Origin of the sequence: Oceanospirillum sp., assembly GCF_048265165.1 — a bacterium.
Taxonomy (GTDB): Bacteria; Pseudomonadota; Gammaproteobacteria; order Pseudomonadales; family Halomonadaceae; genus Oceanospirillum.
This window is the reverse complement of sequence record NZ_JBLXCD010000010.1, coordinates 1-57,671: the sequence shown is the minus strand read 5'-3', so window position 1 is coordinate 57,671 and position 57,671 is coordinate 1. Positions and strand designations below refer to the sequence as shown.

The 57,671-nt window shown below is 49.7% G+C and carries 47 protein-coding genes (1 of these 47 running past the window's edge); 28 read left to right on the top strand and 19 right to left on the bottom strand.

Annotation, left to right across the window (positions count from 1 at the left end):
- Positions 1 to 1,090: the 5' portion of an EAL domain-containing protein gene (locus tag ACN0R8_RS15355; RefSeq protein ID WP_417598944.1), read on the bottom strand. It extends 743 nt beyond the left edge of the window; the window shows 1,090 of its 1,833 coding nt (coding positions 1–1,090); its start codon is at positions 1,088 to 1,090; the stop codon falls past the left edge of the window.
- A 170-nt stretch (positions 1,091 to 1,260) separates the two neighbouring features.
- A complete protein-coding gene (locus ACN0R8_RS15350) occupies positions 1,261 to 1,719 on the bottom strand; it encodes an Lrp/AsnC family transcriptional regulator (protein WP_417598942.1) in 459 nt (152 codons plus the stop codon).
- Between the two features lie 132 nt (positions 1,720 to 1,851).
- On the opposite strand from ACN0R8_RS15350, the gene ACN0R8_RS15345 reads away from it, so the two are divergent.
- The 4 genes from ACN0R8_RS15345 (at position 1,852) to ACN0R8_RS15330 (ending at position 6,693) form a co-directional block, all read left to right on the top strand.
- Positions 1,852 to 2,871 carry a PLP-dependent cysteine synthase family protein gene (locus ACN0R8_RS15345; protein WP_417598940.1) on the top strand — a complete coding sequence of 340 codons (1,020 nt, stop codon included), beginning with the start codon at positions 1,852 to 1,854 and terminating at the stop codon, positions 2,869 to 2,871.
- 168 nt (positions 2,872 to 3,039) lie between these two features.
- Positions 3,040 to 5,067, top strand: a complete 2,028-nt coding sequence (locus ACN0R8_RS15340) for an alkaline phosphatase D family protein (RefSeq protein WP_417598938.1) — start codon at positions 3,040 to 3,042, stop codon at positions 5,065 to 5,067.
- Between the two features lie 144 nt (positions 5,068 to 5,211).
- A complete protein-coding gene (locus tag ACN0R8_RS15335) occupies positions 5,212 to 6,114 on the top strand; it encodes a DMT family transporter (protein WP_417598936.1) in 903 nt (300 codons plus the stop codon).
- 114 nt (positions 6,115 to 6,228) lie between these two features.
- Positions 6,229 to 6,693, top strand: a complete 465-nt coding sequence (locus ACN0R8_RS15330; RefSeq protein ID WP_417598934.1) for a hypothetical protein — start codon at positions 6,229 to 6,231, stop codon at positions 6,691 to 6,693.
- Between the two features lie 35 nt (positions 6,694 to 6,728).
- Here ACN0R8_RS15330 and adhP read toward each other — a convergent pair whose 3' ends face one another.
- Positions 6,729 to 7,745 (bottom strand): alcohol dehydrogenase AdhP, encoded by a 1,017-nt coding sequence (gene adhP, locus ACN0R8_RS15325; protein ID WP_417598932.1) that lies wholly within the window; start codon positions 7,743 to 7,745, stop codon positions 6,729 to 6,731.
- A gap of 168 nt (positions 7,746 to 7,913) precedes the next feature.
- Positions 7,914 to 8,861 (bottom strand): LysR family transcriptional regulator, encoded by a 948-nt coding sequence (locus tag ACN0R8_RS15320; RefSeq protein WP_417598930.1) that lies wholly within the window; start codon positions 8,859 to 8,861, stop codon positions 7,914 to 7,916.
- Between the two features lie 227 nt (positions 8,862 to 9,088).
- On the opposite strand from ACN0R8_RS15320, the gene speB reads away from it, so the two are divergent.
- The 4 genes from speB (at position 9,089) to ACN0R8_RS15300 (ending at position 14,208) form a co-directional block, all read left to right on the top strand.
- A complete protein-coding gene (gene speB / locus ACN0R8_RS15315; protein ID WP_417598928.1) occupies positions 9,089 to 10,051 on the top strand; it encodes an agmatinase in 963 nt (320 codons plus the stop codon).
- 207 nt (positions 10,052 to 10,258) lie between these two features.
- Entirely contained in the window at positions 10,259 to 11,764 is a 1,506-nt protein-coding gene (locus ACN0R8_RS15310) for an aldehyde dehydrogenase (protein ID WP_417598926.1), read from the top strand.
- A 434-nt stretch (positions 11,765 to 12,198) separates the two neighbouring features.
- Entirely contained in the window at positions 12,199 to 13,194 is a 996-nt protein-coding gene (locus ACN0R8_RS15305) for a transposase (RefSeq protein WP_417598924.1), read from the top strand.
- A gap of 162 nt (positions 13,195 to 13,356) precedes the next feature.
- Positions 13,357 to 14,208, top strand: a complete 852-nt coding sequence (locus ACN0R8_RS15300; RefSeq protein WP_417598922.1) for a hypothetical protein — start codon at positions 13,357 to 13,359, stop codon at positions 14,206 to 14,208.
- 375 nt (positions 14,209 to 14,583) lie between these two features.
- Here ACN0R8_RS15300 and ACN0R8_RS15295 read toward each other — a convergent pair whose 3' ends face one another.
- Both ACN0R8_RS15295 and yeiP read right to left on the bottom strand, forming a co-directional pair.
- A complete protein-coding gene (locus ACN0R8_RS15295) occupies positions 14,584 to 14,925 on the bottom strand; it encodes a DUF6164 family protein (protein ID WP_417598920.1) in 342 nt (113 codons plus the stop codon).
- A gap of 166 nt (positions 14,926 to 15,091) precedes the next feature.
- Entirely contained in the window at positions 15,092 to 15,658 is a 567-nt protein-coding gene (gene yeiP / locus ACN0R8_RS15290; RefSeq protein ID WP_417598918.1) for an elongation factor P-like protein YeiP, read from the bottom strand.
- A 306-nt stretch (positions 15,659 to 15,964) separates the two neighbouring features.
- Here yeiP and ACN0R8_RS15285 point away from each other — a divergent pair, with 306 nt between their 5' ends.
- From ACN0R8_RS15285 to ACN0R8_RS15275, 3 genes are all read left to right on the top strand, one after another.
- Positions 15,965 to 17,248: an NAD(P)/FAD-dependent oxidoreductase gene (locus ACN0R8_RS15285; RefSeq protein ID WP_417598916.1), complete on the top strand. Its 1,284-nt coding sequence runs from the start codon at positions 15,965 to 15,967 to the stop codon at positions 17,246 to 17,248.
- A gap of 319 nt (positions 17,249 to 17,567) precedes the next feature.
- On the top strand, positions 17,568 to 19,103 hold the full coding sequence (locus ACN0R8_RS15280; protein WP_417598914.1) for a Na+/H+ antiporter NhaC family protein: 1,536 nt from the start codon (positions 17,568 to 17,570) through the stop codon (positions 19,101 to 19,103).
- Between the two features lie 133 nt (positions 19,104 to 19,236).
- A complete protein-coding gene (locus ACN0R8_RS15275) occupies positions 19,237 to 20,196 on the top strand; it encodes a DMT family transporter (RefSeq protein WP_417598912.1) in 960 nt (319 codons plus the stop codon).
- A gap of 118 nt (positions 20,197 to 20,314) precedes the next feature.
- Here the strand turns inward: ACN0R8_RS15275 and ACN0R8_RS15270 are convergent, their stop codons facing one another.
- The 4 genes from ACN0R8_RS15270 to ACN0R8_RS15255 all read right to left on the bottom strand — a co-directional run bounded on the left by ACN0R8_RS15270 (position 20,315) and on the right by ACN0R8_RS15255 (position 25,199).
- The gene (locus ACN0R8_RS15270) at positions 20,315 to 21,847 is read right to left on the bottom strand and encodes a multicopper oxidase family protein (protein WP_417598910.1); all 1,533 of its coding nucleotides are present in this window, start codon (positions 21,845 to 21,847) and stop codon (positions 20,315 to 20,317) included.
- Entirely contained in the window at positions 21,844 to 23,727 is a 1,884-nt protein-coding gene (locus tag ACN0R8_RS15265) for a GMC family oxidoreductase (protein ID WP_417598908.1), read from the bottom strand. The genes ACN0R8_RS15270 and ACN0R8_RS15265 overlap by 4 nt, the downstream gene beginning before the upstream one ends.
- Before the next feature lie 3 nt (positions 23,728 to 23,730).
- Complete coding sequence (locus tag ACN0R8_RS15260; protein ID WP_417598906.1) at positions 23,731 to 24,453, bottom strand: hypothetical protein; 723 nt, start codon at positions 24,451 to 24,453, stop codon at positions 23,731 to 23,733.
- 239 nt (positions 24,454 to 24,692) lie between these two features.
- Positions 24,693 to 25,199 (bottom strand): cysteine hydrolase family protein, encoded by a 507-nt coding sequence (locus ACN0R8_RS15255; RefSeq protein WP_417598904.1) that lies wholly within the window; start codon positions 25,197 to 25,199, stop codon positions 24,693 to 24,695.
- Between the two features lie 167 nt (positions 25,200 to 25,366).
- Between ACN0R8_RS15255 and ACN0R8_RS15250 the strand changes: the two genes are divergently transcribed.
- The gene (locus ACN0R8_RS15250) at positions 25,367 to 26,332 is read left to right on the top strand and encodes a GlxA family transcriptional regulator (RefSeq protein ID WP_417598902.1); all 966 of its coding nucleotides are present in this window, start codon (positions 25,367 to 25,369) and stop codon (positions 26,330 to 26,332) included.
- Positions 26,333 to 26,407: 75 nt separating this feature from the next.
- On the opposite strand, the gene ACN0R8_RS15245 is transcribed toward ACN0R8_RS15250, so the two are convergent.
- From ACN0R8_RS15245 to ACN0R8_RS15235, 3 genes are all read right to left on the bottom strand, one after another.
- Complete coding sequence (locus ACN0R8_RS15245; protein ID WP_417598900.1) at positions 26,408 to 27,217, bottom strand: response regulator transcription factor; 810 nt, start codon at positions 27,215 to 27,217, stop codon at positions 26,408 to 26,410.
- A gap of 227 nt (positions 27,218 to 27,444) precedes the next feature.
- The gene (locus ACN0R8_RS15240; RefSeq protein ID WP_417598898.1) at positions 27,445 to 28,821 is read right to left on the bottom strand and encodes an aspartate aminotransferase family protein; all 1,377 of its coding nucleotides are present in this window, start codon (positions 28,819 to 28,821) and stop codon (positions 27,445 to 27,447) included.
- 460 nt (positions 28,822 to 29,281) lie between these two features.
- Entirely contained in the window at positions 29,282 to 29,992 is a 711-nt protein-coding gene (locus ACN0R8_RS15235; RefSeq protein ID WP_417598896.1) for a GntR family transcriptional regulator, read from the bottom strand.
- 385 nt (positions 29,993 to 30,377) lie between these two features.
- On the opposite strand from ACN0R8_RS15235, the gene ACN0R8_RS15230 reads away from it, so the two are divergent.
- The 8 genes from ACN0R8_RS15230 (at position 30,378) to ACN0R8_RS15195 (ending at position 39,972) form a co-directional block, all read left to right on the top strand.
- Positions 30,378 to 31,751 (top strand): glutamine synthetase family protein, encoded by a 1,374-nt coding sequence (locus ACN0R8_RS15230; RefSeq protein ID WP_417598894.1) that lies wholly within the window; start codon positions 30,378 to 30,380, stop codon positions 31,749 to 31,751.
- A gap of 197 nt (positions 31,752 to 31,948) precedes the next feature.
- Positions 31,949 to 33,040: a polyamine ABC transporter substrate-binding protein gene (locus tag ACN0R8_RS15225; protein WP_417598892.1), complete on the top strand. Its 1,092-nt coding sequence runs from the start codon at positions 31,949 to 31,951 to the stop codon at positions 33,038 to 33,040.
- A 76-nt stretch (positions 33,041 to 33,116) separates the two neighbouring features.
- Positions 33,117 to 34,283: an ABC transporter ATP-binding protein gene (locus ACN0R8_RS15220; RefSeq protein WP_417598890.1), complete on the top strand. Its 1,167-nt coding sequence runs from the start codon at positions 33,117 to 33,119 to the stop codon at positions 34,281 to 34,283.
- Positions 34,280 to 35,233, top strand: a complete 954-nt coding sequence (locus ACN0R8_RS15215; protein ID WP_417598888.1) for an ABC transporter permease subunit — start codon at positions 34,280 to 34,282, stop codon at positions 35,231 to 35,233. Before ACN0R8_RS15220 ends, ACN0R8_RS15215 begins: the two co-directional genes overlap by 4 nt.
- Positions 35,233 to 36,051: an ABC transporter permease subunit gene (locus ACN0R8_RS15210; RefSeq protein ID WP_417598886.1), complete on the top strand. Its 819-nt coding sequence runs from the start codon at positions 35,233 to 35,235 to the stop codon at positions 36,049 to 36,051. The genes ACN0R8_RS15215 and ACN0R8_RS15210 overlap by 1 nt, the downstream gene beginning before the upstream one ends.
- A 138-nt stretch (positions 36,052 to 36,189) precedes the next feature.
- Positions 36,190 to 36,918 (top strand): glutamine amidotransferase-related protein, encoded by a 729-nt coding sequence (locus ACN0R8_RS15205; RefSeq protein ID WP_417598884.1) that lies wholly within the window; start codon positions 36,190 to 36,192, stop codon positions 36,916 to 36,918.
- Positions 36,919 to 37,162: 244 nt separating this feature from the next.
- Positions 37,163 to 39,205, top strand: a complete 2,043-nt coding sequence (locus tag ACN0R8_RS15200) for a methyl-accepting chemotaxis protein (protein WP_417598882.1) — start codon at positions 37,163 to 37,165, stop codon at positions 39,203 to 39,205.
- A gap of 26 nt (positions 39,206 to 39,231) precedes the next feature.
- A complete protein-coding gene (locus tag ACN0R8_RS15195; protein WP_417598880.1) occupies positions 39,232 to 39,972 on the top strand; it encodes a glutamine amidotransferase-related protein in 741 nt (246 codons plus the stop codon).
- A 77-nt stretch (positions 39,973 to 40,049) separates the two neighbouring features.
- On the opposite strand, the gene ACN0R8_RS15190 is transcribed toward ACN0R8_RS15195, so the two are convergent.
- The 3 genes from ACN0R8_RS15190 to ACN0R8_RS15180 all read right to left on the bottom strand — a co-directional run bounded on the left by ACN0R8_RS15190 (position 40,050) and on the right by ACN0R8_RS15180 (position 43,823).
- Positions 40,050 to 40,775, bottom strand: coding sequence for a hypothetical protein (locus ACN0R8_RS15190; protein ID WP_417598878.1), 726 nt, complete (start codon positions 40,773 to 40,775; stop codon positions 40,050 to 40,052).
- Positions 40,776 to 41,052: 277 nt separating this feature from the next.
- A complete protein-coding gene (locus ACN0R8_RS15185; RefSeq protein ID WP_417598876.1) occupies positions 41,053 to 42,168 on the bottom strand; it encodes a polyamine ABC transporter substrate-binding protein in 1,116 nt (371 codons plus the stop codon).
- 308 nt (positions 42,169 to 42,476) lie between these two features.
- Complete coding sequence (locus ACN0R8_RS15180) at positions 42,477 to 43,823, bottom strand: glutamine synthetase family protein (protein WP_417598874.1); 1,347 nt, start codon at positions 43,821 to 43,823, stop codon at positions 42,477 to 42,479.
- Positions 43,824 to 44,348: 525 nt separating this feature from the next.
- On the opposite strand from ACN0R8_RS15180, the gene ACN0R8_RS15175 reads away from it, so the two are divergent.
- From ACN0R8_RS15175 to ACN0R8_RS15165, 3 genes are all read left to right on the top strand, one after another.
- Positions 44,349 to 45,644 (top strand): NAD(P)/FAD-dependent oxidoreductase, encoded by a 1,296-nt coding sequence (locus ACN0R8_RS15175; protein ID WP_417598872.1) that lies wholly within the window; start codon positions 44,349 to 44,351, stop codon positions 45,642 to 45,644.
- Between the two features lie 259 nt (positions 45,645 to 45,903).
- Entirely contained in the window at positions 45,904 to 46,596 is a 693-nt protein-coding gene (locus ACN0R8_RS15170) for a TetR/AcrR family transcriptional regulator (RefSeq protein ID WP_417598870.1), read from the top strand.
- 172 nt (positions 46,597 to 46,768) lie between these two features.
- Positions 46,769 to 47,143 carry a cupin domain-containing protein gene (locus ACN0R8_RS15165; protein WP_417598868.1) on the top strand — a complete coding sequence of 125 codons (375 nt, stop codon included), beginning with the start codon at positions 46,769 to 46,771 and terminating at the stop codon, positions 47,141 to 47,143.
- Positions 47,144 to 47,316: 173 nt separating this feature from the next.
- On the opposite strand, the gene ACN0R8_RS15160 is transcribed toward ACN0R8_RS15165, so the two are convergent.
- The gene (locus ACN0R8_RS15160; protein WP_417598866.1) at positions 47,317 to 48,822 is read right to left on the bottom strand and encodes an aldehyde dehydrogenase; all 1,506 of its coding nucleotides are present in this window, start codon (positions 48,820 to 48,822) and stop codon (positions 47,317 to 47,319) included.
- Positions 48,823 to 49,251: 429 nt separating this feature from the next.
- On the opposite strand from ACN0R8_RS15160, the gene ACN0R8_RS15155 reads away from it, so the two are divergent.
- The gene (locus tag ACN0R8_RS15155) at positions 49,252 to 51,195 is read left to right on the top strand and encodes a methyl-accepting chemotaxis protein (RefSeq protein WP_417598864.1); all 1,944 of its coding nucleotides are present in this window, start codon (positions 49,252 to 49,254) and stop codon (positions 51,193 to 51,195) included.
- A gap of 77 nt (positions 51,196 to 51,272) precedes the next feature.
- On the opposite strand, the gene ACN0R8_RS15150 is transcribed toward ACN0R8_RS15155, so the two are convergent.
- On the bottom strand, positions 51,273 to 52,202 hold the full coding sequence (locus ACN0R8_RS15150; RefSeq protein ID WP_417598862.1) for a LysR family transcriptional regulator: 930 nt from the start codon (positions 52,200 to 52,202) through the stop codon (positions 51,273 to 51,275).
- Positions 52,203 to 52,450: 248 nt separating this feature from the next.
- On the opposite strand from ACN0R8_RS15150, the gene ACN0R8_RS15145 reads away from it, so the two are divergent.
- A complete protein-coding gene (locus tag ACN0R8_RS15145; RefSeq protein WP_417598860.1) occupies positions 52,451 to 53,815 on the top strand; it encodes an aspartate aminotransferase family protein in 1,365 nt (454 codons plus the stop codon).
- A gap of 45 nt (positions 53,816 to 53,860) precedes the next feature.
- Entirely contained in the window at positions 53,861 to 55,366 is a 1,506-nt protein-coding gene (locus ACN0R8_RS15140) for a CoA-acylating methylmalonate-semialdehyde dehydrogenase (protein WP_417598858.1), read from the top strand.
- Between the two features lie 227 nt (positions 55,367 to 55,593).
- On the opposite strand, the gene ACN0R8_RS15135 is transcribed toward ACN0R8_RS15140, so the two are convergent.
- A complete protein-coding gene (locus ACN0R8_RS15135; protein WP_417598856.1) occupies positions 55,594 to 55,773 on the bottom strand; it encodes a DUF6435 family protein in 180 nt (59 codons plus the stop codon).
- Between the two features lie 488 nt (positions 55,774 to 56,261).
- On the opposite strand from ACN0R8_RS15135, the gene ACN0R8_RS15130 reads away from it, so the two are divergent.
- On the top strand, positions 56,262 to 56,864 hold the full coding sequence (locus tag ACN0R8_RS15130; RefSeq protein ID WP_417598854.1) for a DUF6988 family protein: 603 nt from the start codon (positions 56,262 to 56,264) through the stop codon (positions 56,862 to 56,864).
- 151 nt (positions 56,865 to 57,015) lie between these two features.
- Positions 57,016 to 57,671: transposase (locus ACN0R8_RS15125; RefSeq protein WP_417598852.1), on the top strand; the 656-nt coding region annotated here is incomplete at its 3' end.

Here is a 57,671-nt window from a genome sequence, read left to right as displayed (position 1 = left end):
TCAGAGCTTGCTGCAGGTGCTGTTCAACCTCGAAGCGGCGGTTTGATTCACTGGAGAGCTCCTTGGAAAAATAGTTGATGGTTTTTCCCCGTTTACTACTGGACTTAGCCTGTTCCAGTAAGGCGTCAGGTGTTGATCCTGTGCCAGGGTAGTGGCTAACTCCCAGTTTGACTGGGACGTGCAACACTGCACCCTCAACTCTTATCTCCTGTTCACAGAGCTCCAGGATACGTTTAGCCAGTTTTTTGTGGCTGTTGCGGTTATCCTGCGCCTGTCCTTTGCTGACACTGAAGACTGCAAGCTTAGCCCCTTCAAGACGGGCGACAGTGTTTGATATTGGTAAGCTACCCCGGAGCCTGATTGCGGTATAGAACATCACCTTATCGGCCCACTCCTTACCTCGGGCATGATTCAGCTCGTCAAAACGACACAGATGAACGACACAGACACTGATCTGGCTGCTATCCGAGATACTCATCAAGGCCTGATCCAGGCGATCAATAAATAAACTGTGATTGGGTAGCCCTGTGAGTGCGTCATAATAAGCCGTATTCACGGCTTGCTTCTTTAAGCAGAGGGTTTCAGCGTGTAGTTGAATCTGCGCTTCTGCCAGGTGGGCGAAGAGTGTCAGTTGCCTGATCTCGTTTTTATCAGGCTGCCGTGGGGCTGTATCCATGATGCAACAGCAACCTATCGGTGTCCCCGCAGGGCTTCTGATAGGAACACTGGCATAAAAGCGTACTTTTGGGTCTGAAATAACTAGGGAGTGTTTTTTAAAGTCGGGATGTTGATGGGTGTCGGGAATAACCAGAAAGTCTTCCTTCAGATTAGCCTCATTGCAAAAACTGTCTTCCAGGGAGAACTCTTTTTGATTAAGCCCGACTTCGGATTTAAACCACTGCCTGTTTTGGTCAATAAATGAGATGCCAGCGATTGGGACTGAGAATGTCAGGCTCATTAGCATAACCAGTTGATCGTACTGAGCTTCAGGTTCTGACTCTATTATTTCGAGCTCGGATAACTCTTTGAGTCGTTCCTCTTCACCGTAAGTACGGGTGATATTTGGGAAGCTTTGCTGAAGATCTGACATTTTCAACACCTCAGATATTGGGGTATCTATAGCCCGGTTTCGTTGTATACCTTATCGGTAAGCTATCGAAATTCATTAGAAGGCCTTACAGAAATAGCATATTTTTACCACTTAAGTGAAGCGTGTTCAGCTTCAACGTAACCAGAAAGCATGCTTTATAGCGTCACCGTTTATGGGTTTAAAGGTAACTGGGTACTGTATTTGACCTCTTCCATGGCAAAGCTTGAACTGACATCACTTAGCCCTTCTACCTGTGAAATCAGTTTCTTGTAGAAGTGGTCAAATGCCGTAATATCTCTGGCAACGACCCGCAGCAGGTAGTCCCATTCTCCTGCCATACGATAACACTCCATAACTTCATCAAACTGACGTATCTTATCCGCAAAGGCCATCAGCCAGTCTTCATCATGACGCTGGGTCTTCAGGTGCACAAAAACAGAAACACCAAGATCAACTTTATGCCGGTCTACCAAGGCTACCCGCCTTTGGATAATGCCCTTTTCTTCCAGCCGTTTGATCCTCTTCCAGCATGGGGTAACCGAGAGATTTACGGTATCCGCAATAGACTGTATCGCGACAGTGCTATCCTGCTGAAGGATGTTTAAGATTGTTTTGTCCGTTTTATCCATGTTTTTCTTTAAAAGTAGTCTGTATAGAAAAATTTTCTCTGGTGCATCGTTTTATCTCAGCATATAGCAAAATTTTTCTTTGGGCTTGTTTTTATAATCGACTTTCATCGATGACTAAAACAGGAAAATGTGATGCGAGTCTGGGCGAACCAATCTATAGCAAAAATTCATGCGGACTATCAACGGTCTGCGGATACCCACCTGATCAAGTTAGACCTTTCTGATTTTGAAGAGGGTCAGTTTGACCGTGTTGATATTTACCTGAAAGATGAAAGCACCCACCCTACAGGAAGCCTTAAGCATCGGCTGGCGCGTTCTCTATTTCTGTATGCCTTATGTAACGGTAAGATTCATGAAAATACACCGGTTATTGAAGCATCTTCCGGGAGCACTGCGGTTTCTGAGGCTTATTTTGCCCGAATGATTGGGGTGCCGTTTATTGCGGTTATGCCAGCTAAAACAGCAAAATGCAAAATTGAGTTAATTGAGCACTATGGCGGTCAGTGTCACTTTGTTGAGTCCGCCACTGAGATGCACCGTGCTGCCGTAGCATTAGCCGGGAAGCTGAAGGGGTATTTTATGGACCAATTTGCCAATGCCGAGCGGGCTACAGACTGGCGGGGAAGCAATAATATTGCAGAGAGTATTTTTCATCAGATGGCCTATGAGCGCTTTCCTGTGCCCCGTCATATTGTGATGAGTGCGGGTACTGGGGGAACATCAGCTACGATTGGTCGTTATATCCGGTATAAAGGGCTGGATACTCAGCTCACCGTAGTGGACCCGGAGTACTCGGTTTTTTTTGCTGCTTACCAGCAAGGGGACCGGGGGCTAACCTCTGAACATAATAGCCGTATTGAAGGTATTGGCCGACCTCTGGTCGAAGAGTCATTCCAGCCTGGGGTGATTGATAACATGTTAAAAGTGCCGGATCTTGCCAGCGTTGCGACCATGCACTGGTTATACGACCGAACCGGCCGTAAAGCGGGGCCGTCGACGGGAACGAATCTTTGGGGAGCCCTTCAGCTTGCCCGAAAGATGGTTGAACGGGGTGAAGAGGGGTCTGTAGTGACCCTAATGTGCGACAGTGGCGAGCGGTACCCAGATACCTATTACAACCCGGAATGGGTGGCAGAAAATATTGGTGTGTAAGCTGTTTTTAGTGTGTACATTCTTTGTGGCATATTAATGCTGCCATAGGAAGGGAAGCCATGCTTAGGGTATAAGGTTTCGGCAACTTTAATCGCAATCGGTTATCTGACAGGTTAACGTTATAACGGCCTGTAGGGCTTATCTGAATATGAAAGGAGTTTTTTCCGCATGACCGGAAGCGAGCAAAACCTGAGCGCGACAGTAACTGTTCATCCTGAGTCACCGTCGCATACAGAGGGGCAGATATTGCCTTTGGTGCTCGCGGGGCCTATTTTGCGTCGGTGTACACCATCAAAGCTGAGCTTCTGGCTGGCGACATCTCAGCCTGTGGCGGGTCGTTTAACGCTGTCTTATGGACAGGGTGAAGTGCAGCACATCAATCCGGAGCAGTGGCGTACAGGTTGCCAGCAAATTCAGGGCGCTGATCATCTCTGGTTTCAGTTGGTAGAGATCACTCCCGGCACCCCGCTACCCAAAGATTGCTGGGTAGGATATGAGCTAAGTTTTGCCCCCCTGAAAGCCATTGACCAGGCATTAGAATCCTTAACCGATGATGCATTTATCAGCTGGCGGCACTGGGCGCCGGATCTTGTGTATCCGGGGCAGGATACACCGGGTTTTGTTCTGAAAAGCCAACTGAGTAAGCTATTACATGGCTCCTGCCGCAAGCCTCACCATGAAAGCGGTGATGGTCTCTGGCGGGCGGATGATGAGCTGGCAGCCAGCAATCCGGAGGACTGGCCTGCACTTCTGATTATGAGTGGCGACCAGATCTATGCTGATGATGTTGCCGCTCCCTTTTTGGCTTCAATTCATCGGTTTATTGCTCAGCTAGGCTTTGCGGAAGAGGCGTTACCCTGTTCCGATGTCAACTCTTCCGGGCGGCTTCATGGAAGTAATCCCTATTATTATCAGCGGGAAGCTCTTTTACCGGATACTGAAGGCGGGCAGGCAGTGACGGATCTGGTATTTGGTGGTGCACGCAAGCCCGTATTTACATCAGATAACGCCCATAATCATCTGATCTCTCTGGCGGAAGTGCTATCGATGTATCTGTTGGTCTGGTCCCCGGCGGGCTGGCAGAATCTGTCGGTTCCCGATGTTAGTGAGCTGCCGCAAACACTATCCCCTGACCAGGCTGATACCTATTCATGTGAAAGCCGTGAAGTGGAACATTTTGTCAGTGGCTTAGGGAAAGTCCGGCGTTTGATGGCTCACCTGCCGGTGGCGATGATTTTTGATGACCACGATATTACCGATGACTGGAATCTAACTGCCGCATGGGAACAAACGGCATACGGACATGGCTTTTCCCGCCGTATTATCGGTAATGCGTTGGCTGGTTATCTGCTTTGCCAGGGCTGGGGGAATGCCCCGGAGCAGTTGCCGGATGAACTGATGCAGCTGGCCGCGCGGACATTGAGTTCTCCCGGTGGCCATGACCATCAGCAGTTGATTGATGAGTTGATCCGTTTTCCTGACTGGCATTATCAATGGGATACCCAGCCTGTTCTATTGGTACTGGATACCCGAACCCATCGCTGGCGCTCAGAGCGTTCCCTTGACCTGCCATCCGGTCTGATGGACTGGGAGGCTCTGACGGATCTGCAGCAGCGGCTGATCGGTCATGATGCTGTGGTCATGGTGTCCCCGGCTCCTGTATTTGGCGTTAAGCTGATTGAGGTTATACAGCGTATTTTCACCTGGTTTGGTAAGCCTCTGATGGTGGATGCAGAGAACTGGATGGCTCATCAGGGGGCCGCCTATGCACTGATGAATCTGTTCCGGCATCCCAAAACGCCGAAAAATTTTGTGATTCTCTCCGGGGATGTCCACTACTCTTTTGTTTATGATATTGAGCTGCGGGGCCGGGAGCGCGGGCCGGATATCTGGCAAATTACCAGTAGCGGTTACAAGAATGAGTTCCCCGCGAAACTGCTGACCTTCTTTGATCGTTTTAATCGCTGGCTCTATTCACCAAAATCCCCGCTGAACTGGTTTACTAAGCGACGTAAAATGCGGGTGATTCCCAGAAAGCCTCAAACCGCTGATCCCGGTGAGCGTCTTGCGAATGGGGCCGGTGTTGGACTGGTGGAGCTAAATGCTGAGGGCGCACCGGTCAGAGTTGTGCAACTGTGTGCTGATGGCCGGGATGTTAGTTTTAAGCTACAGGAAGACGAGGCCAGATGGGAGTAATCACTGGGGTTTTGTTTTGATTCCGTTATATTTTCTGGAAAAGACCATGAATATGATGTAAAAGAGCCGAATGCAGTAGTATCAACCGGAGCTGGAAAGGCTCCGGTTTTTTTATTTCCAATGTCTGATATTCAGGTGCAAACAATGTCTTCTGATTTATCCTCCGGGCGCTTTCTGATTGCCGCAGCGCTGTCTGCGTTTTTTATGGGTACAATTGGCACCATCTCTCATTATGCTGGGGTCAGTGCTGAGGCTGTCACCTTTTACCGCCTATTTTTTGGTGCCTTGCTAATGGCGCTGTTTCTGCTGGTCACCCGCCAGAAGGAGAAACTCATAGTTTGGCCCGGTGTAAAGGTGCTGCTGACCGGAGCCTTTTTGGCAGGTTTTGTGGTCTTCTACATACTCTCAATGCAGTACACCTCCATGGCAAATGCCATTATGCTGATCTACCTGGCACCGGTAGCGGCATCTGTCGTGGCGCATTTTTTTATGGGCGAGCGTCTATCTACCGCTTCAATTGGTCTGATTCTGCTGGCCCTGTTCGGTTTTGCCATGATGATGGAGTTTAATCTTTCCCTGGAAGGTCGTGCTGATGAGGCGCTGGGTCTGTTCTATGGACTTTGTGCAATGGCTTGCTACGCAGCCTTTATTCTGACGAACCGCCTGATTGAAGCGCGGGTCCATGTATTGACCCGAAGTGGCTATCAGATGTTTGCCGGTGCACTTTGTATGTTACCGCTGATGTTATTGCAGGGCGATGTGATTTCGTTGCCCCAGTGGGGTTGGTTGGTACTGGCAGGAATTGTTCCCGGCTTTATGGCAATTGTGCTGGCTGTTGTTGCCCTGAGGGCATTACCGGCTTCAACTTTTGGTACTTTAGCTTATCTGGAGCCTATCACTGTGGTGGCTTTGGGTTGGTTGTTGTTTGGCCAAAGCCTGAATCCTCTCCAGCTGTCCGGCTGCGGATTGATTATGTTCTCTGGTGTTGCTCAGGCGCTTTTGTCCAGTCGGCCATCGCCTAAATCAGAGGCCTGTTTAGCCCCGTAATCCGCCTGATTAACGGAGTTTTGACAAACCGCATTGTTTTAAACCTCATAAAAAACGAGGATAAGCGTCCTGCCGGTTTGGCCTGATGAACTCCTTTATAATGTGGCGGTTACTATGAAATCCTCTGAAAATACTGCAAAAACGGTTCTGAGAACATTGAATGCGTCTGAAATTGCGCCGGGAATGCGACTGCAGTACTACGAGCATGCCGCTATGGACAGAGCGCATCATAAATTTACTGCGCTTTTGGGCGCTTTACCTTTGGTGGACAAGGCAGCCTTTTCCTGTTTGTTGGAGCAGATCTATCAGGAAGCTAAAGAGCACTTTGAGCAGGAAGAGCGCTTTATGCTGACCACAGAGTTTGATCAGTACAAGGCCCATAAAGCTCAGCATGATGCCTTGTTGCTGCTATTGGATGATCAGCGTAATAGTCTGAACGCCGGTCATCAGCCTGATGCGGTTGGATTACAGTTAAAGCTTTGCTATTGGCAGGATAAACATCAGCAGGATTGGGATTACCCCCTGGCAGATTTTCTTCGTTGCCGTGCCAGTTGGTTAGGAGAGAGTGCAGGCATCTGAGGCCAGATGGTTTCCGGCCTCAGATGTGTAGTGTTTTAGCTCATATCCATCACGATACGGCCGGTAATTTCACCTTTTTCCATCTCAGCGAAGATATCGTTGATATCTTCCAGTTGCTTAACCTCGGTGATCGCTTTTACTTTACCTTCAGCGGCAAACTGCAGGCACTCTTTAAGGTCTTTACGGGTACCAACAATAGAGCCTATCACCTTCACTCCGTTGAGCACGGTATCAAAAATTGGAATGGGCATCTCCTCTGGAGGTAGCCCAACCAGAACACAAGACCCGCCACGGCGAATGGCGCGGTAAGCTTCTTTAAAAGCTGGTTGAGAGACAGCGGTGCAGACAACACCGTGGGCACCACCACCGGTCAGCTCAATAATCTTTGCCGAAGGTGTGTCCTGCATAAAATCAATGCAGTGTTTTGCCCCCAGTTTTTGCGCCAGCTCCAGCTTTTCAGCTCCGGTGTCAACCGCGATAACATTCATTCCCATAGCAACTGCATATTGCACCGCTAAGTGGCCGAGGCCACCGACACCGATAATAGCAACCCACTCACCGGGTTTAACTTCAGTAACCTTGAGCGCTTTATAGGTTGTTACGCCAGCACAAAAAAGTGGTGCAGCATCCACATAGCTTAATCCATCCGGGACTTTGACAACATACTCACCATCGGCCAAACAGTATTCAGCATAGCTGCCATCTACAGAGTATCCCGCATTCTGCTGATCCAGGCAGAGTGTTTCTTTTCCTTCCAGGCAATAGTCGCAGTGACCGCAAGCGCTATATAGCCAAGGTATGCCCACCCGGTCACCAACACTCAGGTGATGAATTTCGCTGCCAACTTCAACAATTTCTCCTACACCTTCATGTCCCGGAACCAGTGGCATTTTAGGTTTAACCGGCCAGTCTCCATGGCAGGCATGAAGATCCGTATGGCAAACACCACAGGCATGAATCTTCACGAGGACATCTTTTGCCTTGATCTCCGGCCGAGGAATATCTTTGATCTCTAGCGAGCCTTTAAACTCATTGACGACAGCTGCTTTCATAGTGTGTTCCCCCTGGGGTTGTCTAGCAGATAACGCCCATTATTCTCTTCGTGGCTGTTGTTGCATTGATAGCGGTCAAGTCCATGCCTGTCATATCCAGAGAGGGGGCCTGATACATGTGGGTTGAGTCTAATCTTTGATGATAAGCCGTAAGCTTACGCTGCTGGTTCAGTCTTGGCCTGAATCTTTACCGCCGCTCAGTAGTTGGTCGCCGAAGTGCTGCACCTGTTGTTGCAACCAGATTCGCCCCGGTTCTTTCGCATATAACGGATGATAAATCTGGGTCATTTGCACGCAGGGCAGCCCTTCTGGAGGCTGTACTAAGCGTACTGGCAACATCTCACTGAACAGCAATCCCATCTGGTAGGGTAGGGTCATAATCGCTTGGCTTTGGGCAACGATCTTGGCTGCGGCCATATAGTTTACGGTGCGAGCAATGGCGCGACGGCTAAGCTCTTTTTCTGCTAACCAATGATCGATAGCGTTGGCATTACTGCCTACCAGGTCAGAAAACACGATATGGGGTCGCTGAATATAGTCCTCTAAACTTAGCTGTTTTAAGTGGGGCTCATTGTTATCGGCTAATAGGCAAATCTGTTGTTCTGTAATCCAGCGTTGAGCCTCAAGATGGCTCGGTATAGGTTTGCAAATATCCATTCCTATCACCAGATCAACGACCCCTGTTTCCAGGTCGGATAGAAAGGCATCGTCGATAATCATGCGGGCTTCTATCGTGATATTGGGGGCTATAACCTGAAAATAACTCATCATCTGTGGAAAAACAGCCGCTTCAAAATAGTCCGTACAAGCGATCACAAAGTCCCGTTGACTACTGGCGGGATCGAAGCTTTCAGGGGGGGCCAGGGTGCGCTCAATCTGGCGCAGGGCATTGCGAACCTCCGGCAGTAACTCTTGCGCTCTGGGGGTTGGCTGCAGACCATTTTCCGTGCGGATCAGTAAAGGGTCATCCAGCTGTTCCCGTAGTCGGTTCAGGGCATGACTCATGGCGGATTGACTGAGAAAAACTCTTTCAGCGGCACGGCTGACATGGCATTCGGTCAGCAAGGCTTCAAGCAGAACCAGCAGGTTCAGGTCGAATTGACGCAATGATTTCATTCGGCGGTGCTCATAATCAGGTGCTACTCGTAACAGCTCTTTTTCGGGAGAGATCAGGTTATATTAATTTCATGCATACCAATATTGTAACTATGCGTTTCACTAATGATTCATGCAAGCCTAATCTTTACAAAAAGCACAAGGGCAGCTGAATTGATCCCACCTGTACAGATGTCAGTCGGGGCTGAGCCCATAAATCCAAGTAATAAGTTTCAGGAGCGTTAACCATGTCAGCCACTGCACCCCTTCATACCGGAAGTGTCGCCAATGCGGATCTGCCACTGTACGGTGAACTGGGCATGACGTTTATGCAGTTCCCTCTGGTGCGGGATATTCAGGCCTCTCTGGCAGATGTTGTTGTTAGTGGCGTGCCATTTGATTTGGCAACATCAGGTCGACCCGGTTCTCGCATGGGGCCCCAGGCGATCCGTCAGGCATCTGCGAATCTTATATGGGAAGGTGCCCGCTGGCCCTGGCAGTTTGCCCTGGATGATCACCTGTCGGTCACAGACAGTGGCAACGTGCGGTTTAAACATGGTGAGCCACAGACTATGGTTGACGGTCTGGAGGCGCATATCGGCACTATACTGAACGCCGATAAAACGGCACTGACCTTTGGCGGTGACCATTTTATTTCTTTGCCGGTACTGCGAGCTTATGCGAAAAAGTATGGCCCGATGGCCTTGATCCATGTGGATGCTCACACGGATACCTATTCCGGTGGCAGCGAGTATGATCACGGCACCATCTTTCATCGGGCGGTAGAAGAAGGCTTAATCGATACCGAGCACTCCATTCAGATTGGTATCCGTACCGCCTACACCTATGAAGGTCATCCGTTTGAAGTACTGGATGCCGCCTGGGTTGGTGACAATGGCCCCCATGCCGTATTGGAAAAAATCCGTCAGCGGGTGGGGGATAAGCCTACCTATCTGAGTTTTGATATCGACGGTATTGATCCTGCATTTGCACCGGGTACAGGAACACCGGTAGCCGCAGGTATCAGTATCGACTGTGCTTTGAAAATTGTGCGTGGTTTGCAGGGCATTGACTTGATCGGAATGGATCTGGTGGAAGTTGCTCCAGCCTATGATCATGCGGAGATTACCGCGCTGGCTGGAGCGACTCTGGCATTGGAATATCTCTACGTGCTGGCGGCAAACAAGCAGCAGAAAGCCGCCAAAAGCTGATAACCGGATTGCCTGATATGCAGAAAGGCCAGCAGGTGCTGGCCTTTTCTGTCAGGCATACTGGAAGCCGATAGAGACACCTGCCTTAAGCGGAAAATGCCTCTATATCCTGAGAGGTATAGCCGAGCTGCCCGAGTCCTTCCTACACTGACAGGCAAGTAGTTATCGGATCTGTATGATCTGCACCGAATTCAGCTGAGGTAGACAATGACCGTTAAAACACCTGTAACCCGTGATGAGTGGTTTGAACTCAGTAAATCTTTGACCTTGCATGGTCAGGCCTATATCAATGGGCAGTTTTGCGATGCCGAAAGTGGCGAGACCTTTGCCAGTATCAACCCGGCCACCGAAGAGCACCTGACCGATGTGGCCAGCTGCGATCAGGCCGACGTTGATAAAGCGGTTGCGAACGGTTTAGCCGCTTACCGCAGCGGTGAGTGGGCGGAAGCTTCCCCTAAGCACCGTAAAAATGTTCTGCTGAAACTGGCAACACTGGTTGAACAGCACAAAGATGAGTTTGCTGTTCTGGACACGCTGGATATGGGCAAATCCATCTCTGAAATGACCGCAATTGATGTACCGGATGCCATCGACTGTATTCAGTGGACCGCAGAGTGTATCGATAAAGTTTATGGTGAGATCGCCCCGACAGCGCCGGGTTCTCTGGCGCTGATTAGCCGCGAACCTGTGGGTGTTGTCGCCGCGATAACGCCGTGGAACTACCCTTTGATGATGGTGAGCTGGAAAATCGCACCGGCGCTGGCAGCCGGTAACAGCGTGGTATTGAAACCATCGGAAAAAACCAGCCTGAGCGCCCTGCGTCTGGCGCAGCTAGCAAGTGAAGCCGGTATCCCGGATGGTGTCTTCAACGTTGTAACTGGTTATGGCCATACTGCCGGTAAAGCGTTGGCGCTGCATAACGATGTACACGTACTGGCCTTTACCGGCTCAACCCGTGTTGCCGGAATGCTGCTGGGTTACGCTGGTGAATCCAACATGAAACGCGTCTGGCTGGAAGCGGGTGGTAAATCCCCGAATCTGATTTTTGATGATTGCGATAACATCAAAAAAGCAGCCGGTGGCGCAGCAGCGGCCATCTTCTCCAACCAAGGGGAAGTGTGCATCGCCTGCTCCCGTATCTATGTGCAGAAAAGTATCAAAGACGAGTTTATCGCCGCATTGGTTGAAGCGGCATCCCGTTATCAGCCGGGCGATCCTCTGGACCCGAACACCAGTATGGGGCCTCTGGTCGATAAGACACAGCTGGATACCGTCAGCCGTTATATCCGCTCCGCAACCGAAGAGGGTGGTCAGGTGATTTTGGGTGGAGAGCCTGAATATCAGCAAGGTGAAGGTTTCTATGCCAAGCCCACCATCGTCACCGAAGCGCATAACGGCATGACCTTCGTAAAAGAAGAGATCTTCGGCCCTGTTCTGGCGGTGTGTGAGTTTGAAACCGAAGAGGAAGCCATCGCACTGGCCAACGACTCTCAGTATGGCCTGGGGGCCGCGATCTGGACGTCTAACCTGTCCCGCGCACACCGGGTCAGTCGTAAGATTCACAGCGGCATGGTCTGGGTGAACACCTGGGGTGAAGGCGATACCACGGTTCCGTTTGGTGGTGTAAAAGCGTCTGGTAATGGCCGGGACAAATCCCTGCATGCGCTGGATAAGTACTCCGAGATCAAAAACGTTTGGATTAATATCGACTGATCAGACTTTAATCGCCTTCTCGCTACTTAATCCTGGTCGTGATCAGGGCAATCTGCCTGATCACCATCTGGCAGAAGCAACCCCTTGTTGTTTCTGCCACAGCCAGAGTGCCTCACCCCTGTGGGCTCACTTTGGTCTTAGCACCCTTGCATCTTTGGGTGCTTTTTTTGTTTAAGCCCCTTCAGTTAAAAAAACCGGAAAAACTGGGAAAAAACTGGGACACCCATAATTTGACCCTGCCAAAACCAGCCGTCTGACCTACACTTAAAGCACTGGTGAAATTATGGAGGATCGCACCATGACCCGTGCCCGCTATGAGCAGATCAGCACCGCTGATACCCCGTATTACCACTGCATCGGAAAAACTGGGACACCCATAATTTGACCCTGCCAAAACCAGCCGTCTGACCTACACTTAAAGCACTGGTGAAATTATGGAGGATCACACCATGACCCGTGCCCGCTATGAGCAGATCAGCACCGCTGATACCCCGTATTACCACTGCATCGCCCGCTGTGTTCGCCGTGCCTTTTTATGTGGCGAGGACACTTTTTCTGGTCAGTCCTACGAACACCGCCGCCAATGGATTCTGGATCGTTTAACCACGCTAGATCAGATGTTCGCCGTAGATGTGTGCGCTTACGCTATTATGTCCAACCACTATCATCTGGTGCTTTATATCAATCAGACGGAGGCGGAGTCTTGGTCTGCGGATGAGGTGATCCGTCGTTGGTTGCTGCTGTTTAAAGCGCCGGTTCTGATTGAGCGTTATCAGAAAAACGAGTGCACCAGTAACGCCGAGCGGAAAAAAGCTATCGAAATCATTGAGGAGTGGCGGCAGCGTCTGATGGATATCAGCTGGTTTATGCGCTGCCTGAATGAGTATATCGCCCGAAAATCCAATGAAGAGGATGGCTGTACGGGTCGATTCTGGGAGGGGCGGTTTAAAAGTCAGGCCCTGCTTGATGAGCAGGCGCTGTTAACCTGCATGGCCTATGTCGACCTGAATCCGGTGCGGGCGGGACTTACTGATCGCCCGGAACACTCGGATTTCACCTCGGTGCAGCAGCGTATTCGGGAAGAGGCTCAAGGCCGTGATGATGGCGACCTACCCAAACTGAAAGCCTTATCCGCCGCTCAGGCGGACAGCGAACACGTGATCGCTTTTGATTATGCGGACTATCTGACGTTGGTCGACTGGGCTGGACGCTGCCAACGGGAAGATAAGCACGGCTTTATCCCCGAGGGCCATCCGCCCATTCTGCAACGGCTGAATATCGACGCAGACGCTTGGCTGAAAGCGATGCGACCCAAAGGTATACCACGCTGCCGAGCGGTAGGACAGTTCAGAAAGCTGCAGCAGTTTGCTCGGGATAAAGGATTGGCATGGGTCTCATCTGGTCAACAGCTGCAGGCTATTTTCAGGTAGGTCAGAAAGCGGATTTAGCGTGTTAATATGATGGCATAAAATTATTGGGTGTCCCTAATATAGATATTCTCGGTAGATGCATGCGCTTATGTCATTATGTTCAGTCATGATAAAATTATGAGTGTCCTAAATAATTCATAAACAAGAAGGAAGGAGCTGTATATGGATGTAAAGAAAATTTCTCCGAAACCAAGGGAACTGTTGTATATATCCATTCCCGCAATTGTTATTTTACTCATTGTTGGCTGGTTTTTAGGGTATTTGTATGGATCTAAATCTGAGCTTTCAGTGGACAGTGCATCATCATGGTTGGCAGCAATAGCAACAGCAGGAATTGCAATTCTTACTTTTTATCTTGCTGCAGAAACGATAAAGCTTAGAGAACTTAACCAAAAGCAAATAGATCAGCTGAGACTAGATGCCATCAAACCTGACGTCATGTTTGCACTGAACCATAATCCAGCAGCCCCAATATTTTTCGATTTCTTTGTATCTAATACAGGCAAAGGGACAGCCTTTGAAGTTGATCTAAGTTTTGAGGATTTAAGCCCTGATCATTCTGCAGAGGCATACAAATTCGTGGTTCAAGAAACCCTTTTGGGCTATCCGATGCTAAAAGAGGGGATCAAAAGCCTTGGCACCAGCGAAGAAAGAACGTCATCAGTGGCTAAATTTTCTTTCCCAGATTTAATAGATAAGTTTGGTGATGATGCTGTTTATGACTTGAAATTCCATATAGAAATCAATTACACAGACTCCGAAGGAAATCCATACACCAATCATCGCACTATATGCTTCAGAGAGTTTGAAGGCATCACCTTGCTTGGTGAACCATCTTTGAATAAAATTGCCAAAGAATTTGAGAAATTCAACGCCTCATTTAAACCGTTCTCCACTGGTCATAACAAACCGCAAGTGATTACCTGGACCCAGCGTCAGCTTAATGAGTATCACAAAGATATACGGGAAAAAATGGAAAAAATCCAGGCGAAAAAGAACGATCAGCAACAATAGCCCTCTTTGCCATCCTGCAAGCCTTTTGCTAGAAAAAACCGAGACACTCATAGTTTAACCTCGCCAAAATTAATCCTCTGATCGGCACTCTAAGCGCTGGTGAAATGATGGGTGTCTCAAATTTTCTTCCTGAATTTTCCTGCCTCTGAGCAAAAAAATAGGACACCCATAATTTGACTCTGCCAAGACCAGCTCTCTGACCTACGCTTAAGGCGCTGTTTTCCAGCTAGCTCTATGAACATCGCCGCAGGCTATTTTCAGGTAGAGTCGAGGGAGTAGATTAACGTGTTAAAAGGAGTATGCACGAGAGGGGATGCAAATCCCGGTGGAAGAATGTAATCAGGAACTCTAGGAATAAAGCCCTGAATCCAATCCTTACTTAAACGCATCCAAAAACGGAATCAGGGTCAGGCTGGCAATCGCGATGATGGCGACAATGCTCAGGAGAAAACGGGTTGGATGTTCTAAAAAACGCTCGCCGGTTGTCTGTACAGGATGCTGGCGTACCTCTTCCAGCCAGTCTGCCTGAATATCATCCAGTAATTCTCTTGCAGCCGGGTAGTCATCTTCGTTTCTAATCCATATTGCTGCCAGCGAAATGCCAAAGCGGCCTTTGGTGGTCTCGTAGTAGTTGACCTCTGCTTCATCAAGGCGTGCTCGTACAAAGTCAGCTTCTTCATCGGTCACGGAGTTGAGTTTAAAAAGCAGTTTGGCCACGTTGTTTCCTTTGAATGGTAAATAGGCTGTCCGGTAAGTCGGGCAGTGTAAAAGGCAGGATATTAGCCTTGTTAAGCCAAAGGTTCCACTCTGTCGCGGTGAAACGCAAAACGCCCTGATCCATTTTCCGGGATCAGAGCGTTTTGTTGTAGCAACGGCTTAAGATTTAAGCGCGGCCACCAAACTTGCGTTCTTCTACGTTCACCTTAATGCGGTCACCGGCGGAGATATGCTCCGGTACCTGCACCACAAGTCCTGTGCTTAGGGTGGCGGGTTTAGTGCGGGAGGTTGCGGACTGCCCTTTAATTGACGGGTCTGTTTCTGCGATAACAAGCTCTACCGTGGTGGGCAGCTCAATGGCAACGGGGCTGTCATTGACCAGCAGTACGTTAATACCCTGGGTCTCTTCGGTAATAAAACCGGATTCTTCTGCGATGGATTCTTTGCGTAAGTTGTACGAGGTGTAATCCTCGCTGTCCATAAAGACATACTCGTCACCATCAATATAAGACAGCATTGCCGGGCGGCGGAACAGGTCAGCCAGTGTCAGCATGTCGGAATCTTTAAAAGACTCATCCCGCTTGGCACCGGTTACCACATCGTACATGCGCATACGATAGATGCTGCCACCGGCGCGGCCCTGGGGCACAGAGCGTTCGATATCCCGGATGATCCAGACATTCCCGTCCAGTTCTACAGCTGCATTTTTTTTGATTTCACTTGCCTTCGGCATGCTCTCATTCCTCAGAGGCTATGGGTCAATGTTGCAGGCAAGATTACTATAAAATGCGCTCATATCGTCAGCAGTATTTTAGTTTGGTGGGTTGATTGACCCGTTGGCCAGGTGATCGATTTCTGCGGCTGATATAGTGATCACAAAATTACCCCCTGGTGGGTATATCTGATACTTGCCCTCTACGCGTATCGTTAGCCCATAAATAAGATTCCGTGGGGCTGCTCTTTTGAGGGTGGCCTCCCGACAAAAGACGACCATTTGAGACAACCACTCTAATTGAGAGTGAATGCCGGAGTCACTGATATGACTGTACCTTCACATACTACTTCTTACTATGCCGCTTCGGCCAATGATAAGTCCCTGCGACCAGAGTTGCAGGGTGATGTCTCGGCGGATATTTGCGTTATTGGCGCAGGTTTTACCGGGCTTTCCAGTGCCCTGCATTTAGCTGAACGTGGCTTTAATGTTGTTGTGCTGGAAGCCAGCCGTATCGGCTTTGGTGCATCTGGCCGCAATGGTGGTCAGATCGTGCACAGTTATAGCCGCGATATGGATTTTATCTCCCGTCACTATGGTAAAGAGACCGGTGACGAGATGGGCAAAATGGCTTTCGAGGGTGGCGAGATCATTCGCGGCTTCGTGGAAAAATACAAGATCGATTGTGATCTGAAAAACGGTGGCATCTTTGCGGCCTGTAACAGTAAGCAGCTGAAAGAGCTGGAAGATAAAAAAGCACTTTGGGAGCAGCATGGGCACACTCAACTTGAGATGCTGGATGCGAACTCGATTCAGGGTCATGTGGGCACCAGTCGTTATCCCGGTGGTCTGCTGGATAAATCCGGCGGTCACTTTCACCCACTGAATCTGGTGCTGGGAGAGGCCGCAGCCTTTGAATCTCTGGGCGGCACCATCTATGAAGCCTCTGCCGTCACGAGGGTTGAAGAGGGCGAAAAAGCCAAAGTGCATACAGCTAAAGGCTGTGTAACTGCAGATTTTGTCATTGTAGCGGGTAACGCCTATCTGGGCGGTCTGATTCCTAAGCTGGAACAGAAAGCGATGCCGTGCGGAACCCAGGTGATCACCACAGAACCACTCTCTGAAGCGCAGCAGAAAGCTCTGCTGCCACAAGACAACTGTGTGGAAGACTGTAACTATCTGCTGGATTACTATCGCCTGTCCGGTGATGGTCGTCTGATCTATGGTGGTGGCGTAACCTATGGTGCCCGCGAGCCGGATAAGATTGAATCTCTGATCGTTCCTAAGATGCTGAAGACTTTCCCGGAGCTGAAAAACGTGAAGGTGGATTTCGCATGGACCGGTAACTTTCTGCTGACTTTGATGCGTTTGCCGCAGTTTGGTCGTATCGGCAGCAATATCTATTACGCCCAGGGATACAGTGGTCATGGTGTCACTAGTTCTCACTTGGCGGGCCGTGTGTTGGCAGATGCGATTCAGGGGCAGGCAGAGCGTTATGATGTTCTGGCAAACCTGCCGCAGTATCCATTTCCCGGCGGCCGTTTATTACGTGTGCCCTACACCGCAATGGGTGCCGCCTACTATAACGTGCGGGATAAACTGGGTATCTGATACCTCACTGCACTGACCACAGAATATCCGGGTTTTTTAAACCCGGATTATCTCAAATACAACCCGCAAGAGTGCACCTGACCGTCCTACCCTATAGTTTCCCGGGACTGTTCGTGGTGCTACTTACCTCATTCTAATAATACTTGCCGTGGGCAGGGGTTAAGCCAGCGGTTAAACAAGCCGGATGCAGGATCTGTCGTTGCAGTTAGTCACTGTTGTTGGCTACCAACTGATAGATTGATGATCGGCAGTAAAACACCACCTGAGGAGAGCGGGACGCTCATCCTGCAGGGTATAAAAAATATAAACAGGTACGCATATGAGCAGTTCAAGTTATTCGTCTCCCGCTAAAGAGCCCATGACTCAGGAGCCTTCGGCTTCTATGAATAAAGCTGTAATACCGGATATGGTCTCGAACCCCACCCGCTGGATTCTGTTTTACGGCATGATTATGGCGGGGTTTGCTTATCTTTCTACTCTGCAGTCTGAAGGTGAAGGTTACGGCTTCTTCAGTATGCTGCCTGCTCTGCTGATTCTGGTGGTAGCGGTGCTGACTAAAAAACCGCTGGAATCGATTTTTGCCGGCATTATCGCCGGACTTCTGCTACTAAACCCCGCCGGTATTGTGACGGGGCTGGGGGATATCTCCCTTGCAGTTGTGATGGATGAGACTATCGCTTGGATTGTGCTGGTTTGCGGCATGATGGGTGGCCTGATCAATATGCTGGAGCGCGGCGGCAGCGTACTCTCATTCGGTGAGCTGCTTGCCAAGCGAATCCAAACTAAGCGGGGCACCATGCTGACGACTTGTGGTTTGGGTGTGATGGTGTTTATTGATGACTACCTGAACTCTCTGGCGGTGTCCGCATCTATGAAGAATCTGACCGACCGCTACAAGATCTCCCGGGAAAAGCTGGCCTTTCTGGTGGACTCCACTGCAGCCCCGGTCTGTATTTTGGTTCCGGTGTCCACCTGGGCCGTTTATTTTGCTGCACTGTTAGAAGAAAACGGTGCTGTTGCTGAAGGTAAGGGGATGTCTCTTTATATCGAGTCTATCCCTTTTATGGCTTACGGCTGGATCGCTTTGGTTGTTGTTTTTCTGGTTGCTGCCGGCATTCTGGGGGATTTTGGCCCCATGAAAGCCGCAGAAAAACGAGCGCAAGAGGGGCAGTGCATACCCGACGGCGGTCAGCAGATGGGGTTTGATACCAGCAACTTACGCAAGACGTCTCCGGTGGTGGGTCTGATTAACTTTCTGCTGCCAATGGCGGTTCTGATCGCAGCGAGTGTTTACTATGAGATCGACCTGCTGCTGGGCGCGCTGGTGGCCTCTCTGTTTACCATGGTGCTCTATTTCTGGCAGCGTCTTTTGAGCTTCAGTGATCTGGTGGACTCCATGCTGGATGGCTTTAAAGTGATGCTGCACCCCATCGCGGTGGTTTGTGCAGGGTTTATGCTAAAAGATGTCAATGATCAGCTGGGTATGACGCCTTATATCATCGACACCCTGACCCCTTATCTTTCGAAGGAGATGCTTCCGGCGCTGGTGTTTGCGGCTATGGCTGCGGTGGTATTTGCCACAGGTTCCAGCTGGGGCGTGTTTGTGGTGTCTCTGCCGATTGTTATTCCTATGGCCCTGGCGATGGATATGTCCATGCCGCTGACGGTGGGTGCGTTACTGTCGGCCTCTGCTTTTGGTAGTCATGCCTGCTTCTTTAGTGATTCCACGGTGCTTTCTGCTCAGGGTTCCGGTTGTACTCCGATGCAGCATGGTCTGACCCAGATTCCTTATGCTCTGTTAGGCGCAGCCTTTGCCTTTGCTGGCTTTATTATGCTGGGCTTCTGGATGGCGTAGGGCAGCGCTCCGGTCGCTGTACCATCTTTTTTGCGACTGCGTTAAAACGTATAGCTAAGAACAAAGGCCCCTGATCTGAGAAAGGATCAGGGGCTTTTGGGTTTAACAGGGTTCCGCTTTAAGGAAAAAAATAATGATAATACGTTCATCAAGATTGGCATTTATTTTAGTCTTTCTGATCAGCCTGATTTGGGGCACAGAATTTGTTCTGATTGATTTAGCCGTGGCAGAACTGCCGACTCACACCTTTAATGCCATCCGCTTCGCACTTGCTGCCCTTTCTCTTTTACCTCTGCTGTATTTCAGCAAAGAGAAGGTGCGCTCGGATCAACTAAAGAAGCTATTACTGACCGCACCTGTATTAGGGGCAATGTTGTTTATCGGTTTTTACGCACAAACGGAAGGTCTGCGTTTTACCTCGGTATCCAATGCAGGCTTTATTACGGCCTTAAGTGTCCCTTTAGTGCCTGTGTTGGGCTTGCTGCTGTTTCGTCAGAAAGTGCGTCTGATGGTTTGGTTGGGGGTTTCGCTGGCAACATTGGGCTTGTATTTGCTGACCATGGGAGGAGCAGCTTATGTGTATAACAAAGGCGATCTTCTGGTGCTGATCTGTGCTTTTGGTTTTGCTGCCCATATTGTGCTGACAGGCCACTGGGTGGGAAATATGCCGGTGATTACCCTGAGCATTATCCAGCTGCTTGCCGTGTCTTTATACAGTGTGATTGGTGCGGCAATGGGTGATCACCCCATATTTTATTATGCCGGAGCTGCGCCGATTACGGGTTGGGAGTTGTTCAGTAAACCGGTTGTGATTTTTTCGGTTGTGGTGGCTTCGATACTCGGGACAGCCTATGCCGTTTGGGCCCAGTCTGCCTGTCAGAAACTGTTGCCTTCCCATAAAATTGCTTTGGTATTTGCCCTTGAACCGATTTTCGCTCATATCACAGCCTGGGTGGTATTAAGTGAGCACCTTGGTGCCATGGGCGGTGTTGGTGCGGCCTGTATTGTTGCGGCGATGGTTATTTCAGAGCTGGGGGATAAGAGCCATCAGCCTGAGATTCAGGCGCTGGATCAGACCGCAGCACCGCATTAGGCTGGCGCTATTTTTTGAGACATGACGTGGTCTCAGATCGCCATCGTGTGATATGGATGACAGAAAGACCGGAGCCATGGCTCCGGTTGTTTTCTAGTGAGCCTAAGCCTAGTCTATTTTACGGTTTGTAGACGTTAACAGCCTGCATCATGCCCAGGTCTTCGTGGGTCAGATTATGGCAGTGGAAGACAAAAGTTCCGGTGAAATCCTGGAAGCGGGTTCTGAAACGGATACGCTCAAAAGGCTTCAGGTTCACGGTATCCAGCCAGGTGCCCGGTTCTACATCGCCGCCGGATATCATCTGAAAAGGGTTAACGTGGATATGAAACGGGTGAGACTCGGAGGTATGGTTGTACACCTCCCACTCTTCAACCGCGTTGAGAGGGATCTGCCAAGCATCAAGACATGAGAAGGGTTGGCCATTGACTGTATATTTTCGACCCTTCGGATCACCAGACATGCCAAATTCCAAACGTCGGCCGAAAGTGACTTCCTCCGGCTCAATGTCGTCCAGCCCGTCGGGCCTTGGTAAGGCACCTGAGTAAAGCGGCATATCTTTGGCTGTATCTGCTGTAACCTCCAGCCAAGCAATAATATTGTCTTCGCTGTCTTCTTGAGAAATGTCCCGATAGATTGCCTGTCTGCGCGGCTCTGCTCCGGCCTTCACTAGTATGTCTGCCCGGTTTCCGGGGATGAGCACAGCTGTGTCCATTATTTTACTGTAATCCAGAGGGTTGCCATCAAAACAAAGGGCCGTGAACCCCTGATCCTGAATACCAAACAGCATATTATCCATATGACTAGCATTGACCAGGCGCCAGCGCTGCACCTCTCCTGGACTCATCCGGATAACAGGCTTTAGCTGACCGTTAATCAAGGTGTCTCCAGGTTGATCGAGTACCGTATAATTTTCACAAACACCGGTCTTATTTACCCTAGGAGTCTGAAAGCAGAGCACCTGTTCCTTGGCTGCTTTTATTTCAGGTATTTCATCTAATGGACCTTCAATAATCAATGCCCCCGCCATGCCACTGGCGACTTGCAAAGCCACTGAACCATGAAAATGGGCGTGATAAAAATAAGTACCTGGAGGGTGATCAGACGGGATTTCATAGCGGTAATGTTCAGTTTGCTTGTAACCAACCAAGAGCAGAATATTATCCGATGGGCTTTCAGGTGAGACATGCACACCATGTACATGCATATTAGTGACGTTAAAGCCTTTGGGCGTATTGTCTTCAACTGTGGGAACCGCCGTGCAAAGTTCCTGCAAAGGATCATAGGGTAGGTGGTTTTCCAGCGTCAGGCGCAGAGTATCACCCGTCTTTACCCGAAGTGTGTTACCGATCGGTTTGCCATCATAGCAGCGCAGCATCACATCCTTACCTGCAAGACGATACTGGCCGTATTGCGCTTTGATAGTGACATTAAGCAGGCCATTGTCTGCCGACACCTCAGTAGGGTTGATCAGGAGCTCACCTTCGGATACTTCACGGCGTATTCTGGGTAGTGCACAGCCAATGCCCAGTCCTGCCATACTACCGAGTGCAGTTAATCCCATTCCTTTAAGCAGAGCGCGACGGTGTAGGCGTGGAGAGCCTGCCTGTTTGGGCGCAGATGAATGGTGTGGTTGATCTGAACGGTGCTTCATATCTGCTGCGCTCCCTGAAGACTCTTCGTTTTAATACCCGTTATCTGCGTTGTTGTTTCTTTGTTAAAAACCTGTTTTGCAATGCGATCAGCGGCTCTCAGTCCTAAGGCTGCAGCCGTTAATGATGGTGACGCACTGCCCACAGAGCAGTAATTTACGGTGCCGACAATATACAGGTTGTTATGATCAAAGCTCTGGCATTGGGCGCTAACCACGGCGGTTTCCGGGTTTTCCCCCATGCAAGCTGTACCTGCGATCACAGCATCTCCTGAGGTCAGGCTCAACTGATAGTTTTGCTTTGGCTTAGCCGGATCGTTGAATTCGCCTTTCACAAAAGCATCCCAGTTGTTGTCAGTATCCGTTGGCATTTTGGTATCCAGTACCGTGGTTACACCGAGGGTATCAAAGACTTTCAGGTGCCAGCTCCAGGCTTCGCGACACCCCTGTAATGTGTAATCATCCAGCTGAAAATTGACCTCGGGACGGGGTAGGCCAATGGCATCTGCCTCTGAAGATAAAGTGACCCGGTTCGCCGGGTTTGGCAGCATCTCAATTGTACTGTGGAGGTTGAATTGGTGAGCCGTTCGGGAGTTAACATAGTTTAGTAGTTTCTTACCCCAGAGCCCTTTATTAATACCAAGCTCTGCCTGATCCAAAGGGCCGGTTCCGAACTTAAAAGCCGAATTTAGAATGAAAGGGGCGATAGAGGCATAGTCTTTGCGGAAATCTCCATCGCGCCATTGGCCAAAAGCACCGGTTGCTGAGACTGGACCACGATAAGGGTACAGAGGTTTATCTTCAGGCATATAGCCTATGGTATTGATATTGGCAAAGCCCATCAGGTTACGACCTACTTGATCCGATGAGTTTGCCAGACCTTCTTGTGGAACATTGTACCGCCCACCGGACAGCAGCATCAGGCGTGCGGTTTCAACCGCATGGGCCGCAAGAATATAGGTGGTGCCGGTTGCAAGTCCTACTGGCCCCTTCTCTGGATCTGCATCAAAGTTACGGTAGTAGATACCAGATATTTTCCCCTGATGATCAACCGCTACCTGATAAGCAACTCGGTTAGGCAGTACCCGTGTGCCGAGTTTTTTAGCTTTCTCAACATGAACGCTGGCGTCGTATTTCGCCCCAATCGGGCAGATCGGAAGGCAGCTGGAGTTGCCGCAGCACTGAGGGCGACCATCCCTGGGAACCGAATTACGACAGTGGGGTAGGGGTTGACTGTCTGGGCCCAGATCGTTCTCTGCGACCTCATTGCCGATCACTTTGTCGGAGTAGGAGCGGGGTACTTCCGGCATCGGGTATTTGATATCCGGTGACGGTGCGATGCAGTCTGGTCCTCCGGCCACGCCCCAGGCGTCTTCTACCTCGCGGTAGTAGGGTTCAATATCCTCATAACGAATTGGCCAGTTTTTACCTACGCCATAGGCATCTTTCATGCGGAAATCATTCGGGAAAAGGCGTTCAGCATGGCCGGTCCAGTGCCAGGAAGTGCCGCCTACTAGGCGCATAAAGTAACCGTCAAAGGCGACCTGCTTTTTAGGCTCCTGGGGGGCATGTTTATCCTTGGGCAATTTTGGCTGTACATAGTAGCTGAGAGGGTCGCTGTCTTTCGGAATAGGAGCCCAGGGCATCATTTCATAGGGGGAATTGGCATCTTTTTGCAGATCATTCTTATAGCGCTTAATCGCGTCGACCCTATCCACTTGGGCACCGGCCTCAAGGATGGCGACATTCAGTCCCTGCTGCGATAACCGCCAGGCCATCAGCCCACCGACAACACCAGCACCTACAATAATAACATCCGCTTCAATGTGCTCTGAGGGGTTGGCTTCCTGTGAGAGGATCTCGTCTGAATATGTTGGAATCATGGATTACACCCCAGCTCTTGGCTGTTTGCCTGTTGAGTGGCCCACCGCTGACAGATCTGGGCTTTTGGCTTTATGTTCCGGTGGTGGGTCCTGCCAGTACCCGAAAGGGCCACCACAGGTTGCGGATGGTTTGGTAAAGGTGCAAGCCTGCCAAGTGAGGGCTTCGTCATAACTGATTTGGCCGGTTAGTCTGCCTTGGTCGTTCAGTAGCGGTATGGGGTCAGTATGGCCTCTGAGATTGCCGCAGATACGCTGAACATTAGGGTTGGTGAGCATTTCTGGTGGTAGCTCCACTTGGCTCAGATACCAAGCACGCAGGAGTGGAGTGAAAACAGGCTCTTCTGATGTGTAGAAACTGTCATCAGGTTTCTCATCCGCTTGTTTAAAGGCTTCAGTGATTCGGGTTAAAGCGGTTTTATTGTTGCTATCGGATAGAATCAGCAAAGTAGTGATATCTCGCATTAGTTGCAAATAGCTCAGGTCATGGGATAGCAATATTAGGTCAGGATTAAAAAGATCTGCATAGTCGCTATGGAAGCCTGTAATCCAGCCACTTACTTTCAGTAATACTTTATAAATCTCATCATCGAAATATTCGGCTTTTGTGTAGGCAAAAGCGATGCTGGGGGACACTGACAGAGCTGCCAGCGCCGTAAGCTGCTTTAGTGTGGCGCGTCGTTGCAGGTTGACATCGCCGGGAGCCTTTTGCTTTATCTTGGGAATCATAGGGGTGAAATCCATTTTTGTTGTTAGGCTTATCGCTATTGAGACATTCGGGTTCTTGTGAGAGGGACGAAGACGTTGTTACTCGCCTGAAACAACAATAAAGGAGTATTAAGTCTGTTTCTATGAAGTTACCTGATGCTTTTCAGGGTGAAAGAGGTTGGGTGATAGATCAAAAAGCGTTCGCCCCCCATTCTACGAGCTATTCGCAGTAACAGGGGCTTCTGGTTTGTTGGTTTTTGTCAGATTTGCTCGACTTCAATCAGTCGGGTTCTGACTGAAAGAGCATTGACCGCAATACCATGAATCATAGCATCAGCCGTTGTGCAGGCATCTTGCACAACGGTCACCTGATAAGACTCTGCCTCTTTCGACAGGGCGGTATGGGTGATGCAGTTTTGCGTCATCATACCGCAGAGCAGAAGCTCGCTGACCTTGAGTTCTGACAAAAGAGTTGCAAGTTGCGTTTGCTCAAAGCTGTCAGCAAAGTGCTTGGTGATCACCGGTGCGTTGGGCACCAGTTTTTGAATCTCCGGGTGAATCTCTGAACCCACGGTTTTCGGGTTAAAAAAGGGGCTATTCTCAGTGCCCTCATGACAGATCAGAATAACCGGAATGGATTTTTCATTAGCGGTTTTGATCGCCTGTTTCATTTTTTCCAGTACAGGCCCAGTATTCCAAAGTGGGTACTTACCCTCTGGGAAGTAGTCGTTTTGCGGATCTATGACCAAAAGTACCTGATCAGACATGGCTGTCTCCATAGCTTGCTATTTTTAAGGGCTTATTCATCAGTGAATCTGACCATCACAGTTTAAGGGTTGATAATTTATGTGATTAGTGTCTGAATTGACAAATTTAAGGTCAAATACGACATTTTGGTGTTTGCCTTTCTTCAGGCTCAGAGTCAGGAGTTGCTATGACGCAGGCAAATAAGCCCAGGCTGGTATCCGTGGCAATAGTGGCTTATCCGGATAGTCTTAAATCTGCTGTCTACGGGTTGGAGGAGTTATTTATTCTTGCCAATCGGGTGGTTGGTGAGCTGGGCCAGTCCGTTTGCTTCCAGCCCGAGGTGCTCTATTTTGACGGTGATAGCTTTGCTACTGAATCCTTGTTGCAGGCGCCTTATCAGATTGTCATTTTGCCACCGGGGCAGCGCAGCGAATTTTACCTGCAGCCGCCAAAGGCCCTGACAGCGTGGGTTAAATATCAGGCTGAGAACGCCAGCGGGTTGATCTGCTCGGCTTGTGCCGGGAGTTTTATCCTTGCCGCCAGCGGGCTTTTACACCGTAAGCGCGCAACCACTCACTGGGCGTTTGAGTCACTATTTCGCCGACAGTTTCCGGACGTGCAGCTGGATCTGGATCAGATTCTGGTGTCAGAAGGCCAGCTGTTAACTGCCGGCGGTATGATGTCCTGGTTGGATCTGGGGTTTGAGGTGGTTTCCCGCTATACCATGCCGGGAACGGTGCCTTTAATGGGTAAATACCTTGTGGTGGATACCGGTCACAGGGCACAAAGTTTTTACAGGCGTTTCCTGCCGGATCGCTCCCATGGTGATGACATTATTGCCCGGGCACAGACGCAGATTGAATCTCTCTTTCCGGTATTACCCACGGTTTCAGAACTGGCTGGGTTGGTACATCTTGGGGAGCGCACCCTGCTTCGCCGTTTCGAGAAAGCCACCGGATACAAGCCCAAACACTATATGCAGCGTTATGCCATTCAGAAAGCCTGTGATCTGCTGGAGGAAAGTCTCGCTCCCTTTGAAACCATCGCCCGCAAGATAGGATATGAGGATGCCGGAGCCTGCCGTAAATTGTTTGTCCGCATTATGGGGCTGACACCGGGAGAGTTTCGGCAGAGGTTCAGGGAATCATCGTGAGCTGATGGCAAAAAAAGCGCCCAGCTTTGGTGCGCTTTCGGGTCTGGTAATCAATGTTTGGTCTGAATTGCCATGTTATCCGTTTTCAAGATTGTTCAGATGGTTTAAAAACAGCGTAAAAATTTCAGACTGAGTTGAGGTGTTCAGGCGGCTGTGAATGTTTTTACGGTGCACTTTAACGGTGCCGACACTGATACTGAGAAGGTCTGCTATCGCCTTGGATGAGTGTCCCTGAAGAATAAGTCCCAGAATCTCTTGCTCACGCTGGGTCAGCACGCCACTGGCGAAGGTCTTTAGTGCTTGTTTGAGGGGCCCCTCTGATTTCTCATATTTTACAAATTCACCGGATTGCGCCTGCCAGAATTGCTGAATCAGTGCCTCAATGACCGGAAAGATACTTTTAAGCCGGTTCAGCTCGGCACGGGTGATAGTGCCCAGGGCTGATTTACGCCCCAGGGCGATAGCACAGGTTGTATGCTGGCTTAGAGAAATGGTCATATTGACTTCATCCACCAGGTCAAACTTACGGTAGCAGGACTGGTAATACTCTGTCTGATCAAAAGAGTCCGGTGCGATATCAACCAGCCGTGATACGTTTGCCCCCGGGCCGTTCTGAATACTGTTAAACAAAGGATCGAGAATATAGGCTTTATCGATATAGGCTTTGAGAGTCGGGCTGTGTTCTGCCGGATCTTTCGGGTGCAGAATGATGGGTTTAAAAGACTTTTTGTAGGTGACCACTAAGATAGTATCAAAATTACAGTGATTGCTGAGCACCTCTTCCAGCACGGGCATAAAACTAGGGACTTTAATATGGTTAATCAGGGATGCGATATCCCGGGCGCAATGGGCAGTAATAAGCTCCGGATGATTTTTGCTTTGCATAGACGATGTCACTCCGGTGGCTGCAGTGTGTAATGTTGAGGCGGTTTGCTGTGTGGTGTCAGATTTTACTGCTGATAAAAACCTGCTTCTGATTATCCGGTTTGGTTGAATTAATTGCATGGCTTTATTGTTTTATTTGTTTGGTTTGTTTTCCGACATTAGCGGACGAACCGGGTGGGCTGCTCCTGTCTGAAATCAGGCCTCCCGGTGAGGAGGCCTTCAGTGGATTACAGCTGATTGACAGATTCCAATGTCAGATCAAGGCAATATTTCGTTTTCTCGCACAGCTCATCCACTTCAGCATGGGTGATCACCAGTGGCGGAGACATCACCATACGGCTGCCAACAGCACGGATGATCAGGCCATTGTTAAAGCAGTGCTCACGGCAGATATAGCCGACATCAATATCAGACGGGAACTGCTCTTTAGTGGTTTTATCTTTCATCAGGGCAAACCCGGCGATCAGGCCAACACCGTCGATGGTGCCCACCAGAGGATGATCCTGTAGGGTTTCGCGTAGTTTTTTCTGTAGGTAAGGGCCGATATCCTTGGCAACATACTCAATGATATTTTCTTTCTTCATCAGTTCGATGTTTGCCAGAGCAACCGCTGCTGCCGCCGGATGGCCCGAATAGGTAAAGCCATGATTAAAGTCTTCGCCCATCCCTTCCAGAGCATCCGCAACGCGATCTCCCACTGCGACGGCGGAGATGGGCAGGTAACCGGACGATAGGCCTTTCGCCATAGAGATCAGATCCGGCTCAATTCCTAGAGTTTGACTGCCAAACCAGCTGCCGGTACGGCCAAAGCCACAGATCACTTCATCCGCAACCAGCAGAATGTCGTATTTTTTACAGATTTTCTGGATCTCTGCCCAGTAATTTGCCGGCGGTACAATAACGCCGCCAGCGCCCTGAATCGGCTCACCGATAAAGGCCGCCACGTTATCCGGGCCCACCTGAAGAATACGCTCTTCCAGGGCTTTCGCGCAGGCCAGACCGAATGCTTCCTCGGTCATGTCGCCACCTTCGCCATACCAGTAGGGCTGACGAATGTGCTCAATGCCGCCCACCATCGGGATGCCCTGTTTGTGCATACCGCTCATTCCGCCCAGACTTGCCCCGCCAAGGGTGCTGCCGTGATAACCATTTTCACGGCCAATCAAAATGTTTTTATAGGGCTTACCCTGAGTAACCCAGTAAGTGCGAACCATGCGGATAATGGTGTCGATCGCTTCTGATCCGGAGTTGGCGAAGAAGATCCGGTTCAGATCACCTGGCGTTACTTCAGCAATGGCCTGAGCTAATTTAGCCACCGGCAGATGAGTGGTCTGGAAAAAGGTGTTGTAGAAGGGCAGCGTCTTCATCTGCTCATATGCTGCATCGATAAGCTCCTGACGACCATAGCCCATGTTCACACACCAAAGACCGGCCATACCGTCCAGCATCTTTTGGCCTTCACTATCCCAAAGGTAAACACCTTCTGCTTTGGTGATAACACGTGCACCTTTTTGGTTCAGTGCGCCGGTGTCGGTAAATGGGTGCAGGTGGTGTTTTGCATCCAGTGCCTGCCACGCTTGAGTGTTGTTGTTTTCAGCAGCCATTTGCTAATCCTCTGGTTGGTTGTGCCTATGCTAATGTCCGATATTGTTTGATTCAGCCTGTTGAGTGAGTGCTGTATGCCTTATCAAAGCCATTTTTTATAGGTCATTTGTGATCAGGTTATAACGTATTATTCAGTCTTTATGGTAATTAGTTCTTTATTTTGTGATCACAAAAAAGAAAAGTCAAACGATCCATTGAGCTATTTTGATCACAAAGTGGCAAGGTCTTGTCATATTGTTGATTTTTAAGGGCTATTTTCTTGCTGTGCGGTTCTGTGTTTTGTTGGCTGTGATCACGAAATTTGAGGAGAGGTGCCATAAGGGCAGATCAGCGAGGTAGGGTTCTCTGGTTAAGCGGAGGCTGCGCAGCCCTCCCTCCTTCAGGTGTCCTGCCCGCATTAGCAGAGGCTGTATCGTCCGGATTGGCAATGGGGCTGCGCTAGTTCTGTTCTATTCTGTTTTATTCAGCCCCTGACTGTTCAATAAAGTTATAAAGCAGCTCCGGCGTCCCTGCAAATGCAAAGCCCTCCCGGATATCTGATGCAATGGCCATCTGAAGGGCCAGGGCATCTTTTTTATTGATCGCTTCAAGAGCTTCATTGTGCCGGTCAATGGTGTAGTGCTCCTTCAGGCGCGAGTTTGCCAGTTTCATGAAGGGGCCAAGCTGCAACCAGAGGCTTTCAATAAGAGGCAGGGTGATCTGGTGCGGGTTTGCCGTGTAGAGGCAGCGGTGAAAGCGTTGGTTACGGATGGTGATCTGCTCCAGGTTGCCGTTTTCCTGAGCTTCATCGATCTCTTTATCCAGTGCGATCAGTTCTGCAAGCTTGTTGTTATCAATATAGGGCAGAGCGCGTGCTGCCGCATGAGACTCCAGAGTGATACGGGCTTCGCACAGTTCACTGAATTTCATGGCGGTCATCTTTGGCACCATAACCCGACGATTTCCCTGAATTTCCAGGGCATTTTCTGCAGCCAGTTGACGTAGCGCTTCCCGCACCGGCATTGGGCTGACGTCCAGTATAGCTGCCAGTTCACGTATGGTTAGCGCCCGGCCGGGGAGGATCTGGCCATTCATGACCGCGTTGCGCAAGGTGCTATATACCCACTGGGTGATAGTTACAGCTTCGTCACGCTTGGTTAATGTAATTTGTATCGGTGATTTTTTGTCCATTATTTGGCCGCCTGATCCCGTGTTTATTTAAGACACTGTATATTTTTGTTGTTTTAGACGCTGATTCGGTCTTTGCTCCGCAACTTCTGACCTGCAATGCAAGGTATCACAATTAAGGTGCGTTTCCTGGCTTGTGATCACCAAAATGGTGCAGATAAAAATCTTTAACCGGATAGATTGACCGAGTTATTTATTTGTGATCATATCATTAACAGAAAATGTGATCACAAATAAATAAGTTTTTCCTGATACGGGTCACGCTATGACATCAAAGTATTTCCGGTATCAGGTGGTAGCAAGGCTTCAATTTTTTTGTCCGGCTGATTCCGATGCAAGAAGTATGACGGCTGGCGCATTTCGCAAAGTTTTATAAGAGAGATAGAAAATGTCTGTGAATTTTAATGGTGATAACAAGAGCTTTGATAGCTCAGATACCGGCAACAAAGAGTTTGATCTGTTTATTACCGACCTGAATGGGAATCTGCGCGGTAAACGTATGCCGGCTAATGGTTCAGAGAAGGCGTTTAAAGAGGGCGTTAAGCTACCGCGCTCTGTTATCGGTTTTGATAACTGGGGTGATGATGTACTGGAAAATGGCCTGGTTTTTGAAACCGGCGACAGTGATGGCGTTTGTATGCCGGTGCATGCAAATCCTGTGAATGTACCCTGGGCGGATGCTCCCCGGGATCAGGTGTTGGCCATGATGTTTGATCCGGATGGTAAACCTTTTGATGCCGACCCTCGCCAAATTCTGCTGAGTATTGTTGATCGCTTTGCCCGGATCGGTCTGACGCCTGTGATGGCCACCGAGTTGGAGTTCTATCTGCTGGATGGAGCTTCTGAAGAGCAGCGTTTCCCTGAGCCGCCAGTTCTTGCGGAAGGTCATGGTCGTCGTCTGACGGAGACGGACTGCTACTCCATTGAAGAGATGGATGGCCTTTCCTCCTTTTTTGCCGATGTCCGCAGCGCTTGCGAGGAGCAGGGCATTCCGGCGGATACGATTATTTCTGAGTTGGGCCCCGGTCAGTTTGAAATCAACCTGATGCATGTGGCTGATCCGGCTCTGGCTGGAGACCACGCTACCCTGTTCAAACGTCTGGTTAAAGGCGTTGCCCGTAAGCACGGTTATGGTGCGACCTTTATGGCTAAACCTTATGCCGATAAGAGCGGTAATGGTTTCCACACGCATTTCAGCCTGATCGATAACGACGGTAATAACGTCTTTAACGATGGCACTGAAGCGGGTTCTGAACTTCTGCGTCATGCCATTGCAGGACTGATGGAAACCATGGCTGACAGTATGCTGATCTTTGCACCTCATCTGAATTCATACCGACGCTTTGCCGCTGGTGCTCATGCGCCGACATTTGCCAGCTGGGGTTATGAGAACCGTACTGTTGCCCTGCGTGTACCGGAAAGTGAGCCTGTGGCCCGTCGTATTGAGCACCGTGTGTCCGGTGCTGATGCTAACCCATATCTGGTACTGGCCTCTGTGCTTGCAGGTGCTTTATACGGTATTGAGAACAAGCTTCAGCCACCATCTGCAATTGAAGGTGACGCTTATGCTGAAGCTGAGGCGCGTGATCTGCCTCGTCTGCCAACCCGCTGGGATGATGCCACTGAAGCACTGAAAGAGAGTGAAGTGCTGAAAGAGTATATGGGTGAATCCTTTATCCGTGTGTTCTCGGCTGCCAAAGAGCAGGAGCAGCGCAAGATTCAGGGGCGTATCTCTGATATCGAATATGAAGCCTATCTGTAAACCGACCTGCTCTCAGTGTGAGACCGGCAGGGTAGCAGACAGGTAAAGGCGGTTATGCCTGCCATGAAAATGATTCGATCCGGGAGGCCAGCCTTCTGGCCGGAACGTTTAGGAAGAAGAATGAATTAACCCGCAATCTACGATAAAAAATAATGCACGACACCTTGATCGGGCGTGCTCTTTCAGAGGAACTGAACATGACAATAAAAAAAGCCCTTACCCTGTCTGTATGCAGTGCACTACTTGCCGGTAATGCCCTTGCCGATGATAAGGTGCTGAACATCTATAACTGGTCCGACTATATTGAGCCGGAAGCGATTACCCGATTTGAGAAGGAAACGGGTATCAAGGTTAACTATGATGTTTATGACAGTAACGAAGTTCTGGAAGCCAAGCTCATGGCTGGTGGTTCAGGCTATGATGTTGTTGTCCCTACCGGTGCTTTCCTGGAACGCCAGCTGCAGGCCGGAATCTATAGTGAGATTGATAAATCCAAACTGAGTAATCTGGGTAACCTGGATGCTGCTCTGGTGGAGAAAATTTCCAGTCACGACGAAGGTAACCTGCACAACATACCTTATGCTTGGGGAACGGTCGGTCTGGGCTATAATGTCGATGCAGTAAAAGCTCGCTTAGGGGATATGGAGTTTGACACTCTGGATCTGATTTTTAACCCGGAAGTGACGGCTAAACTGAAAGATTGCGGTATTGGTGTGCTGGACTCTCCGGCAGAAGTGATGGCAATCGCCCAGAACTACGCTGGGGTTGATCCGAACTCTGAAAGCAAAAAAGACCTGAAAAAGGGTGCTGAAGTGCTGGAAAAGGTGCGTGGCGACTACAAGTACTTCCATTCCGGCAAATATATCTCAGATCTGGCCAATGGTGATATCTGTGTGGCACTGGGCTACAACGGCGACATCCTGCAGGCGCAAAGCCGGGCAGAAGAGGCCGGTCAGGGTGTCAATGTTGGCTATTCCATCCCGAAAGAGGGAACGCTGATCTGGTTCGATCTGCTGGCTATTCCTGCTGATGCGCCACATCCTGAAGCAGCACACCAGTTTATCGATTACATCCTGCAAGGTGAAACCGCGGCGGGTATTTCCAACTATGTTTACTATGCCGTGCCGAATAAAGCTGCTGAGCCTCTGCTGAATGAAGATGTAATCTCTAATCCGGGCATCTATCCTTCAGACGCTGTCAAAGCCAAGCTGTTTGCACAGAAAGCCCATACTTCAAGATTTGACCGTCTGTTAACCCGTACCTGGGTCAATATCAAAACAGGCCGATAAAGGTCAGAGGCCTTCTGCCTGTTAAAGGGCGGGAGGCCTTGAACAATAACAATACTACATAAGAGTCGAGTGTTTTATGACTTCTCCGCAACATACAGATCTTAGTCAAATCAGTGAACGGACGAACGTACAGGTGCCCAGCTGGAAAACCGATGCTCAGCCGTTTGTTCAGATCGAAAACATTACAAAAAAATTCGATGATTTTATCGCGGTAGACAACATTTCGCTGGATATCTACAAGAATGAACTCTTTTGTTTACTGGGGGGGTCCGGCTCCGGTAAAAGTACACTGTTACGTATGCTGGCGGGCTTTGAAACACCCACAAGTGGCCGGATTCTGATTGATGGCGTCGATATGGGGGGGACCCAGCCCTGGAACCGACCGGTCAATATGATGTTTCAGTCCTACGCGCTTTTCCCTCATCTGACGGTTGCGGAAAATGTTGCTTTTGGTCTTAAGCGTGAAGGTATTCGCGGGGCGGAAGTTAAAAAACGCGTTGCCGAAATGCTGAGTCTGGTTCAGTTGGGTCATCTGGGTAAGCGCAAACCCAATCAACTGTCCGGTGGTCAGCGTCAGCGTGTGGCTTTGGCCCGTTCTCTGATTAAGCGACCTAAACTGCTCCTGCTGGATGAGCCTTTGGGTGCTCTGGACAAAAAACTGCGTGAAGAAACACAGTTCGAACTGATCAATATTCAGGATGAACTGGGTGTGACCTTTGTGGTGGTGACCCACGATCAGGAAGAGGCGATGACGCTGGCTTCCCGTATCGGTGTGATGAATCACGGTGTCATTGTACAAACCGATGAACCTCAGGATGTCTATGAATATCCGAATAGCCGCTTTGTGGCGGAGTTTGTTGGTTCGGTGAACCTTTTTGAAGGGCAGGTGACGGTCGATGAGCCTGATACTGTCTGCGTGACATCACCGGAAGCCGGTGGTGAACTCCGCGTTAACCATGGCATCAGCTGTGCGCCGAATCAGGAAGTCCACGTTGCTGTTCGTCCTGAAAAAATCCGGGTCAGCGAAATTCGCCCGAACCAGCAATATAACTGTTTGCAGGGCACCATTCTGGATATCGCCTACATGGGTAGCCTGTCGGTCTTTAAAGTTAAACTGGCCAGTGGCAAAGAAGTTCGTGTAACTCAGCCGAACACTAATCGTGAATCCGGTGGCCGCTTTACCTGGGACGACAAAGTCTTTCTGTCGTGGGATATGGACAGCTGTGTGGTGTTAACGTCATGAGTGCTTCCAAGATTGCATGGATCAATGACTCCTATGCCAAGATGACCCGATACAATTTCTTCCGCCGGGTGAACTGGGGCCGTTTCTCGGTGGTTTCGGTACCTTATCTCTGGTTGGCGATCTTCTTCTTTATTCCTTTTGTCGTGGTGTTCAAAATCTCACTGTCTGAGGCGGCCATTGCGGTACCGCCTTATACTCCGATTCTGGACTGGAACCTGGAAGAGGCCTACGTCACCTTAAAGATCAGTCTGAGTAATTACCTGTTTTTACTGGAAGATGACTTCTACCTTAGCGCTTATCTGAGTTCGATTAAGGTAGCCGCCATCTCGACATTCTTTACGCTTTTGGTCGCTTTCCCTATCGCTTATCTGATGGCCCGTACCGAAGGTTCAACCCGTGCCTTGCTGTTAGCCCTGGTTATTCTGCCGTTCTGGACCTCTTTCCTGCTGCGGGTTTACGCCTGGATGGGGCTGCTGAAAAAGAACGGTCTGATCAATGAAACCCTGATGAGTCTGGGGCTGATTGATCAGCCGTTAATCATGATGCAGACGGACTTTGCGGTCTATATCGGTATTGTTTACACCTACCTGCCCTTTATGGTGCTGCCTCTGTATAGCGCGCTGGAAAAAATGGATATGACCCTGTTGGAAGCCGCAGAAGATCTGGGTGCCCGCCCGTATCAGAGCTTTTTTCTGATTACGTTGCCTTTGGCGATGCCCGGTGTGGTTGCAGGCTGTCTGCTGGTATTTATCCCGGCGGTGGGTGAGTTTGTGATTCCGGCGCTGCTAGGTGGTTCCGATACCCTGATGATAGGTCGTGTGCTTTGGGATGAGTTCTTCCTGAATCGTGACTGGCCGATGGCATCTGCGGTTGCTGTTGTCATGCTGATTATTCTGGTGTTGCCGATCATGCTGATCCGTAACAGCCAGGGCAAAGAGGGGACTGCATAATGAAACGCCGTTCACTATTTTTAAATATAAGCGCAGGCTTTGGTTTTCTCTTTCTCTACGCGCCGATTATCGCGTTGATCATTTACAGCTTTAATGCCTCCAAACTGGTAACGGTTTGGGGCGGCTGGTCTCTGAAATGGTATGCCGAGCTGTTCCGCAACGATCAGATTATCGATGCAGCGCTACTGAGTTTTAAGATCGCGTTTATCACCGCCACACTGGCCGTCGTATTGGGCACCATGGCAGGTTTTGTTCTGAGTCGCTTTGGCCCGTTCCGGGGCAAGATGATTCTGTCCGGCTGGATATCAGCCCCTTTGGTGATGCCTGAAGTGATCACAGGTTTGTCTTTGCTGCTGCTGTTTGTGGCGATGGAAGCCGCCTTTGGCTGGCCCGCGGGTCGTGGCACAGGCACCATCATCATTGCGCACACCACCTTCTGCATGGCGTATGTGGCGGTCATTGTGCAGGCCCGCCTCTCTTCGATGGATGAGTCACTGGAAGAAGCGGCGATGGATCTGGGGGCGAAACCTTCCTCTCTGTTCTTTCTGGTGACGCTGCCCCTGATCTCTCCGGCGATTATCTCCGGTTGGTTGCTGTCGTTTACCCTGTCGCTGGATGATCTGGTGATCGCCAGTTTTGTATCCGGGCCGGGTAACAGCACTCTGCCAATGGTGATCTTCTCCAAAGTTCGACTGGGTGTAACACCTGAAGTTAATGCTCTGGCAACACTGATGATTCTGGTGGTTGCTCTGGGGGTTATCGGGGCCATGTATCAGATGCGCCGTCAGGCTCGCCTGCTGGCTCAACCGGATAACTGATCACGGGTGACCTTGTTTTATTTTCATTATTTTTCTATCAGGGCTTCCGGCTTTCGCCGGGAGTCCGGGGTTTTGAGATCAGGAAAATCTTTCAAACTTCTTAAATCACTGCAACGATTACGGTAACAGGTACAGACGATGAAAATTGGTATTTTGGCGACCGGTATTACGCCAGATGAATTAATTAACGAGTATGGCTCTTACGCAGATCTGTTTGTGCAGCTGTTTCAGCAGTCCGGCCACGCCTTTGAATATCAGGTTTATGATGTGCGTGATGGGCAATTTCCCGGCGGAGCTACAGACTGTGACGGCTGGATTATTACCGGCTCTAAGTTCAATGTGTATCAAAATCTGCCCTGGATGCAGCAACTAAAGACTCTGGTTCTTGATATCCATCGGGCCGAGCGCCCTTTGGTGGGAATCTGCTTTGGTCACCAGATTGTAGCCGATGCCTTTGGCGGTCAGGTGGATAAATATTCCGGTGGCTGGGGGGTAGGGCTACATAGTTATGAGGTGAATCCTGCTTTTGATTTTCTGAAGGGTGCACCATCGTCATTCTGCATCAGTGCCATGCATCAGGATCAGGTGCTGACCAAGCCGGATAATGCTGAAGTATTCGCAACCTCTGATTTTTGTACCTACGCAGGACTTGTCTATGATGATCGCATTATGACACTTCAGGCGCACCCGGAGTTTAGTATCAGCTACGAGAATAAACTGATCGCTTTACGTAAAGGCGATGTGATTCCCGACGAGGTAGCTGAACTGGGTCTGGCTATGGTTAACGATAAAGATGCCGAAACCGACTCTGTAATGGTGGCTCACTGGATGGCAGATTTTCTGACCCAGCGTGCCCCGAAGGCCTGATAGGTCAGACACTTCACCGGCTGGCTTAAAAAGCCTGCCGGTGTGGTCGCTGTATTACTCAAAACCATGCGATTTCTGTTTAACATAGCTGTATTCAGCGCAAATTTCCCTAAATGTATCGACAGTTACAGAATTGAACCGACATTAGCCGGGAATTAGAGTATTTAATCAAATTTTGACTGTGCACCGGACTTTTTGTCATCACCCTGTAAGGGCAGCAGCTTTGCTGTAAAGGTAAATGATTATGCCAGTTACTGCTTCTATAGCATCAGCACCGACATCTTCTGTTACAGAAAACAAAGGCTTGTCCCGCTTTGCGTCACTTTCAGTCAGTCTGCGTATTACGCTAACACTGGGACTGATTTTGTTGCTCTTTATGTTGACCTCTGCCAGCGCGTATTACAGCTTTAATTCTGTCGGGCGTGATGTTGGGGTGGTGGTCAATAAAGCGTCACCAAGGGTCTATCTCAGTGGTAATCTCAGGGGTAACCTGGCGGAAACCAAGTACCTGTTGCTACAGCTTATAACAGGTCATCAGACTGACCGTGGGGCCATTGAAGGCCGTCTGCAGGGGCTGGGGCAGGCATTTGAGCAGGACTTTGCTCAACTTAAGGCTCTGGGGGTGAAGGGGGTTAGCGAGGCTGAGCAGCTTAGTGCACAGATTTTCACCCTGGCCAGACAGATGATACAGGCGCAGATGGTTTACCAGCAGGGGCAACAGATTGTTGCTGATCAGGCAAAAGACTTTAAGTACCTGACATCAGAAATGGGTTACACACTTGAAGACCTGCTATTTGAAGAGTTCCGGTATGAATATCTCTCCCTACTAAAGCCGATTCGTGACGATATCGCTTTTATGAATACGGGTATTCGTCAGCTTTTACAAACAAAGCGTTATGATGAAGCTCGCAAGGCGGCCGATGAGATACAGAATAAGCTGGTGTTTATCGAAAAAGCCATTGCGAAGGCTCCGGCACTGGATCAGGAAGTAGCCGATCTTCTTAACGAATCCTGGCTGCCCTATAAAGCGCAGCTGGTTGACCCTCAGCTGACGTTGCCGCAGCATCTGGCATCGCTTGAAGCGATGCAGCAATCAGAGCAGCTAATGCTCAGAATTGAGCAGCTTGTGGCACAGAGCGAGCAGCAGATTTCGGTCTTTATTCAGTCGGCCCAGGATCAGGCCAATAGCGCCACAGCCAATACGCTGGATACCCTCTCTCAGGGTAAGAATATTATTGTACTGGGTGCTCTGGCGGCCATGCTTCTGTCTCTGTTCCTTGGTGCTCGTCTTATCCGTTATCTGCAGAAAGCACTGGCAAGACTGGTTGGGGCAATTGGCCGTATTGCCGAAGGTGACCTGACCACCCGTGTGCCTGTAGAGGGCAATGATGAGATCACTCAGGTTGCGGTCAGCACCAATACACTGGCTCAGCATCTGCACGATCTGGTGGACCAGATCAGCCATACGGTTCAGGCGGTGCATGAGGCGGCGCAAATCAGTCGGACAATTGGTGATCAGACGCTTACCGGTGCTGAGCAGCAAAGCACACAAACTAACCGACTGGCGGCGACAGCCAGCGAGATGGAAGCCAGTGCTTTTGAGGTGGCCGAACATGCTGAGCAGACCCGGATGAGTGCTCAGCAGGCGGGTGAGGTCTTGCGGAGCAGCCATCAGGATTTGGAGCAGAGTCGGAAGGCTATTGCTCACCTTGCAGCTCAGGTTCAGGTTTCGATGCAGCAGGTGACAGATCTGAAAGAGCGCAGTGATGGTATCGGTGATGTGGTGGATGTGATTCGTTCTGTGGCGGAGCAGACCAATCTTTTAGCGTTAAATGCTGCCATTGAAGCCGCCCGCGCCGGAGAGGCGGGACGAGGTTTTGCTGTTGTAGCTGACGAGGTTCGCTCTCTGGCATCCCGCACCCAACAGTCTGTCGGTGAGATCGAGGATATTATTCTGCATCTGCAGAACGGTGCTCAACAGGCTGCTGTAACGCTGTCCGGCTGTAGTGAAGAGGCTACGGAATACAGCGAGCAGCTTAACATCAGCCTTGAGGCGCTACACCAGGTGAGTGATACCGTCCAGTCCATGAGCCAGATGAATGCCCAGGTCGCCACTGCTACTGATCAGCAGAGTGTGACTGTTGCGGATATCAGCCATAGCCTGACTGAGATTCATACCATCACGACCCAAACCACAGAGGGTGCCGAACGCTCATCGCATCAAAGTGAGCGACTGCTTACGCTCTCTGATGACCTGTCCGGTCTGACGGCTCGTTTTAAGGTCTGAACTTAATTCAATATAAGGAACGCCCTATGATTACATTGGGTATTTTAATTACGGACAATGGCCCGGCGCCCCTGTTGGAGCAGCACGGCAACTTCGCTGATCTGTTTGAGCGTTTGCTAAACGGCTCAGATGTGGCGTTTGAATACCGCCATTACTCAGTGATTGATGGTGAATTTCCGGCTAGCCTGGATGAGTGTCAGGCTTGGTTGATTACCGGCTCCGCCCATGGTGTTTACGATGATCTGCCATGGATGGCGTCATTAAAGACCTTAATACGTACCCTGCATGAACAGCATAGCCCTCTGGTAGGCATCTGCTTTGGACACCAGATTATTGCAGAAGCTCTGGGAGCGCAGGTTGAGAAATTTAGTGGAGGCTGGAATCTGGGTATCAAGGCGTACCAGGTCAGCGAACAACTGCCTTGCTTTGGTAATGATGGAGTGAGTGAACCGGTTACGCAATTTGCCATCAGTGCGATTCATCAGGATCAGGTACTGACTGTACCGCAAGGAGCCCGGGTTTTTGCCAGTGCGCCCCGCTGCGCTAACGCAGGTCTTGTCTGGGGCGATCATATCCTGACGTTTCAGGGGCATCCAGAGTTTTACCGTCAGTATGAGCAGGATCTGCTGACTGCTGATCTGGGCGTGGCGTTCCCGGATGAAGAATTACAACCGGCACTTGAAGGTCTGGCCGAAGATGCGCTGGATGACCGGAAGGTAGGGCAGTGGATCGCTCGCTTTATTCAGCAGGGAGTAGCAGAGAAGTAAATCTTTACGAGATGCTATTTTGCAGTCGCCATAAAAGCCTGAGATTTCTCTCTCAGGCTTTTTAGCTGAAAACTGGGTTAGTCCAGCTTGCTCTGATACAGCTGAAACGGTGAACTGCCGGGAACCAGGCGTTTACCCGTAAGGCCTTTGTACTCAGCCTGCGCCGCAGCGATACAGAATTCATCTAGGGCACGATAATACTGCTGCTTGGCCGTTGATAGGCGGCGCAGGAGCTGCTCGTACTTGCGTTTAGCTTCATCACCTGTGCGACTGGCTAGGAGCTGTCGATGCAGTTCGCTCAGATAGCCTAGGGATTTCTGAACCTCAGTGAACGCCGTTTCGTTATCCTGGAGTACCTCTTCATAGCGGCGGCTCTCTTCCTGGACAAGATCCCGAATATCTGCTGAGCGAGTGCTCAGGGGGTTATCTTTTGTCAGGGAGATCTGCATGGCAGGGTACTGTTCCGGTTTGAGGCCATGCTTGGATGGAATACCAATTCGAAAACGGGCCGGATTAAGGATCTCATCTGTGGTTTGTTCTGCCGTTGTCAGTTTGTACAGATGATGATGAAAGGCTTCTCGGGTGCTGACCTGGTTTTTTAACAGCTGCTGATGCAGTTGAAGCGCCTTGGTTGTTTGCTCTTCCAGCCGTCTGGTTTCTTCAACCAGAGTCTCAGCACTTTGTGCATAAAACTGGGTTGCACTCATCACGGCTGCATTTGCGCTGTTTGCGAGCATGACCATGCCGGTTGTCAGCAGAGCGATCAGCAACAGAGTGCGTATCAAAGAAAACAGTGTACTCATGGGGGCCTCGTTGTACTTTCCCTTTCAGATCCGTGCAGGGCGGCATTCTGCCGGTGCTGTAGCTTCATTAGCTGTGGTACGGTTCATATTATTGGCTTTTGAAGGCTTTCATTTAAGCATAGTGCAAATATGCCCGTGTTAGCCTTTTGTAAAAGCTCTGTAGGGAAGTGCAACCAGAACAGGTTTAATGGCTAGGAGACAAAAAAGCCCTTGCTTCCGTAGGGTAAACAAGGGCTTTTTTTTGCGTTATTGAGAGAGCCTGCAGGTCAGTGCCTGATCAGCGACCTGTTTTGATATCACTCCACAGGCGGTTACGCACTTTCAGCACAGACATTGACGGTTTGTCCGTCATATAGAGCTTGGCTTTGGTGGCATCATCCGGATAGATAGCACCGTCGCTGACAATTTCAGTATCGACCAGTTTGGTGGCGTCTTTATTCGGGTTGGCGTACCAGACATAGTCCGTGATCTCGGCGATAATCTCAGGGCGCAGCAGGAAGTTAATAAATTTGTGCGCGTTTTCTGCATTCTTGGCATCAGCCGGGATCAGCAGCATATCAAACCAGATCTCGGTGCCTTCTTTCGGGATGGTGTACATCACTTCCACGCCGTTACCGGCTTCTTCAGCACGGGCTGCAGCCTGGAAGACATCACCGGAGTAACCTACGGCAACACAGCTGTCGCCATTTGCCAGATCGTTAACATACTGCGATGAGGTGAACTGTTTCACGTATGGGCGAACAGAGGTCAGCAACTTCGCGGCCGGAGCATTCATCTTATAGTCAGAGCGCTTATTGCTGGTCGGCTCTTCCCCTAAGTAGTTCAGGGCGAACGGGATCATTTCATCCGCTGAATCCAGGAAGGTAACGCCACATTCCTGTAGTTTTTTGATGTTCTCAGGCTTAAAGACCAGGTCCCAGCTATCAACCGGTGCGTCTTCACCCAGAACTTTTTTGACCATTTCCGGGTTGTAACCTATGCCGGTTGTACCCCAAAGATAAGGGACACCATACTGGTTTTCGGGGTCTTTTTTGCTCAGGGTGGCCATCAGATCCTGATCAAGGTGTTTCAGGTTACTCAGCTGATCTTTATTCAGCTTCATAAAAATACCGGCCTTGATCTGCAGCTCCATGAAATGCGAGCTGGGTACCACAAGGTCGTAGCCAGAGTTACCGGCCAGTAGTTTGGCTTCCAGAATTTCGTTACTGTCGTAAACGTCGTAGTTCACCTTAATGCCGGTTTCTTTTTCGAATTTGGCGATGGTCTCTTCGGCGATATAGTCCGACCAATTGTAGAAGTTCAGTACTTCTTCTGCCTGTGCCGTAGCGGCGGTGAAGGCCAGAGTCAGTGCTGAGAGGGTCAGCTTGAGACGGGGCATTATCATTTTTTTCATCAGCTTTCCTTTCCTGTTTTTCTAATGTTTAGCGTTAGGGGGTTTCCTTCCTGAGGTCTATCCCTGCGAAAATAAACGCATGGGCCGCATTTGACCTAAAGAAGAGAGGGTCTCGGGATAAAGCCCGTCAGAGGGCGGATTTTTTCAGTTTTTTCCGGCTCTGAAAAGACTTAATGCCTGTGATCATTTGTTTTTATTGATCGGGTGTTGAAAAAGCCGGTGCTCAGGGCTTTACCTGCAGCACCGGTGACTTTTTCAGCACGTTTTTCTGTAGAAAATTTTGTGGAAAAAGTTATATGGAAAAAGTACTAAACCGTCAGTAGCAGATATTCCCGCTCCCAGGAGCTGATCACCTTGTTAAAGGTTTCAAACTCTGCACGTTTAACGCCTATATAGGCATCCACAAACTGGTTACCGAAGATCTCTTTCAGTTCCGGGCAATCTTCCAGCAGGCGCAGGCCTTCTTCCAGTGTTCGGGCAACCTCAACCTGATCACCTTCTTCTGCGGCAGCGTCTGTGGTGGGCTTGGACGGTTGAATCTTACCTTTCAGACCCAGATAACCACAGGCAAGGCTTGCGGCAATAGCAAGGTAAGGGTTGCAGTCAGCACCGGGGAAGCGGTTTTCGATACGGGTTGCGACAGGCGGTGCTTCCGGGGCCCGTAGACCTGTTGTGCGGTTGTCGACGCCCCATTTAGTGTTGACGGGGGCAGACATATCCGGAGTAAAGCGGCGATAGGAGTTTACATTAGGCGCATAAAAGCTGATCGCACTGGGCGTATATTTCTGCAGTCCGCCAACGTAGTGATAAAACTCCTGGCTGAACTTCTCACCATCTTTACCGGCAAAGATATTTTCACCAGTTTTAATGTCGATCAAGCTTTGGTGAATATGCATGGAGCTGCCGGGCTCTTCCTCCATCGGCTTAGCCATAAAGGTAGCGTAGGCACCATGTTTCATGGCAGCTTCACGCAAGGTGCGCTTAAAGATAAAGACCTGATCTGCCAGTTTCAGCGGGTCACCATGCAGGAAGTTAATCTCCATCTGAGCTGCGCCGGTTTCATGGATCAGGGTATCGACATCCAGACCCTGCGCTTCACAGTAGTCATAAAGTGTATCCACCAAGGGATCAAATTCGTTAACCGCATCGATGCTGTAGGACTGACGGGCTGTTTCCCGTCGACCAGAGCGGCCAATGGCAGGCTTTAGGTCGTAGTCAGGATCGATGTTTTTCTGCACCAGATAGAATTCAACTTCTGGTGCGATCACCGGTTTTAGTCCCTCTTTTTCAAACAACTTAAGCACGTTGCGTAAAATAGAGCGGCTGGAAAGAGGGTGAAGCTGGCCATCGGTGGTGTAGCAATCGTTGATCACCTGTGCCGTTGGCTCGTTGGCCCAGGGCACAATCCGCAAAGTGTCCGAGTCCGGCTGCAGAATCATATCCTTGTCGGCGGCGTCGACAATATCAAAGTGGTTGGCTGCCCAATCCCCGGTAACCGTCTGTACCAGTAAGGTCTCCGGAATACGGCCACCTTTTTCATCAAGGAATTTCTTAGGTGGATAAAATTTCCCACGGGCATTACCGGTCATATCCGGCAGGGTGGATTCAACTTCTGAGATTGCGTTCTCTTTGAGAAACCTGGCTACGGCTTCCATAACTCACCTTCACATCATTTAGTATCAGTAGCAGACACGCTTTTTGATTTGTCGGCGTCTTATAACCGAGGATTACGGCATTGTCTGCAGCTTTTATTGACCAGCTGTCTGGGTTGATCGTGATTACCGGTTTGTGGTTCTGATCTTTTGTTACAGAAGCAGGACCTGTTGTCGTGTGGTTTATTGTTGAATACAAACCGATAAACCGAATTATGTTTCGGTTTCAAGGCTAGGTCAAAAGAAATACTAAAGCAATAGGGAATTTCTTATAAAATATCAAAAATCGGTTATTTTTTTCTTTTAACCCCCTGTAAACCAAGCTTGTTTCATAAAATTATTAGAAGTATTATTCGGTTTGTTGTGGGGTTTTTACCCTCCGGCGGCTACCTTTGTGAATATGGGGTATGACCTGAAATGTGTCATAAAGTGGTTTTATAACCTTTATACGCACATTAAGGGTGCGTCATCGCAAAGACCACATGATGGATAGGCAGGGCCCCAGGATGGTTTTTTGGAGATTTTGATATGACACAGGGTTATATACCCTCTTATTACGCCGACAGTGCAAACCCCAAGCCGGACTATCCTGCCCTTGAGGGCGAGGTGCAGACAGATATCTGTATCGTAGGTGCGGGCTTTACTGGCTTGTCAGCGGCGCTGCACCTGGCGGAGCAGGGTTATCAGGTGACGGTTCTGGAAGCTGAATGTATCGGTTGGGGCGCATCCGGCCGCAATGGTGGCCAGGTTTGTCAGGGCCACAATATGAGCCATGAAGATCTGCAGAAGAAAGTGGGCTCGGCCGGTGCCGATATGCTCTGGCAGATGTCACTGGAATCTGTCGATCTGGTGAAAGACCTGGTGGCGAAACATGAGATCGACTGTGATCTCAAACAGGGCGTGTTGCACGTTGCCGCTAAACCATCCCATAACGCTCATATCAAAGAAACGGTTGAGTATAAGAACAGAGTACTGAATTACGACGCCCTGAAGTATGTGGAACCGGAAGAGGTCTCCGACATGCTGGGCTGTGAGCGCTTTGGTGCCGGAGAATACTGGACGGAAGGTGCGCATCTGCATCCGCTTAACTATGCGTTAGGCCTTGCAACAGCAGCAGAAAAAGCTGGTGTTCAGTTTTTTGAAAACAGTCGTGTCAGCCATTACGAAGGCTGCCAAAGTACCGCGGGTAAAGGGGTTGAGGTGTTTGGTGAGCAGGGCGTGGTAAAAGCCAAATACCTGCTACTGGCCTGTAACGGTTATCTGGGCAAGTTAGAGCCCCTGATCGCGGGCAAGATTATGCCCATCAACAACTTTATTCTGGCGACGGAACCTTTGAGCGAGGCCACCTGTCATCGCATTAACCGTGATGATGTTGCCGTGGCGGATTCCCGTTTTGTGATCAACTACTTCAAGCTGTCCGGTGATAACCGGCTGCTCTGGGGGGGTGGCGAAAACTACTCGTCAAAATTCCCAAAAGATATCGGCAGTTTTGTTCGCCCCTATATGCTGGATTACTACCCCGAGCTGAAGGATGTGAAGATCGATTACGGCTGGGGCGGCACACTGGCGATCACAATGAATCGTATGCCGCACTTTGAGCGTATCGATGATGTCATCTTTGTGGCTCAGGGGTATTCCGGCCACGGTGTCGCACTGGCAACCCTGGGTGGCAAATTGATGGCGGAGGCGATTAGCGGGAGTGCTGAACGCTTTGATCTGTTTTCAAACGTGCCGACACCCACTTTTCCGGGGGGGACTCTGTTGCGCTGGCCGGGCCTGGTGGCAGGCATGCTGTTTTATTCGCTACGGGATAAATTTTCCTGAGTGCGAAAGGCTCTGTAACTGAGGTTTACGCTGAATCTGGCGACCCACTGAGCGCTAAAAAATAACCAGGATCTGATATAAGGAGAGCAGGTTAATTATCAGAGATAGGGCCTTTGCCGGGCCTGATGGTGAGACTGCAGTTGCTGATGATCATAGGGTATGCCCGACAGAGAAGTTCTGGGCAAACCCAATAGCATCCGTATAATGCGCCCTCATCAGACGCAGCAGAATGATACGGCATAACAGGTAAAGTGATTCTATGAATGATGCAAAGGCAGGCTCTAAGGCACAGGCTGTATCCAGTGCGGTGCGCCGTAAAAAGCAGACCCAGAGTCTTGAGCCCCGTAATGCACCGGTTCAGGACCGATCCAAACAGCGTTCCCGGCAGATTATTGATGTTACCGGTGAGTTACTGGAAGAGGTGGGTCTGGATGATCTGAATACGATTCTAATTGCTAAAGCGGTGGGAATCTCAGTGGGTTCACTGTACCACTATTTTCCGAACAAGCAGGCGATTTTGCACGCCATGGGAACCCGTTGGCTGGAGCAGGTTGAAGCGGCTTTGGATGAAATCGCCCGTTGGCCGGTAGAAACACTGCCGCTGCCTGACCTATTGTCGAAAATGCTTAAAATCAAGCTGGGCGTTTACCGTCGTCAGAAGGCGATTCTGACCCTGGTTCAGGCGATGTTTTCTGTGCCTGAACTGCGGGAGCTGGATGAGCGCCATGATGATCTGGAGATCAGCCGTATGGCAGAGGTTTTTCGCCGTATGGGGATCCGGCTTCATATTCGTGAGCGTGAGCGTCTCGGGCGACTCTATCTGGAAGTCACCCACAGTGTTTTTCTGGTCGTGGTCAATCAGAAGGGAGACCGCGCAAAGCGCACACTGGCGGATCTTGAGTTTATGCTGAACGCCCTGTTGGCGGGGTATCTGTCTGATTCTGACAGCTAAACCGGGCTTAAAGCTATCTCACCGGGCTTAAGGCATTACCACCTTGGTTCATTCCTGTTTTGCCGTTCTGAAGGGCTTTATTCCCTCTGAGGGGCGCTGTTATCTCTGAGTAAAACCTGTTCTCACGGTCAGGTCGTTTTAATGTATAACGACAACGAAGAGTGAGATCAAAATGACACAGGCAAAAAAGCTACAGCGGATACGTAGTGAATATAAAGCAGCTGATGGTGCAGATGAACCTATCCGTCTTGATCGGGTTATCTCGGGTAAGCCGATGGAGAGCGTGGAAAATCTCTTCACCAATAGCAAAGAAAACTTCTTTTGTGGCGTCTGGTCGTCAACCGAAGGCAAATGGAAGCTGAATTACACCGAAGATGAGTTCTGTTATCTGATCTCAGGCCGCGCTATTCTGACCGATGCGGAAGGTCATCAGGAGATCCTGAGTGCCGGTGACGCTTTTGTGATTCCGGCGGGCTATAAAGGCAGCTGGGAAACCATCGGTCACGCGAAAAAGTTCTACGCGGTTTATGAAGAGAGCGAAGGCTGATTCTCAGTGCATGTTTCTTTGATCGGCCCGTTGAACTGAGATACCTGAAAGCCCGGTCAGCCACATAGCTGACCGGCTAAAGCCCGCTTTACAGGTTGTCAGTCTTACTGTAGGTCGCCCTTTAGGGCGTCGATGTTTACTCCGTTCCAGCGCTGACGGGCAACCTCTGGCCCTCACTCAAACTCAATCCAGGTGGTTTTCAGTTCGGTGTAATCATCCATGGCGTGCAGAGACTTATCACGACCATTACCGGACTCTTTAAAGCCACCGAACGGAACCGTGATATCACCACCGAAGTAGTTGTTAACCCCCATGGTGCCGGTACGAACTGCGGCGGCAACTTTGTGGGCGGTATTGATATTTAAACTCCATACCGCACCCGCCAGGCCGTAGGGTGAGTCATTGGCGATGCGTACCGCATCTGCGGCATCTTTAAAGCGGATCACGGACATGACAGGGCCGAAGATCTCTTCCTGTGCGATGGTCATTTTGTTGTCTACTTCGGCGAAAATGGTCGGTTCGTGGAAGAAACCACCCAGCGGATGCTGCATTACCTTACCGCCGTAAACCAGCTTGGCGCCTTCTTCGATCCCCTTCTGCACATAACCCTGAATGGTATCCAGCTGGCGCTGATCCACTACGGGACCCATGTTGGTTGATGGGTTCAATGGGTTATCCGGACACCAGTTTTTGGCTCGCTCCAGCACCCTAGCCAGAAAGCTATCGTAGATCTCATCCTGAATCAGCAGGCGTGTGCCTGCGGTGCAGGTCTGACCTGAGTTAAAGAATCCGGCCAGTACTGCGGCATCCGCCGCTTTTTCCAGATTGGCATCGGCGAACACGATATTGGCGCTCTTACCACCCAGCTCTAGGAAGGTGCGTTTTAGATTAGACTGACCGGAATACTGCATCAGCAGTTTGCCCACGCCGGTGGAGCCGGTGAAGGTCTGACCGTCGATATCCGGGTGTAAAGACAGATGCTTACCCAGGTTAACGCCATCACCGGGCAGCACCTGTAACACACCGGCAGGTAATCCGGCCTGATGAGCCAGTTCTGCGATTTTAAGTGCTGTAAAAGGCGTTTTCGGGTCCGGTTTTAGGATCACTGAGTTACCGGTTGCCAGTGCTGGAGCCAGTTTCCAGGCTGTGGTCGACAGGGGGAAGTTCCAGGGAACAATCGCAGCGATAACACCCAGTGGCAGGCGCTTCACCAGTGCCAGTGTATCTGCGGCGGTGGGCGCGATCTCTTCATAGACCTTATCGGTGGCTTCCGCGGTCCAGCGCAGGGTGTTCAGGCAGCTGGGCACATCAACATAGAAGCAATCACTGATCGGCTTACCGGCGCTCAGACTTTCCAGCAGGGCGATCTCAGCGTGATTCTCTTCGATTAGGTCAGCCCAGCGCAGCAGTACGCGCTTACGGTCACCGGGAGCCATTGCTGACCAAACACCGGACTCAAAGGTGTCACGGGCAACCTTAACCGCAATATCGGCATCTTCCGGGCCGCAATCTGCTACTTCTGCAATCGTTTCGGCGGTCGCGGGATTTACCACCGATTGGGTTTCACCGGAGCGGGCGCTTACGTTTTCACCATTGATGATGGCGTAGTTTGGCATGGCGATGGTGTCGGCCATCTCCTGCCAGTTGAAATCAGTTGCGGCGGCTTGCTGGGAGGTCATATTTTTATCCTGCTATGCTTTTTCTCGGGATGCGAGTGTTCTTATTTGTTGAAAGCTTTTGAGAACGCAGATTAGATAATGCGAATCATTGTTCGGATTTTGCGTTGTGTTTTATCCTGCCGTCAAGTGTGCGCTGAAGAAAGGTGACCGGATATATCACCGGATAGGTATTAAGTCGGACAATGGGAAAAAAGGTCTTTGGTTATAGCTTCGATGGTGGGCAGTAATATATAAATTCTTTATATACTAATTATAACAATCATGAGATAACTAAAAAGTGCAAGGGATAAATACAGTAGCAGTCTACTGTGATCAGGGAGGAATATTTAATTGGTTTGCGGCTTGCAAACCACATAATTGGTTTGCGACTTGCAAACCTCACCGTCATAAGGCGATTAAATATGATGACCCCCACAAATGAGGTTAACTATGGTTAATCCTCAGAATCTCAATTTAAAAACCCTTCTTCTTGGCTCTATGGTTCTCGCCCTTTTATTGATTATCAGCATTATCAGTTACATCAATATCACAGGCTTCTCTTCGACGTTCAACACCCTGACTGAAAAAGAACTACTCCCCAGTATTGTGGATAAAGGCAAACTGCAGATCGAGTATCAGCTGAGTGAGCCTATTATTTTGTCGCGGAGCATTGCTGAGAATACGTTTATCAAACAATGGTCAGAAGGTGATGAACCCAGTGAGGTGACGGCATCTGTGGTGAATTATTTGCAGAGCTTCGTGAGCAATAATGGCGCAGCGATGTCATTCTTCGTTTCTGATTTGTCCAACAATTACTACACCAATAAAGGGCTCTTTAAACAAGTGTCACGGAGTGAGCCAAGGGATAGTTGGTTTTATAACTCGCTGGCATCAGGCAAAGACGTTGCCCTGAATATGCAAGTTGACGAAACAACCAAGAATCTCACGGTATATGTCAACGTGTTAGTGAAAGGAGAAGATGGTAAGGCGATAGGCGTTGCGGGCCTTGGCTATGATGTTTCTGCCATCATTAACATTGTTGAAAGTGCCAAGGTGGGTGAGGCGGGTTTTATGTTTCTGCTGAATACCGATAATCAGGTCGTTGCCCACCCGGATAATAGCCTTATTGGCAAATCCATCGACCAGTTAGGCTTTGACAGTTCACTGGTCACCAGTATGAAAAACAGTGCTGAAGAGGTCAGTATTGGTAAAGGCAAATTAGAAGGGCAGCAGATGTACGTTGCTTCCACCATACTGGGGAGTATTGGCTGGCGCCTGGTGACTGTATTGCCTCAGGCTGAGCTAACCGATCAGGTGAATAGCGTTGTCAGCAATTCTATTTTCTCCGGTATTGTATTGGCGGTGATATTCATACTGGTCTTTTATTATATTGCCCACAGTGTTAGCAAAAGCATTACCGGGGTCGGTGATAAGCTGAACAGTATGGCGGCATCGGGTGGTGATTTAACCCTGAAACTGGATGACAGCGCCCGAAATGAACTGGGTTATCTGGCCAGTGGTTTTAATGCCATTCTCAGTAAATTTGCCGAGTTGGTACGTGAGATTACTCAGGCAGAGCAGGCGATCAGTGCCGGTGTCGGGCAACTAAAAAATATTGCAGAAGAATCGGTACAGTTATCCGATAGTCAGCAGCAGCAAACTGAAATGGTTGCCACGGCTATTACTGAAATAGGACAAACCATCAGTGAGGTCTCATCGATTGCCCAGACCACTGCAAATGATACCTCCAGTGCGGTAAAGGATACGCACAGTACCAATGATGTGATAATTCAGCTTTCCGCAACGATGACGGATTTGGCCGAGTCGATGACCGGTAGTGAAAAGTCGATCTCAGAACTGGCCAATCAGGCCGACTCAATTAACTCTGTGGTTGATGTTATCAGTGGTATCTCAGAACAAACAAATTTACTGGCACTTAACGCCGCTATTGAAGCAGCCCGGGCCGGTGAACAGGGACGTGGTTTTGCCGTGGTGGCAGATGAAGTGCGCACCCTGGCGAGTCGGACGCAGGATTCCACCGAAAAGATTCGCACTCAGATTGAACAGCTACAGGAGGCTGCCGCGGCATCACTTGCGGTCACAGAAGAGGGCGCAAAAAGTAGTTCTGCTCTAGCAGAACAAGCTGTTGAAGCCTCTTCATCACTGACTTCAATCCGTAATCGTTTCGATATGATCAGTGAAGGGAATATTCAGGTTGCAGCGGCGACGGAAGAGCAGGCTGCTGTTGTGAACAGTATTAATGAATCAGCCCAGTCAATTTCGGATATGGCAAGTACGATACACAACAGTTCGCAGAGTCAGATTCGTGAAGTGGAAACTTTAAATCAGCGTGCAGAGCATATGCGACGAATCATCTCTCAGTTTAAAGTTTAAAACGCCCGAATACGCAACCCCTTGATAGGGACGTTATCACTGGCCGTTACTTGTCAAAGTAAACGGCCAGTTTTTTTTTATTCCTCATCTGCCGTTTTCGCCAGCTCTTCCAGATACGCAGAAAGAATCTGATTCGGCCGTGCCCCTTTTCGGGTAATGGCGCTGTAGTGAGTATGAAAAAAGCGTTTCTCCGGTTGCAGTGGCCGTAACCGGCCTTCAGTAACCCAGCGTTGGGCGTAGTGCGTGGGCAGAAAACCGATATAACGACCACTCAAAATCAAAAAAGCGATGCCCTCTCGATCCGTGGAGCTGGCGCTGGCTTTTAAAATCATCTGCTGCTTTTTAATCTGAGCCGCCTGGGCGTAGGCGGGCAGCACCGCATCATAATCCACCAGCTTTTTATCACTCAAGCGACGATCATCCTGCGGATACAAAGGGTGCTGGTAGCTGCAATAGAGCAGGGATTGCTCCTGATACAGAGGTTGATACTCAATGCCGGGCAGCGTGCGCAGATCCGGTACTACGCCAATATGCAGGCTGCCATCCAGCACGGCGCTTTCAATATCATTGGGCGGGATCATACGGATATTGATCACCACCTCCGGCCCCCGATCTTTTAAGGCGGCCAGTGCCCGGGTAATTCTCATTTGTGGCACCGTCACCATGTTGTCGGTGATGCCGATATTCAGTTCACCCTTCAGATCCCGGTTAATGGCATTGATCTGACTGCGGAAATCCTCCAGCCCCGTTAACAACTGCAGCGTTGCCTGATAGACGATCTCGCCCTCCTCGGTGACGGAAAAACCGGAGCGCCCCCGATGACACAAACGGGCATTAATCAGGCTTTCCAGTTCCGTAACCGCCTGACTGATCGCTGGCCGGCTGATATTCAGCTGTACTTCGGCAGCGGCAAAGCCACCGGATTCCACGACCACCTTAAAAATACGTAACAGGCGAATATGAGCATCGCCGATCTGGCGAGGTAGGAAGTTATCTTTCTGGCTCATAGCTGATCTCTATTGCAGCGCTTCTGGATATCAGAACAGGCGCGGAGCTATTAGTTAACTAAAAAGTTAACTCAGAGTAAATATGTTGGGATTTAATAAACTAAAAAACGGCTGATAATAAAGAGACGATCAAGGTGTTACCCGTTACCACCTGTCTGTTCACAGGGTTTAGCCGAAGCGGCGGTTAGTCAATAATCCAACCCTATGCAGGCAGAGGAATCCAACAGTCATTTTTACCGAGGTGTGATATGCCTTCTAACGATAGCCTGAAGCAAAAAGAACAGCGCATGGCGAACTGTGATTTAACCCAGTCACAACTGGATGCCCACTGGATGCCTTTCTCCAGTAACCGAGAGTTTAAAAAAGATCCACGTTTACTGGTTTCAGCTGAAGGCCATTATTACACCGATGCGGATGGTCGCAAGATTTTTGACGGTCTATCGGGTCTTTGGAACTGTGGTGCCGGTCATGCCCGCCCTGAGATTGTTGAAGCGGTTAGCCAGCAGGTAAAACAGTTAGATTATGCCCCTGCCTTTCAGTATGGCCATCCTAAATCTTTCCAGCTTGCTGAGCGCATAACGGATCTTATGCCGGATGAGCTAAGCCGTGTTTTCTTTACCGGCTCAGGTTCTGAAGCGGTTGAAACAGCGCTGAAAATGGCCCGGGCTTATTGGCGTAAAAAAGGTCAGGGCACTAAAACCCGCTTTATTGGCCGTGCCAAGGGCTATCACGGGGTGAACTTTGGCGGTATCAGTGTGGGCGGCATCGGCCCGAACCGTGTGCTGTATGGTCAGGGTATTGATGCGGTGCATCTGCCCCATACGATGTTACCGGATAATAAGTTTGTGCAGGGTATGCCGGATGATGGCGCGCACCTGGCGGACTATCTGGAAGAGCTGCTTGCGGTAAGTGATGCCTCTAATGTAGCTGGGGTTATTGTGGAGCCCATGGCGGGTTCTATTGGCGTGATTCCACCGCCAAAAGGCTACCTCAAGCGCCTGCGCGAGCTATGCGATAAGCACAACTTACTGCTGATTTTTGATGAAGTGATCACCGGCTTTGGCCGTATGGGTTCTTACTCCGGTGCGGAAGAGTTTGGTGTAACGCCTGACCTTATGATTGTGGCTAAGCAGATCACCAACGGTGTTGTTCCTATGGGCGGCGTCATCGCCAAACAGGAGATCTACGACACCTTTATGGATAACGGTGGCAATGATTATATGATCGAACTGCCACACGGTTATACCTATTCGGCACATCCGCTGGCCTGTGCCGCAGGTTTAGCCTCTTTGGATATTCTGGAAAAAGATCAGCTGATTCCGCGTGTTAAGCAGATGTCACCTAAATTTGAAGAGATATTGCACAGCCTTAAAGGTTCGCGCCATATTACGGATATCCGTAACTATGGCTTAGCGGGCGGTATCACGCTGGAATCTGCACCGGGTGAACCGGCTCTGCGCCCTTATCAGGTGGCTATGAAGTGTTGGGAAAAAGGTTTTTATGTGCGTTACGGCGGCGACACCCTGCAGTTGGGTATGCCCTTTACCGTTGAGACCGATGAGATAGACAGCGTGATTAACGCAATCGGTGAATCTCTGAACGAAGTTGATTAAGACAGCAGCACCTTTACCCAATTTAAGCACCAGGAGCGAATCCATATGACAACGACATCAGATACAACCATTGGCCACCTGATCAACGGCAAAATTGTGCAGGACGCCGAGCGCAGCCAGCCGGTTTACAACCCTTCAACCGGTGCAATCAGCAAGCAAGTGGGTCTGGCTTCAAAGGCCACCGTTGAAGAGGCGATAGCCACTGCACAGGCGGCTTATCCTGCATGGCGACAAACACCACCGTTGAAACGTGCCCGTGTGATGTTCCGCTTTAAGCAGCTGCTGGAAGAGAACGCGGATAAGATTTGTGCCATGGTTGGTGAAGAGCACGGCAAGATCGCCCATGATGCTATGGGTGAACTGCAACGGGGTATCGAAAACGTTGAGTTTGCCTGCGGTATCCCTGAATTACTAAAAGGCGAGTACAGCAAAAACGTTGGCCCGAATATCGACTCTTGGAGCGAATTCCAGCCACTAGGTGTTGTTGCCGGTATCACCCCGTTTAACTTCCCGGCCATGGTGCCGATGTGGATGTTCCCCTTGGCCATCGCCTGCGGTAACACCTTTGTGCTGAAGCCCTCTGAGCGTGATCCATCCTCAACGCTTTATATTGCACAGCTATTGCACGAAGCAGGTCTGCCGGAAGGCGTACTGAACGTGGTCAACGGCGACAAAGAAGCGGTGGATACCCTGCTGACCGATAAGCGCATCAAGGCGGTTAGCTTTGTGGGCTCCACACCGATTGCGGAATATATCTACGCCACCGCTAATGCCAACGGTAAACGTTGTCAGGCGTTAGGCGGCGCGAAAAACCACGCTATTGTGATGCCGGATGCGGATATGGATAACGCCGTTAACCAGCTGTTGGGTGCGGCTTTTGGCTCCTCCGGTGAGCGTTGCATGGCCTTGTCTGTGGCTGTTGCCGTGGGTGATCAGGCCGCTGATGCACTGGTCAGCAAACTGCAGGAAGCGATGAAACCGCTGAAAGTCGGCGCATTTTCAGATCAAAGTAATGACTTTGGCCCAGTGATTACCGCTGCACATCGGGACAAAGTAGTCGGTTATATCTCCAGCTCTGAAAAAGATGGCGCAACCGTTGTGGTTGATGGCCGCGAACCTCAGGTAGCCGGTTACGACAACGGCTTCTTTGTGGGCGCAACCCTGATCGACCGTGTAACACCGGAGATGGTTAGCTATAAAGAAGAGATCTTCGGCCCCGTGCTGCAAGTAGTGCGCGTCAACACTATGGAAGAAGCGATGCAGCTGATCAATGATCACGAATACGGCAACGGCACCTGCATCTTCACCCGCGACGGTGAAGCCGCTCGTTACTTCTCCGATATGATCGAAGTGGGCATGGTGGGTATCAATGTACCCCTGCCGGTGCCGGTTGCGTACCACAGCTTCGGCGGCTGGAAACGCTCCCTGTTTGGAGATCTGCACGCCTACGGCCCGGATGGTGTTCGTTTCTACACCAAACGCAAAACCATCACCCAACGCTGGCCTTCCAGCGGCGTACGTGAAGGCGTCAGCTTCGCCTTCCCGAGCTGATCGACAGTCCTTACCTCTCTACGCACCGTAAAAAGTGCACCTTTTGATGCTTGTTGCCCCGGTTGACCGATCGGGGCTTTTTTGTAGATCGGCCTTTAGGCCGTCGCCTGTTTTGACTCGTTCCCACGCTCCGCGTGGTAATGCATACCGGTCTTACACTGTATTGCGCGGCATCCAGCACCGGAATGACTCATTCCTCATGTTCTACGTGGTAATACATACCGCCCTTACTTGAATTCCTCCGCCTCCAGCGCCGTAATCTGTTTGTAGATCGCCTCAGCCTCCTCCGTCAGAAACGAATAACTTTTAATATCGCCATTACGCTGAGCCAGCATCGCCTGCTCCAGCTTAGCCGCGTATTCCTTTTTCAATTTCTTGGTCGGGTCAGACTTAAAGAGAGAAAACATAGATGTACCGCCTGCAGTTAAAAAGAGTGTCAGGGGTTGTACGGGGAAAGCGGGTAAGTCGATGACAGGCAGGGTGATGGGTACTCAGGACACAACTCGTTCCCATGTTCTACGTGGGAATGCCTATCGATCTAACCGGCAAGTACGGCATGGCTGGCTGGAAAGGATAATTATAATACATGGCTAAATATACAGTATATTTTCGGGTTTACTGAAAATCATGCTTAGTTTGTCCGACTTAATGCTCAGTTTACCGGTGCGAAGAAATTGGATAAGCTGTAAATTCAATGAATTATAGGAACGGGCGCGGCAATAACAGGCGCACGGTTATTGGCGTATATGCGCATACGCGTTTAGCAGGAAAGCAGTCAGATCAGAAAATGGATTTTTCCTTTCTAATCAAACACTTCTTTGCTTTTAGGCCGGTATATTGAAACCGGCGAAACGAGCATGCCTATGATTAAAATGTTATAGCTCAGGAGTTAAACTTGAATATTTCAACTCAATTTATTGAATTCTATAAACTGATACACCAAGACTTAAACAAGTTTGAGTTTACTTTAGGTCATAAAAATCGTATCTATATTCCACTATTATCTTCTGCTATAGACCATTCGATTGCTATTACGTTTTTAAATAAAGAATATATGACAACATCTATGTACGCGTTAATCAGGCCTAGCTTAGATAATTATTTACGAGCTATGTGGGTGAAATATTGTTGTGAAGATAGTGATATTGAGATAGACCTAACGAAAATGCATATGCCCAAGAGAATAGAAGTTCTTATAAAAGAAGTTGATAACGCTGTGCCTGAATTCAAAAGTAATGCCTATCTTGAAACAACTTTAGGGACATTAATGCCAAACCTTCATGATTTTACTCACGGTGGAATACAAAGCATTGCAAGGCAATACACAGAGGACACATTAACTAATATCCGTGATGAGCAAGAAATACTTTCAGTGCTAAAGTTTAGTGTATTTATTTCATCATTAGCATATAACGAAATAGTGAAGTACAACGTAGGCTCAGAACTACTACAAGAACAAAAAATAAATGATTCGGCTAAACGATTGTTAGAACTATAACAAGTTACTTAAACGGACAAAAAACAGTTGGCTTTTGCTCGTTCCTCGCTATTTTAGCCAACAATTTTATTGCCGCTTAGCAAAGCGTTCAGGCTGTAGAAAAACCTCCCGAACTATGCTCTGATCGGGTTTTGAAACGCAGGAGGCGGTGATGGCTCGATTCAAGCACTACGACTACAACCAAACGTCGATGGTGGTGATCAATTATCAGGATCAGTTGCAGCCCGGTACTTTTGAGCATGCTCTGCACCACCTCGTTTCTGAAAAGCTGGATCTTTCAGCGTTTCATCAGCCTTATAAGAATGATAGCGAAGGTCGCCCAGCCTACGATCCCGCTATTTTGCTGAAAATCATCCTGTTTGCTTATTCCAAAGGCATCACCTCCAGCCGTGAGATTCAGTGGTGTTGCGAAACCAATATCATCTTTAAAGCCCTGTCTTGCGATACCGTCCCGCACTTCAGCACCCTTGCTCATTTTGTCAGCAGCCAGCCCCAAGCCATTGAAGATCTGTTTGAACAGGTGCTGCTGATCTGTGATCAGCAGGGGCTTTTAGGCCATGAACTCTTTGCCATTGATGGCTGTAAAATGCGCTCCAATGCGGCTAAGGAATGGTCGGGCACCTTTAAAGAACTGGAACAGAAACGCCAGAAACTCAAACGCCTGATCCGCCATCACCTGAGTGAACATCAGGACAAAGACCGCTGGGAAAGTGAAGACGAACTGGATCGTGATATCCGCAAAGCCAAAACAATACTCACGTTAGATAAAGCAGCCAAGAAGGTGGATCACTTCTTACAGAAAAGCCA

Excerpts from the sequence above, each read along its gene's own strand:
- ACN0R8_RS15350 (WP_417598942.1), bottom strand. The coding sequence starts at position 1,719 with ATGGATAAAACGGACAAAACAATCTTAAACATCCTTCAGCAGGATAGC.
- ACN0R8_RS15345 (WP_417598940.1), top strand. The coding sequence starts at position 1,852 with ATGCGAGTCTGGGCGAACCAATCTATAGCAAAAATTCATGCGGACTAT.
- ACN0R8_RS15340 (WP_417598938.1), top strand. The coding sequence starts at position 3,040 with ATGACCGGAAGCGAGCAAAACCTGAGCGCGACAGTAACTGTTCATCCT.
- ACN0R8_RS15335 (WP_417598936.1), top strand. The coding sequence starts at position 5,212 with ATGTCTTCTGATTTATCCTCCGGGCGCTTTCTGATTGCCGCAGCGCTG.
- ACN0R8_RS15330 (WP_417598934.1), top strand. The coding sequence starts at position 6,229 with ATGAAATCCTCTGAAAATACTGCAAAAACGGTTCTGAGAACATTGAAT.
- adhP (WP_417598932.1), bottom strand. The coding sequence starts at position 7,745 with ATGAAAGCAGCTGTCGTCAATGAGTTTAAAGGCTCGCTAGAGATCAAA.
- ACN0R8_RS15320 (WP_417598930.1), bottom strand. The coding sequence starts at position 8,861 with ATGAAATCATTGCGTCAATTCGACCTGAACCTGCTGGTTCTGCTTGAA.
- speB (WP_417598928.1), top strand. The coding sequence starts at position 9,089 with ATGTCAGCCACTGCACCCCTTCATACCGGAAGTGTCGCCAATGCGGAT.
- ACN0R8_RS15310 (WP_417598926.1), top strand. The coding sequence starts at position 10,259 with ATGACCGTTAAAACACCTGTAACCCGTGATGAGTGGTTTGAACTCAGT.
- ACN0R8_RS15305 (WP_417598924.1), top strand. The coding sequence starts at position 12,199 with ATGGAGGATCACACCATGACCCGTGCCCGCTATGAGCAGATCAGCACC.
- ACN0R8_RS15300 (WP_417598922.1), top strand. The coding sequence starts at position 13,357 with ATGGATGTAAAGAAAATTTCTCCGAAACCAAGGGAACTGTTGTATATA.
- yeiP (WP_417598918.1), bottom strand. The coding sequence starts at position 15,658 with ATGCCGAAGGCAAGTGAAATCAAAAAAAATGCAGCTGTAGAACTGGAC.
- ACN0R8_RS15285 (WP_417598916.1), top strand. The coding sequence starts at position 15,965 with ATGACTGTACCTTCACATACTACTTCTTACTATGCCGCTTCGGCCAAT.
- ACN0R8_RS15280 (WP_417598914.1), top strand. The coding sequence starts at position 17,568 with ATGAGCAGTTCAAGTTATTCGTCTCCCGCTAAAGAGCCCATGACTCAG.
- ACN0R8_RS15275 (WP_417598912.1), top strand. The coding sequence starts at position 19,237 with ATGATAATACGTTCATCAAGATTGGCATTTATTTTAGTCTTTCTGATC.
- ACN0R8_RS15270 (WP_417598910.1), bottom strand. The coding sequence starts at position 21,847 with ATGAAGCACCGTTCAGATCAACCACACCATTCATCTGCGCCCAAACAG.
- ACN0R8_RS15265 (WP_417598908.1), bottom strand. The coding sequence starts at position 23,727 with ATGATTCCAACATATTCAGACGAGATCCTCTCACAGGAAGCCAACCCC.
- ACN0R8_RS15260 (WP_417598906.1), bottom strand. The coding sequence starts at position 24,453 with ATGATTCCCAAGATAAAGCAAAAGGCTCCCGGCGATGTCAACCTGCAA.
- ACN0R8_RS15255 (WP_417598904.1), bottom strand. The coding sequence starts at position 25,199 with ATGTCTGATCAGGTACTTTTGGTCATAGATCCGCAAAACGACTACTTC.
- ACN0R8_RS15250 (WP_417598902.1), top strand. The coding sequence starts at position 25,367 with ATGACGCAGGCAAATAAGCCCAGGCTGGTATCCGTGGCAATAGTGGCT.
- ACN0R8_RS15245 (WP_417598900.1), bottom strand. The coding sequence starts at position 27,217 with ATGCAAAGCAAAAATCATCCGGAGCTTATTACTGCCCATTGCGCCCGG.
- ACN0R8_RS15240 (WP_417598898.1), bottom strand. The coding sequence starts at position 28,821 with ATGGCTGCTGAAAACAACAACACTCAAGCGTGGCAGGCACTGGATGCA.
- ACN0R8_RS15235 (WP_417598896.1), bottom strand. The coding sequence starts at position 29,992 with ATGGACAAAAAATCACCGATACAAATTACATTAACCAAGCGTGACGAA.
- ACN0R8_RS15230 (WP_417598894.1), top strand. The coding sequence starts at position 30,378 with ATGTCTGTGAATTTTAATGGTGATAACAAGAGCTTTGATAGCTCAGAT.
- ACN0R8_RS15225 (WP_417598892.1), top strand. The coding sequence starts at position 31,949 with ATGACAATAAAAAAAGCCCTTACCCTGTCTGTATGCAGTGCACTACTT.
- ACN0R8_RS15220 (WP_417598890.1), top strand. The coding sequence starts at position 33,117 with ATGACTTCTCCGCAACATACAGATCTTAGTCAAATCAGTGAACGGACG.
- ACN0R8_RS15215 (WP_417598888.1), top strand. The coding sequence starts at position 34,280 with ATGAGTGCTTCCAAGATTGCATGGATCAATGACTCCTATGCCAAGATG.
- ACN0R8_RS15210 (WP_417598886.1), top strand. The coding sequence starts at position 35,233 with ATGAAACGCCGTTCACTATTTTTAAATATAAGCGCAGGCTTTGGTTTT.
- ACN0R8_RS15205 (WP_417598884.1), top strand. The coding sequence starts at position 36,190 with ATGAAAATTGGTATTTTGGCGACCGGTATTACGCCAGATGAATTAATT.
- ACN0R8_RS15200 (WP_417598882.1), top strand. The coding sequence starts at position 37,163 with ATGCCAGTTACTGCTTCTATAGCATCAGCACCGACATCTTCTGTTACA.
- ACN0R8_RS15195 (WP_417598880.1), top strand. The coding sequence starts at position 39,232 with ATGATTACATTGGGTATTTTAATTACGGACAATGGCCCGGCGCCCCTG.
- ACN0R8_RS15190 (WP_417598878.1), bottom strand. The coding sequence starts at position 40,775 with ATGAGTACACTGTTTTCTTTGATACGCACTCTGTTGCTGATCGCTCTG.
- ACN0R8_RS15185 (WP_417598876.1), bottom strand. The coding sequence starts at position 42,168 with ATGAAAAAAATGATAATGCCCCGTCTCAAGCTGACCCTCTCAGCACTG.
- ACN0R8_RS15180 (WP_417598874.1), bottom strand. The coding sequence starts at position 43,823 with ATGGAAGCCGTAGCCAGGTTTCTCAAAGAGAACGCAATCTCAGAAGTT.
- ACN0R8_RS15175 (WP_417598872.1), top strand. The coding sequence starts at position 44,349 with ATGACACAGGGTTATATACCCTCTTATTACGCCGACAGTGCAAACCCC.
- ACN0R8_RS15170 (WP_417598870.1), top strand. The coding sequence starts at position 45,904 with ATGAATGATGCAAAGGCAGGCTCTAAGGCACAGGCTGTATCCAGTGCG.
- ACN0R8_RS15165 (WP_417598868.1), top strand. The coding sequence starts at position 46,769 with ATGACACAGGCAAAAAAGCTACAGCGGATACGTAGTGAATATAAAGCA.
- ACN0R8_RS15160 (WP_417598866.1), bottom strand. The coding sequence starts at position 48,822 with ATGACCTCCCAGCAAGCCGCCGCAACTGATTTCAACTGGCAGGAGATG.
- ACN0R8_RS15155 (WP_417598864.1), top strand. The coding sequence starts at position 49,252 with ATGGTTAATCCTCAGAATCTCAATTTAAAAACCCTTCTTCTTGGCTCT.
- ACN0R8_RS15150 (WP_417598862.1), bottom strand. The coding sequence starts at position 52,202 with ATGAGCCAGAAAGATAACTTCCTACCTCGCCAGATCGGCGATGCTCAT.
- ACN0R8_RS15145 (WP_417598860.1), top strand. The coding sequence starts at position 52,451 with ATGCCTTCTAACGATAGCCTGAAGCAAAAAGAACAGCGCATGGCGAAC.
- ACN0R8_RS15140 (WP_417598858.1), top strand. The coding sequence starts at position 53,861 with ATGACAACGACATCAGATACAACCATTGGCCACCTGATCAACGGCAAA.
- ACN0R8_RS15135 (WP_417598856.1), bottom strand. The coding sequence starts at position 55,773 with ATGTTTTCTCTCTTTAAGTCTGACCCGACCAAGAAATTGAAAAAGGAA.